Below are 56,809 nucleotides of genomic sequence, written 5' to 3' on the forward strand. Positions count from 1 at the left end.
ACCCACGACCCCTGCCTTCGGAGGGCAGTACTCTATCCAGCTGAGCTACTGGTGCAGCGGGCGACATCATACCTAGGTCGGCTCGGGGCGTCCATGCCGGGTTTGGCGGGTTTTGTCAGTGTGCGTGTCGGCGCAAAATCGCTGCATTCCTTAAAGCGGTAACGTCCTGCAAAACCCTCGCTTGGCGCTTTGGCGGGGTTGATCTAAGGTTTTTCCTGCGGCACGGGTTTTCAGTACGTTGATCTGAAAAGCGGCATTTTTGTTCTTTTTTTCGAACGACCTATTGTCCTTTACCCCCTTTGAACCTACGATCCGTTTGAGATTTCAAACGTTCTTTGGCGGGATGTTGCAGCGCAGGTGCGCCCGGTCGTGCACTGTTGATGCGCCACAATCCGCTCACTGATTTCCCTGACGGCAGCCTTGCGAGGCGCCTTTCTACAATCATAATTTGCTCCGCGCAGGCCGCGGTGCTGTTAAGGAAAGCCGACATGCAGCTTAAAGACACCCAGTTGTTCCGCCAGCAAGCCTTCATCGATGGCGCTTGGGTCGATGCCGACAACGGTCAGACGATCAAGGTCAACAACCCGGCCACCGGCGAAATCCTCGGCACCGTGCCGAAGATGGGCGCCGCTGAAACCCGCCGTGCCATTGAAGCCGCTGACAAAGCGCTGCCGGCCTGGCGTGCGCTGACCGCCAAAGAGCGTGCCGGCAAGCTGCGTCGCTGGTTCGAACTGATGATCGAGAACCAGGACGACCTCGCGCGCCTGATGACCCTCGAGCAAGGCAAGCCGCTGGCCGAAGCCAAGGGCGAAATCGTTTACGCCGCATCGTTCATCGAGTGGTTCGCCGAAGAAGCCAAGCGCATCTACGGTGATGTGATTCCAGGCCACCAGCCGGACAAGCGCCTGATCGTGATCAAGCAGCCGATCGGCGTCACCGCTGCGATCACCCCGTGGAACTTCCCGGCGGCAATGATCACCCGCAAGGCCGGCCCGGCGCTGGCCGCCGGTTGCACCATGGTGCTCAAGCCAGCATCGCAAACTCCATTTTCCGCTTTCGCCCTCGCCGAACTGGCTCAGCGCGCGGGCATTCCGGCGGGTGTGTTCAGCGTGGTGTCCGGCAGCGCCGGTGACATCGGCAGCGAGCTGACCAGCAACCCGATCGTGCGCAAACTGTCCTTCACCGGCTCGACCGAAATCGGTCGCCAGTTGATGGCCGAATGCGCCAAGGACATCAAGAAAGTCTCGCTGGAACTGGGCGGCAACGCGCCGTTCATCGTGTTCGACGACGCCGATCTGGATAAGGCCGTCGAAGGCGCGATCATTTCCAAGTACCGCAACAACGGCCAGACCTGCGTCTGCGCCAACCGTCTGTACATTCAGGACGCGGTCTACGATGCGTTCGCCGAGAAGCTGAAAGTGGCGGTGGCCAAACTGAAGATCGGCAACGGTCTGGAAGATGGCACCACTACCGGCCCGCTGATCGACGAAAAAGCCGTGGCCAAGGTTCAGGAACACATCGCTGACGCCGTGAGCAAAGGCGCCACCGTACTGGCGGGCGGCAAGGCGATGGAAGGTAACTTCTTCGAGCCGACCATCCTCACCAACGTGCCGAAAAACGCGGCCGTGGCCAAGGAAGAAACCTTCGGTCCGCTGGCGCCGCTGTTCCGCTTCAAAGACGAAGCCGAAGTGATCGCCATGTCCAACGACACCGAATTCGGTCTGGCCTCGTATTTCTATGCACGTGACCTGGGCCGTGTGTTCCGTGTCGCCGAAGCGCTGGAGTACGGCATGGTCGGCGTCAACACCGGGCTGATCTCCAACGAAGTCGCGCCGTTCGGCGGCATCAAGGCTTCGGGCCTGGGCCGTGAAGGCTCCAAGTACGGCATCGAAGATTATCTGGAAATCAAATACCTCTGCCTGGGCATCTAAGCCGGGAAAGGGATTGCTGCAAACGCAAAGGGCACGAGAGCGCTGTCCCTTTGCGTCGTTTCAAACAGGAATTTTCTCTGCGGCCAGGAACGCCGTGGCAGTCGATCATCGCATGCTGCCACCGCCGATTTCTCCCGCTTCATCCTTGAACCACGCCGCCCGATGAGCGGCGAATGAGGACTGTAATGAGCAAGACTAACGCTGAACTGATGGCCCGCCGCACCAATGCCGTACCTCGTGGTGTTGGCCAGATTCACCCGATCTTCGCCGAGTCGGCAAAGAACGCCACCGTGACCGACGTTGAAGGTCGTGAGTTCATCGACTTCGCCGGCGGTATCGCTGTACTGAACACCGGTCACGTGCACCCGAAAATCATCGCCGCCGTGACTGAACAGCTGAACAAGCTGACCCACACCTGCTTCCAGGTGCTGGCTTACGAGCCCTACGTTGAGCTGTGCGAAAAAATCAACGCCAAGGTGCCGGGTGATTTCGCCAAGAAAACCCTGCTGGTCACCACCGGTTCCGAAGCCGTCGAAAACGCCGTGAAGATCGCCCGTGCTGCTACTGGCCGTGCCGGCGTGATCGCGTTCACCGGCGCTTACCACGGTCGCACCATGATGACCCTCGGCCTGACCGGTAAAGTCGTGCCGTACTCGGCCGGCATGGGCCTGATGCCAGGCGGCATCTTCCGCGCGTTGTACCCGAACGAACTGCACGGCGTGAGCATTGACGATTCGATCGCTTCGATCGAGCGCATCTTCAAGAACGACGCCGAGCCGAAAGACATCGCTGCGATCATCATCGAGCCGGTGCAGGGCGAAGGCGGTTTCTACGTCGCGCCGAAGGAATTCATGAAGCGTCTGCGTGCGCTGTGCGACCAGCACGGCATCCTGCTGATCGCTGACGAAGTGCAGACTGGCGCTGGCCGTACCGGCACCTTCTTCGCCATGGAACAGATGGGCGTTGCCGCCGATCTGACCACTTTCGCCAAGTCCATCGCTGGCGGCTTCCCGCTGGCCGGCGTGTGCGGCAAGGCCGAATACATGGACGCCATTGCTCCAGGCGGCCTGGGCGGCACCTACGCCGGTAGCCCGATCGCTTGCGCCGCTGCGCTGGCAGTCATGGAAGTGTTTGAAGAAGAGCAACTGCTGGACCGCTGCAAGGCTGTCGGCGAGCGCCTGGTCACCGGTTTGAAGGCGATTCAGGCCAAGTACCCGGTCATCGGTGAAGTGCGTGCGCTGGGCGCAATGATCGCGGTCGAGCTGTTTGAAAACGGCGACAGCCACAAGCCGAACCCGACTGCCGTGGCTGCCGTGGTGGCCAAGGCGCGTGACAAGGGCCTGATCCTGCTGTCCTGCGGCACTTACGGTAACGTGCTGCGTGTGCTGGTTCCGCTGACGTCGCCAGACGAGCAACTGGACAAAGGCCTGGCGATCATCGAAGAGTGCTTCTCTGAACTCTGATCCGCTCGTGTGACCCGCTCGACAAAAACCCGCTTCGGCGGGTTTTTTTCGCTCCTTGAAACGCATCGGACGGGTTTGCGCTGTATCGAATCGCCAGCATTGACTAAGGTTCAGACATTGCAAGGAGAGCGCGCATGACTGCCGTTGATTTACCCGCCGTACCCCGGGTGTTGATTGCCGAGGCCGATCCCTGGTCCCGCGACCTGCTCAAACAAGTGCTGCTCAATGTGCGCTGCGATGCGCGCCTGGATTTGTGTGCCGATGGCCAGCAGGCAATGTCGCTGCTCAGCGAGGTGCCCTATGACCTGGCCATCGTCGATTGGGAGCTGCCTGGCATCGACGGATTGCATGTGCTGCGCAGCGTCCGCCAGCGCAAACGCAATCCGCCGCTGCCGTTCATTCTGATGAGCAGCCGCAACGACAGCGCCAGCGTGCGCGAAGCGATTCCGCTCGCGCCGACGGCGTACCTGACCAAACCGTTGAACATGGAAGGCCTGACCGAGCGCTTGCAGGGGTTGCTGCTCAACGCTGGCGAAGCAGTGGTTTGCGAAATGCCGGCACTGGCGCCGGGCATGACCCTGTCGGTGTTCCTTGAACGGCGTCGCGAGCAGGCCGATGGCGCGCCGCTGATGACCGACGTGCAAGTGGCGGTCAAGCGCAGCCTCAATCCCGAGGGGCTGGACCTCAAGCTGCTGGAGGAAGAGGTCCGCACCGATCCGCAGATTACCGCCGTGCTGATCGCAGCCGCCAACAGTGCCGCGCAACACTACGGCGCGCCGGTGCAAACCCTGGCCCAGGCGCTGCACCGACTCGGCACCGGGCAGAGTATGAACCTGATTCTCGGCTTGGCGCTCAAACGTAGCGCGCGGCTCAGAGATCCATGCCTGGCGGATTACGCCGAGCGCTATTGGGGGCTGTCACTGCACACGGCGGAATACGCCCGCACGCTGGCGCGCCTGCTCGATCTGGATCAGGAGCGCTGCTATTGCGCGGGCATGCTGCATCGGCTCGGCGATCTGGCGCTGCTGCGCTGCTTGCAGGAATGGCAGCAAGCTGGCGGCGAACTGGACGAGTTGGAGGAGGTCGGTGAAGCGTTGGCGAAGTTTGGCGCCTCTTATGGCTCGGCATTGCGCACCCGCTGGCGTCTGCCGCTGGAGTTGCGCGAGTTGATTGCTTCGGCCTACCAGCTCGGTGGTGGAGTTTACAGTCGCGAGGCGCTGGTGATGCACATGGCCGCGCAGATGGCGCGGCTGACCGAGCATGAAGGTGTCGAGGAGCTGGCGAAGAGCCGGACGGCGCGGTTGCTCAAGATCGGGCTGCCGGAGTTGATGCGGATGCGCAAATGACAGATCACCACATTCCAATGTGGGAGCGAGCCTGCTCGCAAAGGCGCCAGCGCAGGCAACATTTTTGTTGAAGGTGCAGGCCTCATCGCGGGCAAGCCCGCTCCCACAGGAATTGCGGCAGCCACAAAATACGGATCAGGCCGCAATGATCCGGTTTTTTCCCTGCCGTTTCGCCTCGTACATCGCCGCATCCGCGCGGGCGAACAGGCTGTCCAGGCTCTTGTCTTCGTCGGTGAGGTTGGTCAGGCCCTGGCTTACGGTGATGCTGAATGCTTGCCCGTCGTGGTTGAAGCGCAGTCGCTGGATCTCCTGTTGCAGGCGCTCCGCCACTTGCACCGCCATCTCCGGTGCACAGCCAGGAAACACCGCAGCGAACTCCTCACCACCAATCCGCCCGAACAGGTCGCCACGGCGCAATGAGCCGCGCCCGCATTCGGCGATCCGTTGCAGCACATTGTCGCCTTCGGGGTGGCCGTAGCTGTCGTTGATCACTTTGAAATCGTCGATGTCCAGCAGCAGGAAGGCCAGCGGTGTGCCTTGGCGGCGGGCCTCGGCGAACTCGCGGTGGGCGCATTCGAAGAAGTGGCGGCGGTTGCTGCTTTGCGTCAGCACATCGGTGGTGGCCAAGCGTTGCAGCTCGGTTTCCATGTGTTTTTTGTCGGTGATGTCTTCGGCGATGCCGACGATGATCACCGGCTGCCCGGGCTCGTCCTGGCGATTGATAAAGCATTTGTCGCTGAGCCAGCGCACCTGGCCATCGGCCGCGATGATGCGGTACTCGCGATCTTCCACCGCACCTCGGTGCAGGACTTCGGCGAGGCTCTGCTCCGCGTACTCCAGATCATCGGGGTAAATGCTGTCGCGCCATTGGTTGTAGTCCGCCAGCAACAACGCGGCGGAACGGCCGAAGATCCGTTCATAGGCCGGGCTGACGTACAGCACCTGCCGGGTTTCCCAGTTGAAAGCCCAGAGCACGGCGTTGACGCTGACCAGCAGCGAACTGATCAGTTGTTCGCGCTCGCTCAGGCGCGCAACTTCGCCCTGCGCGTGCATCAGCGCCATCAGCGTTTGCGCGGCCTCGGGCCATTGGGTGAAGGTTGTGTCTTTCTGGTTGTTGTTGACCATCGGCACAAATCTCAAAGGGCGCGCCGCAATGTCGACGACGGCCACAGGACAACCCGCCGGGATGGCGAAGTGTCATTGAGATAGAGGATTTTCGGCGAAGTTCCCGACCATTACCGAGTCCCGCCGGGCGGCGGGGGGCAGGAGCCGACGATTGCAACGAGGCTGCGATCGTCGAGATTACAGCCTCGTTGCAGGTCAGGCAGTCGCAGGACGCAGCGAGTAGGTTTTCAGCTGATCAGCAAAGTCACGCAACGACTGGATGCCACTGGCCTCGGCCTCGTGAATCCATTCCTTGATGGCGGCGAGCATGTCGTGGCCATTGGAACTGGTCTTGACCCAGATCTGCTGCAAAGCCAGGCGTTTCTCGTAGATCACTTTCAGCGCATGGCTGTGTTCGAGCATGGTCTGGATGCGCAGGTGATGGCGGTCTTCCAGCAGGCTGGTTTCCCGCGACAGCAGGCGTTTGGCCCGGTGGAACTGGTGACGCACCGAATGATCGACCTTGGCCAGCTCTTGCTTGACCAGCGGGCCGATCACCAATTTGCGGTACTGGGCCATGATCTGGAAGCGGTTGTTGAGGATCGCCATGGCGGTGTCCATGTCCAGGCTGCCCTTGCCTTCGACGCGGTGGGCAATCGGTGCGACCCGCTGCACCTTGGCCAGACGCAGGAAGCAGAAGACCTTGATCCACGCCCAGCCGAGGTCGAATTCCCACTTCTTCACCGACAGCTTGGCGGAGTTGGGGTAGGTGTGATGGTTGTTGTGCAGCTCTTCGCCGCCGATCAGGATGCCCCACGGCACCAGATTGGTCGCCGCGTCACGGCATTCGAAGTTGCGGTAGCCGACGGCATGGCCGAGGCCGTTGATCACGCCAGCGGCCCACACCGGAATCCACATCATCTGGATCGCCCAGATGGTGATGCCGATGGTGCCGAACAGCAGCAGGTCGATCGCGCCCATGATCGCCACGCCCAGCAGCGGATAGCGGCTGTAGACGTTGCGTTCGATCCAGTCTTCCGGGCAGTTCTTGCCGTAGATGCGCAGGGTTTCCGGGTTCTGCGCTTCGCTGCGGTACAGCTCGGCACCGGTGCGCAGCACCGTGGACAGGCCCTTGATGACCGGGCTGTGCGGGTCATCTTCGGTTTCGCATTTGGCGTGATGTTTGCGGTGGATGGCGGTCCACTCGCGGGTGTTCTGCGCCGTGGTCAGCCACAGCCAGAAACGGAAAAAGTGTTTCAGACCCGCATTCAGCTCGAGCGAGCGATGGGCCGAGTAACGGTGCAGATAGACCGTGACGGCAACAATCGTCACATGGGTCATCAGCAGGGTGACCGCGACCAGTGACCAGGCCGACAAGCCAAGAAAACCTTCGTACCACATAGGCTATAGGGCCCTCGATAAAGATAAAAACAGCCGTTGCATTATCACTAAGCACACAGATAAAACCAGTCGCCCTTTCAGATAAGAAGTCGCTGAATGTTTCTTGACCTATAATTCCAACCTTTTTGTAGGGACATGGACGACCGAATGTCTGCGACTTACCGCGATGCCTTGCGTGCAGCGCTGCTCTACCTCGTACTCGCCGCCGTGTGGCTGCAGGTTTCCGATCATTTATTAAGCAGATTCTTCGATAACTCCAGTGGGCTGGCCCGCTGGCAACTGATCAACGGTTATTTGCTGGCAGCGGTCAGCGCCGGGCTGATTTTTCTCGCGCGGGCGCGGCTGTGTCGGTTTCTCGGCATCGGTGCCCGCCTGCGCGAGCGCCACAGCGACCGTGAGCGTCTGCGTCAAGCGGCCGCCGTGTTCGATTGCACCCGTGAAGGCGTGCTGGTTACCGATCACCGGGGCCTGATCGTCCACGTCAACCGCGCCTTTATCGAGATCACCGGTTATCGGCGCGACGAAGTCATCGGCCAGCAGCCGAGTCTGTTCAAGTCCGGCCATCATCCGCCGGGCTTCTATCAGGCGATGTTCGCCACCCTTGAGGCTGAAGGTGAATGGAGCGGCGAGATCTGGAACCGGCGCAAGACCGGCGAGATTTATCCACAGTGGCAGACCATTCGGGTGATTAACGATGATTTCGGCCGGCTCAGCCATTACGTGGCGGTGTTCTCCGACATCAGTGCGATCAAGGATTCCGAGTCCGAACTCAAACACCTGGCGCATCACGATCCGTTGACCGATCTGCCCAATCGCCTGCTGTTCAGCGACCGCGCCGAGCAGGCGTTGGCTTCCGCGCAGACACACAAGCGTGGCTGCGCGCTGCTGATGCTTGATCTGGATCATTTCAAGCTGATCAACGACAGCCTCGGCCATAACGTCGGCGACCGATTGCTCAAAGCGGTGGCGACGCGGTTGCAGGCATTGTTCGGCCCCGGCATCACCCTCGCACGGCTCGGCGGTGACGAGTTCGCGGTACTCGCGGAAAGTTGTCCACAGCCGGCCCAGGCCGCCGCGCTGGCGCAACGGACTCTGGACGCGTTGAAGGAGCCGGTGCTGGTAGATGGCAATCAACTGTTCATCAACGCAAGCATCGGTATCAGCCTGTTCCCCAGCGACGCCTTGAGCGCCGAGCAGTTGTTACGCAATGCCGACAGTGCGCTGTTCAAGGCCAAAAGCAGCGGACGCAATGGCTACGCGCTGTATACCGAAGAGCTGACCGCCCATGCCCAGCAACGGGTCGAAATCGCCTTCGAGCTGCGCCGTGCACTGGAGCAGGAGGAGTTGCGCGTCTACTACCAACCGGTGCATGACCTGCACAGCAGCCGTCTGATCGGCGTCGAGGCACTGGTGCGCTGGCAGCATCCGCAGCGCGGGCTGGTGTCGCCGGCGGAATTCATTCCGATTGCCGAGCGCACCGGGCTGATCGCCGAGATCGATGCCTGGGTGATGCAGCAGGCCTGCCGACAGATGTGCCAATGGCAGCAGAGCGGTGTGGTGCTGGCGTTCGTCGCGGTGAATGTCTCGTCGCGGCTGTTTGCCCGGCGTGAGCTTTATCAGCAGGTGGCGCAGGTGCTCCACGACACCGGGCTGGATCCGGCGTATCTGGAGCTGGAAGTTACCGAAAGCGCGGTGATGGATGATCCGGAAGTAGCGCTGGAACAGATGCATCGCTTGCGCGAACTGGGTGTGCGTCTGGCCATCGATGATTTCGGCACCGGCTATTCGTCGTTGCTGCGGCTCAAGCGCCTGCCGGTGCAGAAACTCAAGATCGATCAGGGCTTCGTCGCCGGGTTGCCGTGGGATGAGGATGACGTGGCGATTGTCCGGGTGATCATCGCGCTGGCGCGGAGCATGGGTATGCAGGTGCATGCCGAGGGGATCGAGCAGGCTGAGCAGGCGGCATTTCTGTTGGCGCAGGAATGCGATCTGGGGCAGGGCTACTGGTTTGGGCGGCCGGTGTCTGCGGATCGGCTTGATTGGGCGAAAACGCCATTGATTGGCTGAAAAGACCTATCTGGCTATCACCGACCTTGTGGTGAGGGGATTTATCCCCGTTGGGTCGCGTAGCGGCCCCAAGAAATGGGACTGCTACGCAGTCCACCGGGGATGAATCCCCTCGCCACAAGTGCTCTTGACGATTTCAAATCAGCGCAAACCCCTTGCCCTTTCTCATATTATTTTTTGGTTATATAAACATTCTTAAATAGTCTTTTTAAGAATATTCCTGCCTCTCTTATATTGCTCCCACGCCGAACGCAGTGCCGCCCACTGCCAGGCAAATCCCATTCAAAGGAGCAGCACCATGAGCGCATCCCTTCGCAGCGTTGACGGTCAGGACGAAAGCACCATCTTGCGGGAAATCCAGAGCGCCCTGCGCGATCTGCGGTTCGGCGCGGTCGAGATCACTGTGCACAACGCGCAAGTCGTACAGATCGAACGTAAAGAGAAATTCCGTTTGCAGCAACCCGGTAAGCAACCGGGCTGAGATCAAAAGATCGCAGCCTTCGGCAGCTCCTACAGGGGGCTGTGTTTAGGAGCTGCCGCAGGCGGCGATCTTTAAAACGGCACCACAATTTCCGAAATACATAAGAAAAAGCCACCACCAGGAATTCCAGGAGCTTTCACCATGTCGTCGATTCGCCGTTATGCTTTGGCCGCGCTGGCCAGTGCCGTGTTTGCCGGTTCCGCCGTTGCCAAGGATTACGAGCTGCTCAACGTGTCGTATGACCCGACGCGGGAGCTGTATCAGGAATACAACGCCGAATTCATCAAGTTCTGGCAGCAGGATCATGCCGGCGACACGGTGAAAATCCAGCAGTCCCATGGCGGTTCGGGCAAGCAGGGCCGTGCGGTGATCGACGGTCTGCGGGCTGACGTGGTGACCCTGGCCCTGGCCGGTGACATCGATGAAATCGCCAAGCTCGGCAAGAGCCTGCCCGCCGACTGGCAGAAGCGTCTGCCGGAAGCGAGCACGCCGTACACCTCGACCATCGTGTTCCTGGTGCGCAAGGGCAACCCGAAAGGCATCAAGGACTGGGGCGATCTGGTCAAGAACGACGTCTCGGTGATTACGCCGAACCCGAAAACCTCGGGCGGTGCGCGCTGGAATTTCCTTGCTGCGTGGGCCTATGGCCTGAAAGCCAACGGCGGTGATGAGGCCAAGGCCAAGGAATACGTACAGACCCTGTTCAAGCACGTGCCGATCCTTGACACCGGCGCCCGTGGTTCGACCATCACCTTCGTCAACAATGGTCAGGGCGACGTGTTGCTGGCCTGGGAAAACGAAGCGTTCCTGGCGCTGAAAGAAGATGGCGGCGCAGACAAGTTCGATATCGTCGTGCCGTCGCTGTCGATTCTTGCCGAACCACCCGTGGCGGTGGTCGACAAGAATGCCGAGAAGAAGGGCAACGCGCAGATCGCCGAAGCCTACCTCAAGCATCTGTACAGCCCGGCCGGCCAGGAAATCGCCGCGAAAAACTTCTATCGTCCACGTGACAAGGACGTAGCGGCCAAGTACGCCCAGCAGTTCCCGAAACTGGAACTGGTGACCATCGACAAGGACTTCGGCGGCTGGAAATCCGCGCAGCCGAAATTCTTCAACGACGGCGGCGTGTTCGACCAGATTTATCAGGCGCAGTAATCTCGCCTTCAACCGGCCTGATGTCTGGGCACATGACATGTGGGACTGAGCTTTTGTGGTGAGGGGATAAATCTCCTCACCACAGGGCTCGCTCCCACATTGATGCGTTTTCAACCAGGGACTTTTATGTCGCGTCGTATCTCCCCCGTCATACCCGGCTTCGGGCTGACGCTGGGTTACACCTTGGTGTACCTCAGCCTGATTGTGCTTATCCCGCTGGCGGCGATGTTCGTCCACGCCGCCCAGCTGACCTGGGATCAGTTCTGGACGATCATCTCCGCACCGCGGGTACTGGCGGCATTGAAGTTGAGCTTCGGCACCGCGCTGTGCGCGGCGATCATCAACGGCATCATCGGCACGTTGCTGGCCTGGGTGCTGGTGCGCTACACCTTCCCCGGGCGCAAGGTGATCGACGCGATGATCGATCTGCCGTTCGCCCTGCCGACAGCCGTGGCCGGTATTGCGCTGACCGCGCTGTACGCGCCGGCCGGGCTGGTCGGGCAATTTGCCGCTGACCTCGGTTTCAAGATCGCCTACACCCCGCTGGGCATCACCCTCGCACTGACCTTCGTCACGCTGCCGTTCGTGGTGCGCACGGTGCAACCGGTACTGGCCGATATTCCCCGTGAAGTCGAAGAAGCGGCGGCGTGCCTGGGTGCGAAGCCATGGCAGGTGTTTCGCCACATTCTGGTTCCGGCCTTGCTGCCCGCCTGGCTGACCGGTTTTGCGCTGGCGTTCGCGCGTGGCGTCGGCGAGTACGGTTCGGTGATTTTCATCGCCGGCAACATGCCGATGAAAACCGAGATCCTGCCGCTGCTGATCATGGTCAAACTCGACCAGTACGATTACACCGGCGCTACCGCCATTGGCGTACTGATGCTGGTGGTTTCCTTCATCCTGTTGCTGCTGATCAACTTGCTGCAGCGGCGCATCGAAACGCCATAAGGAGGCGCGAGCATGTCCCAATCGTCCATTGCGGCCGCCTCTTCGGCCAACGCTGCACGCCGTGGCAGTGCCACTTCGCGCAGAGTCCTGATCGGTCTTGGCTGGCTGATTTTTTTCCTGTTTCTGCTGCTGCCGTTGTTCATCGTGGTGTCGCAGGGTTTGAAGAATGGCCTCGGTGCGTTCTTCACCGCGATCTTTGAGCCGGACGCGCTTTCGGCATTGAAACTCACCGTGTTCGCCGTGCTGATCTCGGTGCCGCTGAACCTGGTGTTCGGCGTCAGTGCGGCATGGTGCGTGAGCAAATACTCGTTCCGTGGCAAGAGCATGCTGGTCACGCTGATCGACCTGCCGTTCTCGGTGTCGCCGGTGATTGCCGGTCTGGTCTACGTGCTGATGTTCGGTGCGCAGGGCCTGTTCGGGCCGTGGTTGCAGGATCACGACATCCAGATCGTCTTCGCCCTGCCGGGCATCGTGCTGGCGACGATTTTTGTCACCGTGCCGTTCGTGGCCCGTGAACTGATCCCGCTAATGCAGGAACAAGGCACCCAAGAGGAAGAAGCCGCGCGTCTGCTCGGCGCCAATGGCTGGCAGATGTTCTGGCACGTCACCGTGCCCAACATCAAGTGGGGCCTGATTTACGGCGTGGTGCTGTGTACCGCGCGGGCTATGGGCGAGTTCGGTGCGGTGTCGGTGGTTTCCGGGCACATTCGCGGGGTGACCAACACCTTGCCGCTGCACGTCGAGATCCTCTACAACGAATACAACCACGTGGCCGCGTTTGCCGTGGCGAGCCTGTTGCTGATCCTGGCGCTCTTCATCCTGCTGCTCAAGCAGTGGAGCGAAAACCGTATCAACCGCCTGCGCGCCAGCGCCGCGGAGGAATAATTCATGTCGATCGAAGTGCGTAACGTCAGCAAGAATTTCAACGCGTTCAAGGCGCTGGACAACATCAGCCTGGATATCCACAGCGGTGAGCTGGTCGCGCTGCTTGGCCCGTCGGGCTGTGGCAAAACCACCTTGCTGCGCATTATTGCCGGTCTGGAAACCCCGGATCAGGGCAACATCGTTTTTCACGGCGAGGACGTTTCCGGCCACGACGTGCGTGATCGTAACGTTGGTTTCGTGTTCCAGCATTACGCCTTGTTCCGCCACATGACGGTGTTCGACAACGTCGCGTTCGGCCTGCGCATGAAACCGAAAAACCAGCGCCCGAGCGAAAGCCAGATCGCCACCAAGGTCCACGAACTGCTGAACATGGTCCAGCTGGACTGGTTGTCGGATCGCTACCCGGAGCAGTTGTCCGGTGGCCAGCGTCAGCGTATCGCGTTGGCCCGTGCTTTGGCGGTGGAGCCGAAAGTGCTGCTGCTGGATGAACCGTTCGGCGCCCTCGATGCCAAGGTGCGCAAGGAACTGCGGCGCTGGTTGGCGCGGCTGCACGAAGATATCAACCTGACTTCGGTGTTCGTGACCCACGACCAGGAAGAAGCGATGGAAGTCGCCGACCGCATCGTGGTGATGAACAAGGGTGTGATCGAACAGATCGGCTCACCGGGCGACGTCTACGAAAACCCGGCCAGCGACTTCGTTTATCACTTCCTCGGCGACTCGAACCGCTTGCTGCTGAGCGATGACAACCATGTGCTGTTCCGCCCGCACGAAGTGTCGTTGTCCAGGCATGAGCTGGAAGATCACCACGCCGCTGAAGTGCGCGATATCCGCCCGCTGGGCGCGACGACGCGGGTGACACTGAAGGTGGAAGGGCAGACCGATCTGATCGAAGCGGAAGTGGTCAAGGATCACGACAGCCTGATCGGCCTGGCCAAGGGTGAGACCTTGTTCTTCAAGCCGAAGGTCTGGCAGAAAGTCGCCAATATTTAAAGGCAAAAGCTTCGCGAGCAGGCTCGCTCCCACAGGGAAAACTCATTCCAAATGTGGGAGCGAGCCTGCTCGCGAATACGATCTAGACAGCAGCGCGATTCGGATTGACCCGCACCACCCCCGCCCGCAACTCGATCTCTTGTTTCAATTCCTGCCGCATCCCGAGCATGAACGCCAGCTCGGCCACGACAAACAACGGCCCGACAATCAGTCCGCTGATGTCATCGACAAATGCCGGTTTGCGCCCTTCATAGTGATGCCCGACAAACTGGATCACCCAGCCGATCACGAACATCGCCAGGCCGCTGCTCAGCCAGACCATGGTGCTCTGCTGCGCCAGCGCATGCCCGGCCCACACCGACAGGCCCATCAGTACCGTCATCAACACGCCGAGCTTCAACTCCAGGCGCAGGTAAAACCACGCCGAGGCCAGCGCCACTAAAACGGCTGGAGATATCCACAGCCCGCCCAGCTCCCACTGCGGCCGAGACAGCAGGACAGCCACCGCCACCACGATCAGCGGAATGCCGATAAAGTGGCTGGCGATGTTGCGCGGGTCGCGGTGGTAGGCGGCGTATTGACTGAGGTGGTCGACGAGGCTTTTCATTGTTGTTCCTCCAGTGGGGTTGAATGCATCATCCCTCGGGATCCGCGTTCGCTCTGTCGGGCAGGCGACACTCCAGGAGTGGTTATGCAAATTCGTGCACGGTTGCTCAGCGGCCAGTGGTTCAGTCATCTGCCTGCATCTTTTCAGGATAGCCTGCTGGCGCTGGCCCGGGAGCGGCGGCTGACGGCGGGACAACGACTGTTCCAGCGTGGCGATGCGCCGTGCGGTCTGTACGCGGTGCTCGATGGCGCAGTGCGTATCGGCGCGGTGAGCGAGCAAGGCAAGGAGGCGTTGTTGAGTCTGGTTGAGGCGCCGCACTGGTTCGGCGAAATCTGCCTGTTCGATGGTCAGCCACGCACCCATGACGCCTATGCGGTCGGGCCGTGTACCTTGCTGAATATTCCGCAGGCGACGATGCTCAAATTGCTCGACGAACAGCCGCAGTACTGGCGGCATCTGGCGCTGTTGATGAGCCACAAATTGCGCCTGGCCTTCATCAACCTCGAACAGCTGAGCCTGCTGCCAGCCCCGGCACGTCTGGCGCATCGCTTGCTGATGATCGCCGAAGGCTACGGCGAACTCGACGCACCGCGTCGGACGCTGCAACTGCCGCAGGAGCAGTTGGCAGCGATGCTGTCGCTGTCGCGGCAGACCACCAATCAGATCCTCAAGGATCTGCAGGGGCAGGGGATTATCGGGCTCGCATACGGCGAAATCGAAATCCTCGATGCCGCAAGACTGCGTGCCCTGGCTACGATCTAAAAACTCACGCCGATCCAATGTCGGAACTGGCACCTGTGGCGAGGGGATTTATCCCCGCTGGGGCGCGCAGCGGCCCTGAAAAAATGGGACCGCTGCGCAGTCCAACGGGGATAAATCCCCTCGCCACAAAGACCAGTTCCAACAAAGGATCTGCGTTTGGATTACGAACCGCGATAGGTCGAGAAACCGTACGGGCTCAGCAGCAGCGGGATGTGGTAGTGCTGATCAGTCTGCTTGACCTGGAAGATCACCGGAATCTCCGGGAAGAACGTCTCATGCTTGATCTTCTGGTAGTACTCGCCGGTCTTGAACACCACGCGGTATTCACCGGCTTCGAATGGCTGTTTGGCCGGGAACAGTTCGGCGATCCGCCCTTGTTCGTTGGTGGTGCCTTGGGCCAGTGGCTGCCAGTTTTCGCCGACGTGTTTTTCCAGGGTGACGTTGATGCCCGGTGACGGCAGGCCGTTTTCCAGGTTGAGCACGTGCACGCTCAGCGGATTGCCGGCGGCCAGCGCCAGGCTGGAAACAGCGCTCAGGCCGAGCGCGGCGAGGGTCATGCGCAGGGTGGTCATGGTGGATCTCCTTAGTGGGAACGGGTGATGGTCAGGCCGGCTTTGTCGGCGGCGGCGCGGGCGCAGTTTTCGTCTTGCTCACCGCCGCCGGAACCGGCCACGCCCATGGCGCCGACCAGTTCGCTGCCGGCGAACAGCGGAATGCCGCCGCCGAGCAAGAGCAATTCATCGAGGGTGTTGAGGTTGGCGGTTTCCGGATTGCTGCGGGCGCGCTCGGCGAACAGCCGCGTCGGCGTCTTGGTCGACAGCGCGGTGTAGGCCTTGCGCTGGCTGGCGGCGGTGTTGTGCGGGCCAACGCCGTCACCACGCAGAGTCACCAGCAGGCTGCCGCCACGGTCGAGTACCGACACCGTGCCGGTGCAACTGCTCATCGCCTTGTCCGCCAGCCAGCGTGCGGTTTTCAGGTCGAGATCGGCGTGGCGCGGCAGTTCTGGTGTGGCGCTCGCGGCGCCGCTGAGGCCGAGGATCAGGCTGGCGACAAGGTATTTGACGGTCATGTGCAGGCTCCGGTTGGGAAGGTCAGCACCTTAACCGGCGCACTTCGTCAGAACCCCGTCAGGCGGATTACAAGTTTGTAATGGGCAACGGCGGCGAACACGCCTAGCCTGTGTACCTGATCAATCGAGGTGTGCCATGCGTTTGCTGGTCGTAGAAGATGAAGCCAAAACCGCCAATTTCCTCGCCAAGGGCCTGGGCGAGTCGGGTTTCGCCGTGGATGTGGCGCTCAATGGCCTCGACGGCCGCTATTTTATCGAGCAGCAGGAATACGACCTGATCATCCTCGACGTGATGCTGCCCGGCCTCAACGGCTGGCAATTGCTGCAACTGATCCGCCAGCGCGGCGCCACACCGGTGCTGTTTCTCACCGCCAAGGACGCCATTGAAGACCGCGTCCGTGGTCTTGAGCTGGGCGCCGATGACTACCTGCTCAAACCCTTCGCCTTCGCCGAACTGCTCGCGCGCGTACGTACGCTGCTGCGACGTGGGCCGATGCGTGAAGCCGAGTCGTACAGCATCGCCGACCTGGAAATCGACGTGCTGCGCCGCCGGGTCAGTCGCGGTGGCCAGCGCATTGCCCTGACCAACAAGGAGTTCGCCCTGTTGCAGTTGCTCGCCAGCCGCCAGGGCGAAGTGCTTTCGCGCACGCTGATCGCCTCGCAGGTGTGGAACCTGAATTTTGACAGCGACACCAACATGGTCGAGGTCGCCGTGCGTCGCCTGCGTGCCAAGGTCGATGACCCGTACATGCCGAAACTTATCCACACCGTGCGTGGCGTCGGTTATCAACTGGAAGCGCCGGACGATGTGGAGTAAGTCGATCGCCTGGCGATTGGCGCTGGCCTTCGCCATGGTCTGCGCGCTGGTGCTGAGCGCAATCGGCGTGTTTCTCTACCGCTCGCTGGCCTCGGAATTGGCCTTTCGTGACGACATGGCCCTGCTCGGTCGCCTCGAGCAAGTACGCGCCTTGCTCGCCGACAGCGACAGCCTCGACGCCTTGCAGGCGCGGCCACGGTTGTATCAGAACATGCTCGGTAATCTCGACAGTCTGCTGCTGGTGCGCCGGGCCGACGGCTCCAGCGTGATCACAATCAACCCGCGCCAGCGTGAATTGCCGGCGCTCAATGCATTAGCGCGAGAGCAAATGCCGCAGCGCCGTGACGTGCTCACCTGGCAGGCCAGTGACGGCGCGGAGCTGGCCTTGCTGTCCGGCCAGGCCCAAGGCCCCAACGGTGAAACCCTGACGGTGATCGCCGGCAAAGTGCTCAGCGAGCGCGAGCAGATGCTCGGCAGTTATCGCCTGCGTCTGTACCTGTCCGTCGGCCTCGGCGCGGTGCTCGCGTTTGCTCTGGGCCTGTTATTGCTGCGGCGTGGCTTGCGGCCTTTGCATCAGTTGAGCGAAGCGGTGCGCAGCATCGATCTGCGCAGCCTCGATCGACGCCTGCCCACCGAGGGCACACCGACCGAACTGCGCGAGCCGGTGCACGCGCTCAACACCATGCTGGCGCGGCTGGACGACAGCGTGCAGCGCCTGTCGCAATTCTCCGCCGACCTCGCCCACGAAATCCGCACGCCGCTGCACACCTTGCTCGCCAGCAACGGCCAGGCCCTGAACCATCCGCGCAGCACGGCCGAATATCAGGAAGTGTTGGCCTCGAACATGGAAGAGTTCGAACGGCTCAAGCGCATGGCCGAGAACCTGATGTTCCTCGCCCGCGCCGAACAGGCCGAACGTGCGCTCAATCTGCACACGCTGGACTTGCGCAACGTCGGCGACGAACTCTGCGATTACTTCGAAGCCCTGGCCGATGATCGCGATCTTCAACTGCAAAACCGCATGCACGGCGAACTGCTCGCCGACCAGCAACTGCTGCAACGCGCCCTCGGCAACCTGCTGGCCAACGCCGTACGCCACGCCGACCCCGGCACCCTGATCAGCCTGCAACGCCGTGATGAACCGGGTATGTGCTGGCTGCAAGTGCACAACCACGGCCCGGTCATCGCGCCTGAGCATCTGGGCAAACTGTTTGACCGCTTCTACCGCGTCGATCCTTCACGTGCGGAACCGGGAGATTCGGGCGGGCTGGGTTTGGCGATCGTGCAGTCGATCATGCAGTTGCATGGCGGGCAGGTGCGGGTGAGGAGTGACGCCGACGGCACTGTTTTTGAGCTGGGGTTTGTGGGGCGCTGTTAAGACGTTAGCGATGGCTGACCATCTACGCTAAGCTCATTTAATTGCATTGTTTATAATGCAATTAAATTCTTTTTGGTGGATTTGCATTGTAAAAAATGCATTTGGGGCGGTGATGGAGAAAATTGGCGAGTTGATCAGAAGCTTGCGTAAGGCTGAAAAGCTGTCCCAACAAGCTTTGGCGCAGCAATACGGCATGAGCCGCGCAACAATCTCGGGGATTGAAAACAACACAATCTCGGAAATCGGTTTGCGCAAAGTCGAAGCCATTCTTAACGGATTCGGCTACGAATTGGCCGCAATCCCCCGCGCCTCTCGACGTCCGACACTCGACACGCTGCGCAAGGTGAACTTCCATGACTGAGGTATTGGACCGCTTGCAAGTCTGCGTCGGCGGCCATGAGGTTGGAAGATTGGGGCGCGGGAACGCAGGTGTCGACAGCGTGTTCAGCTATCGGGACGATGCGATTGATGAAAATGCCGTTTCGCTGACCATGCCGACACGCCTGGAAAGTTATGGTTGTGAACGCGGCGTCCATCCGATATTCGAGATGAACCTGCCTGAGGGTGCGTTGCGCGATGAGTTGATGCGGCGGTTCAGCAAAGCCGTGCGCGGCTTCGATGACTTCGCTTTGCTAGGTATCGTCGGCCCGCATCAACTCGGACGTCTTTCGATCACGAGCGCATCGACAATTGATCGTCCGCCTGAAACCTCGCTCGCTGAGTTATTGGTTCATGATGGTGCGCAAGGTTTGTTCGAAGATCTTTTGCAGACTTACGGGCAGTATTCCGGGGTTTCAGGCGTGCAGCCCAAAGTATTGGTGCGTGACAGTGCCGCTGCAATAGACCGACTGACGCACCGAGGCTCGACTCATCTGGTCAAAGCCTTTCGTGCCGAAGAGTATCCCGAGCTGGCAACCAACGAATTTTTCTGCATGCGCGCTGCGCAACTTTGTGGCCTCGACGTGCCGCATTTCGAACTCAGCGAGCATGGCAAATTTCTCGTCATCGAGCGTTTTGACTTGAGCGACACCGGATACCTCGGTTTCGAAGACTTTTGCGTGCTCAACGGCTGGCCGTCGAAGGCCAAATACGACGGCTCTTACGAAGGAGTCGCACGGCAGATCAAGGCGTTTGTTTCGCCCTCATTGCTCAAGCACGCACTGGAAGCTTTCTTCAAGATTGTCGCTTTATCGGCGGCATTGAAAAACGGCGATGCCCACCTGAAAAACTTTGGCGTGCTCTATGAGGATTGTGGCGAGCACTCATTGATCAGGCTGGCTCCGGCGTACGACATCATCACCACGTCGGTGTACATCAAGAGCGATAGCATGGCACTGCTGTTGGGCGGTTCGAAGGCGTGGCCCAAGCATAAAATGCTTACCAGGTTTGGTCGTACGGCCTGCAATCTGAGTGAAGCGCGTTGCAACCAGTTACTGCAAATGGTCGCGCACGGTGTGCAGGAAGCGATGGGCGAAATGGCGGAGTACAGCGCAAATCATCCTGCCTTCGCGGAGGTGGGCGCTGCAATGATCGAACAATGGTCGGCCGGTCTGGCGCGCAGCCTGCGCAACAGTTGAAACTCAGCGCAACTGATCCCGAAACTGCCCCGGCGTCATTCCTGTCCAGCGCTTGAACGCGCGGCTGAAGCTGCTGGTGTCGGCGAACCCCAGCAGATAGCTGACTTCACTCAACGAGCACTGCGGGTCGCGCAAGTGCAGCAGCGCCAGATTCTCGCGGCTTTCGTTGAGCAGGGTGTCGAAGCGACAGCCCTCATCCGCCAGATGCCGCTGCAGGCTGCGCAGGCTCAGGTGCAAGGCCTGGGCGATGCGTTCGGCGCTCGGTTCGCCTTCGGGCAGTTGTTCTTCAATGGCATCGCGCACCTTGCGCTCCCAGGTCAGCGGTTTGAGCTGGGCGAGGGTGCGTTTGAGTACGGCTTCGTTGTGTTCGGCCAGTTCCGGGTTGGCGTCGTCGAGGTGGCTGTCGAAGTCGCCGAGGGCGAATTCCAGGCGGTCTTCGGCGGCGCAAAAATGCACCGGCGCGCGGAAGACTTTGTGCCATTGCTGGGCATCGCTCGGTTCGGGGCGGCGCAAGTACACCGCCAGCGGTGCGTAGTCACGGCCGAGGCGATTGCGGCAGGTGCGCACGTAGATCGCCGCGAAGGCGTCGATGGCTTCGACGGCCGGCGCCGGGTTGCCGGGCGGGATTTTCAGGCGGAATTGATAACGGTCTTCGCTGCGGCTCAGCTCCAGTTCCAGCGCATCGCTGACCACTGGGTGATAGCGCACGATGCGCTCGAACACCTCGCGCAAGCTGCCGCTGGCCACCAGTGCATAACCGAGCGCGTGGAAGGTGGTCGGGCTGACGAAACGCGACACGCGCAAGCCCAGCGCCGGGTCGCCGCTGGCCTGCACGGCGAGTGCCCACAGGCGCGTGGTACCGGACAGCGGATAGCGCGCATTGGGGTCGTCCATCAGCGCTGGGTCGAGCCCGGCCTGTTGGCACAAGGCAAGACTGTCCAGCCCGAGCGCGTCGAGTTGTTTGCGCAAGGCGCGGGTCCAGCTGGCGAGGGAGGTCGGTTCCTTCATGCGGATTGGCGCGTCCGGTCAACAGGTTGGCGTTCTTGGCTAGCGCGGATCGAACCCCGGCAAGACACGATGCATTCATCTTAGACCCGAGGATGGAAGCATGGACGGTACTTCTGCAAGCCCTGAACGACTGAATGCGGCGCAGCGCTCGGCACATATTCGCCAAGTGGTGCTGACCAAAGGTGCGCAATTGCGTGAGCGCTACCCGATTCTTCAGCATCAGGATGCCCTCGGTGCGGGGATTCTGGCGTTCGCGCTGGCCGGAATGATCGGCTCGGCGGCGCTGTACATCACTGGCCATATGGCTTGGTGGGTGTGCCTGCTGCTCAATGCTTTTTTCGCCTCGCTGACCCATGAGCTGGAACACGACCTGATCCACAGCATGTACTTCCGCAAACAACGCGTGCCGCACAACCTGATGATGGGCCTGGTCTGGCTGGCGCGGCCGAGCACAATCAACCCGTGGATCCGTCGTCATCTGCACCTCAACCATCACAAGGTTTCCGGCACTGAGGCCGACATGGAAGAGCGCGCAATCACCAACGGCGAGCCGTGGGGATTTGCCCGTCTGCTGATGGTTGGCGATAACGTCATGTCGGCGTTTATCCGCCTGCTCCGCGCCAGGACCTGGGCACACAAGTGGAGCATCGGCAAACGCGTGCTCAAGGTCTACGCACCGCTGGCGCTGCTGCATTGGGGCGCGTGGTATGTGTTTCTCGGCTTTCACGCAGCCAATGGCATCGCGCATTTGCTCGGCTCGTCCATCGAATGGTCGGCCACCACGCTGTCGGTGATGCAGGTAATCGATATCGCCGCCGTGGTGATCATCGGCCCGAATGTGCTGCGCACTTTTTGCCTGCACTTCATCAGCTCGAACATGCATTACTACGGCGACGTCGAACCGGGCAATGTGCTGCAGCAATGCCAGGTGCTGAACCCTTGGTGGCTGTGGCCGTTGCAAGCGTTCTGCTTCAACTTCGGCAGCAGTCACGGGATTCATCATTTCGTGGTCAAGGAGCCGTTTTACATTCGTCAGATGACTGTGCCGGTGGCGCACAAGGTCATGCGCGAGATGGGTGTGCGCTTTAATGATTTCGGCACGTTTGGCCGGGCGAACCGGTTTGTACGCGGAGATGAGGACGTGGTGTCCGGGGAGGCGGTGGAGGCCTGACAGATGCCCCTCACCCTAACCCTCTCCCAGGGGAGAGGGGACTGATCTAGCTGTTTATGCTGGATACATCGACCTGAAATTTCGAGCCGACCTCAGGTTGGAAAAGCATGAAGATCTGCTCCCTTTCCCCCTCTCCCTCAGGGAGAGGGCTGGGGTGAGGGGGGGCTTTTGATCTTGGTTCAATCCGGCTGAAACGGCGAAGCACTGAGGATCACTCCGGTCTCTTCCACATACCGCTGCCAATGCCCGATCAAGTCAGTGAGTTTCTGCGGCTGACTCAACGCCAGATCATGAATCTCCCCTGGATCGCTCGCCAGATCATAAAGCTGCCAGGTCGCTGGCCCGACCGGTCCGGGAATCCACACCGCCTTCCACGACCCTTGGCGAATCGCCCGGCGTCCGAACAATTCCCAACCGGTGACCGTATGCTCGTCATGCACCTGCGCGGTCTCGCCGGACAGGAAGCCCAGCCACGACTTGCCGCGCAGTGGCGCCACGGCTTTGCCTTTCCACTGTTTGCCCGGATGCCGCACGCCAGCCAGATCGAGAATGGTCGGGGTGATGTCCATCACCGTGCCGAAACCATGGCTGATCTGCCCTTTCAGCGGCAGTTGTGGATAGTGCAGCAGCGCCGGCACGCGGATCCCGCCCTCGGTGGTGAAAGCCTTGAACAAGCGTGACGGCGCGGTTGCCACTTGCGCCCAGTTCGGCCCGTACCAGACGTAGGAATTGGCCCGGCCGATGTTGTCTAGGCTGTTGTCGTAATGCTGGTTGAGGTAGGTCATCAGCTCCGGGCCGAACTTGGGGAACGCTTCCAGCAGCGCGCCTTCGGCACCGTTGTCGGACATGAACAGGATGAAGGTGTTGTCGAGCTGGCCTTGCTGGCGCAGGTAATCGATGACCCGGCCGATGTTCCAGTCCATGCGCTCGACCATCGCCGCGTAGACCTCCATGGCTCGTGCGGAAATCTGCTTTTGTTCATCGCTCAACGCGTCCCACTGCGCGCTGAGCTGAATCAGCGGGTGCGGCTCGACGTCCGCGTCGATCAGGCCCAGCGCCTTGAGTTTTTCCAGGCGTTCGAGGCGCAGCACTTGCGGGCCGGCGTCATAACGGCCACGGTATTTCTCGACGATCTCGGCCGGTGCCTGCAGCGGCCAGTGCGGCGCGGAGAAGGGCAGGTAAGCGAAGAACGGCCGGGTCTGATCGCGTTCCTTGAGGTACTGCAGCAGCTTGTCGCCGAAGGCATCGGAGGAATAGAAATCCTTCGGCAACTCGTCAACAAACTGATCGTCCTCGATGTACAGCGCCGGGGTGGATTTCAGCAGGCCCGGCGTTTGCTCATCGTAGGTCGGCTCGAAACCATAGTGGTTGGCAGCGCCCGGCAACAGTGAAAACGAGCGCTCGAAACCGCGCGCATGGGGCGCCAGTTCGGCCTTAAGACCGAGATGCCATTTACCACTCATCAAAGTTTGGTAACCAGCCTCACGCAGCAGCTCAGGCAGCGCGACGACGCGGTCGTTGAGGTAGCCCTCGTAACCGGGTTTGCCGATCAGTTCCGGGGTCAACGCTTCGGCCATGGTGCCAATACCGGCGATGTGGTGATCGGTGCCGGTCAGCAGCATCGAGCGCGTCGGCGAGCAGGTCGGTGCGGTGTGGAAATCGGTCAGGCGCAGGCCGTTCTCGGCCAGCGCATCGAGGTTCGGCGTAGCGATTTCGCCGCCGAACGCACCGATGTCGGAAAAGCCCAGGTCGTCGGCCAGAATCACTAGAAAGTTGGGACGTTGCGGCATAGCGAAACTCCTGTTCAGCAGGCAATGAACGTCAGCGGCAGATCGCGGATCTGCACCGGTGCGCTCGGTTGGTAATGGTCATCACTGGTCAGCTCGTGCAGCAGTTCTTCACGCAGTTGATGGAAGTCATAACTGCTGCGCTGGCGCGGGTGCGGCAGGGCGATGTCGACCACTTGCTTGATCCGCCCCGGACGCGGCTCCATCACCACCACGCGGTCGGCCAGAAAAATCGCTTCCTCGACATCGTGGGTCACCAGAATCGTGGTGATCTGTGCCCGCTCGCGGATCGCCAGCAGCTCGTCCTGCATTTGCTGGCGGGTCAGTGCGTCGAGGGCGCCGAAGGGTTCGTCGAGCAACAGGATTCGCGGGCTGGCGACGAGACCGCGAGCAATCGCCACGCGCTGCGCCATGCCGCCGGAGAGTTGATGCGGATAGGCCTCGGTGAAATCACTGAGGCCGACCAGTTCGATGAAATCCTTGATGCGTTGTTGTTTCTGCGCCCCGCTCAGCGGTTCATTGACCAGGCCCAGGCCGATGTTGTCGGCGACTGTCAGCCACGGGAACAGACGATGTTCCTGAAAGACGATACCGCGCTCGCCGCCGATGCCGCTAACGGCCTTGCCATCGACACTGATGTGCCCGCGAAACTCGGTGTCGAGGCCGACCAGCAAACGCAGCAATGTGGATTTGCCGCAGCCGCTGGAGCCGACGATGGCGACGAATTCGCCCTCGGCAATGTCCAGGTTGAATTCGCGAATCGCCTCCAGTTCGAAACCGTTGACGGCGAAGGATTTGCCTACGTGGTTGAAGCTGACAATTGGTGCGTTCATGCGTGTCTCCAGCGGGTCGCGCGAATTTCCAGGCGTTGGCCGATCAGGTTGAGCAGGGCGCCGGTGAGGCCGACCAGCAGCATGCCGGCCATGATCAGATCCATGCGCAGCAGCTGCTGCGCGCCGATCATCTGACTGCCGATGCCGCCATTGGACGGCATGAAATATTCAGCGCCGATGGTGCCGAGCCAGGCGTAGATCAGGCTCAATCGCAGCCCGGCGAAGATCCCCGGCGCAGCACCGGGCAGGACCAGTCGACGCAGGCGCTGGCCGAGGCCGAGGCGCAGCACTTGCGCGGCTTCGTTGAGTTGCGGCGAGAGGTTGGCGACGCTGCGCTGGGTGGCGATGAACAGCGGGAAGAAGGCGGCGAGAGCGACGAACACCCACTTGGCCAGTTCGCCGAGACCGAACCACGCGGTGAGCAGCGGCACCCAGGCGAAAATCGCAATCTGGCGCAGTGCGGCGAGTGTCGGGCCGAGCAGGCGTTCGCTGAGACGTGACAGGCCGAGGAGCAAGCCCAGGGCGAAACCGAGGCCGCCACCGATCAGCAAGCCGCCCAGGGTGCGGCTCAGGCTCAGCGCCATGCCGTTGACCAGCGTACCGTCGAGCAGTCCGTCCCATGTCGTGCTCAGCACAGCCGCAGGGCTGATCAGAATATTCGCGTCGACCCAGTGCTGATCATTGGCGTGTTGCCAGAGCGCCAACAAGCCCAGCGGCAACAGCCACGGTTGCAGGCGTTGCCAGCCCTGATAGCGCGGGCCGCGTGTGATGTGCGCGGTGGCCGGGTGCGGCCAGTGCACCAGTCTGCGGTCGAGCAGACCGATGCCGCGATCCATCGCCACACCGATCAGACCGATGACCACGATGCACACGAACACGACGTCGAGCATGAACAGCTGCCGCGCCCAGACCATCAGATAGCCGATGCCTTCGCTGGAGGCCAGCAGCTCGACCGCCAGCAACGAGGTCCAGCCGGCAGCGAGTGCCAGGCGCACGCCGGCCATGAACGCCGGCAGCGCAGCGGGAAGCACCAGGCGCCGAATCAGCAGACGCGGCGGCAGGCGCAACACGGCGGCGGCTTCGCGCAGTTTCGGTTGCGCGTCGCGCACGCCAACCAGTGTGTGCAAGGTCACCGGCACCACAATGGCCTTGATCAACACCACCAGTTTCAGCACTTCACCGATGCCGAAGAACACCATGAACAGCGGAATCCACGCCAGCGTCGGCACCTGCGCCAATCCGGCGAATGTCGGAAAAACCAGGCGCTCCACACGTCGACTGAAGCCCAGTGCGGCGCCAAGCACCGCGCCGGTCGAAACGCCGGCCAACAAGCCCCAGAACAACCGTTGCAGGCTGATCCACAAATGACTCCACAACTCGCCTTGGGCCAGTTCCACAGCGCTGCTCCACACCAGCGATGGCGCCGGCAGGATCTGCTCGCTCATCCACTGATTGCGCGCGGCCAGCCACCACAGGACGAACAGGCTGACGGGCAACAGCCAAGGCAGCAGGCGTTGATTCAGGCGGGGCCAGGTGCGACGGCTTTTCAGCGGCGGCGCGGCCAGCGGCAGGCTGAGCAGAGATTGACGGGCCATGGGTGACCTCCGTTGTCGGGTTGCATGGCGAACCGCTTTTCATGTGGCAGCGAGCCTGCTCGCGAATGGCTGTTTCAGGCAGCACTGATGTCGGCTGGCATTGCCTCTTCGCGAGCAGGCTCGCTCCCACACTGGGTTTCGTCATATATGAAACTGATCTAACAAACTTGCGTTAGATGCTATCGGGAGATAAGCGAATCCATTTAAGGCTTGCCTGCTTGCGCGCATCCAATGCATTCGAAGAATATTTTCGATGCTGTTAATGCATATCGCGCTGCAAGCCGCACACGCCCTCACTTAGGTCATATGGATATAAAAATGTGCATTTATAGTATTTAAGTGAAGGTATGCATCCAGCCTACTTTCGGCTCCTCAGCGATCAAGGAGCCGCACCCATGAACCTTCCCTTCAAACGAATCATCAGCCTGCTGGCCGCCCCGGCGCTTGCAGGCTTTCTTGCGCTTGGCGCCCAAGCCGAAGAACTCAAGGAAATCCGCATCGCCGTGCCCGACCTCAGCGCCGGCACTCAACACAGCGGCGGCGGCATCGTCGATGTGCTGCGCGATCAGCGGATCTTCGAAAAGGCCTTCGCCGAGCAGGGCATCAAGATCCAGTGGAGTTTCTTCAAGGGCGCCGGGCCGGTGATCAATGAGGCGTTTGCCAATGGCCAGGTTGATCTGGCCTATCTCGGCGATCTCGCCGCGATCATCGGCAAATCCAATGGTCTGGACACGCGCCTGCTCAGCGCCACGGCGCGTGGGGTCAAGCAATACCTCGGCGTGGTGCCCGGCTCGGGAATCAAGACCCTGCAGGATCTCAAGGGCAAACGCGTGGCGATCTTTCGCGGAACGGCAACGCAACTGTCGTTCGATGCGGCGCTGGCCAGTCAGGGCCTGAGCGAGAAGGATCTGAAGGTCATCAATCTGGATTTCAACGCGGCGGTCTCGGCGCTCGCGGCCAAGCAGATCGATGCCTCGTGGGGCAGCTCCGCGCTGAGTGCCTTGCAAGCCAAAGGCCTGGCGGAATTGCCGCTCAATACCAAGGACCTTGGCGGCGCTGGCAGCGTGCAGGCGGTGTTGCTGGGTAATGGCAAGTTTGTCGACGCCCATCCTGAGGTCATTGCGAAACTGCTCAAGGCGCAGCAGCAAGCGGTCGAGTGGCTGACGCAGGACAGCAACAAGGATGCGTATGTGCAGCTGGTATCAGGGCTGGCCAGTTATCCGCCGGTGATTCTGGCTCAGGATCTGAAGGATCAGAATCTCAGCGAGATTTTCCCGTCGACACTGGATCCGGTGTTCTTGAGCGGCCTGCAGGACAAGGTCGACCTGGCGGCGCAGCAGAAGCTGATTCGCAAGCCGTTCAAGGTCAGCGATTGGGTGGCGCCAGAGCTTTCTGCAGCCAGGCTTTAGCTTCCAGATCGTTCCCACGCTCCGCGTGGGAATGCAGCCGAGGACGCTCCGCGTCCTTTGTGACGCAGAGCGTCACGGGATTCATTCCCACGCAGAGCGTGGGAACGATCGGCGTGTGCCACGAAGGTTTTTCAGACAGCGACGCTGACGTCCTGCCTATCCACCGCGACCAACGTCTCGATCATTGCCCTCGCCGCCGGCGACAACCGGAATCCGGTGCGGCTGACGATGCCGCAGCGGGCGTTCATGCTTTCGAGGTTCTGCGGCAGGTTGCGCCAGTGCAACAGCACCAGCGAACCCTTGGCGACATCCTCAATAAACGCCTCCTCCGTGCCGACGCCGATTGCATTGGATTGCAGCACCACTTTGACCAGTGCCGGAAAGTGCTCGGTCTCGATGGTCGGCGAGAAATCGATGCGCCCGCTGAGATTCGCCAGCAGCTTGCGAATGCCCGGCGGGATCAGGGTGGCGGCCAGCGGGTAGTCGAACATGTCGTTGGTCGACAGGCTTTCCTTGGCCAGCAACGGATGCCCCGGCCGGCAGAAAAATACCCCGCGCTTGGGCGTCAGCGGTTGCGTCTGGAAATTCGGATCGGACTCGAAATGACGGATGTCGGCGATGAAGAATTCGATCTCTTCGCGGCTCAGCGCGCGGCTCAGTTTTTCCCAGTTATCAACCTGAAAACAGGTGCGCACTTTCGGGTGCGCATTGATGAATTGCGCCACCGCGTCCGGCACCAGTTTCACCGCCGGCGCCGGCCCGCAACCAAAATGCACTTCGCCGGCGTCGAGCTTGGTCATTTGCGTCACTTCAGCGCTGAGCAACGCTGCGCCCTGCACCAGGCTCAAGGCGTGTTGCAGCACCACCTGGCCCTCGGGCGTGGGGCGCAGATCCTTGTTGCCGCGATCGACCAGCACGCAACCGAACTCCTGCTCCAGCCCCTGAATGCTGCGGCTGAACGCCGGTTGAGTGATGCCCATGGCGTCGGCCGCACGGACAAAACTGCGGTGTTCGTTGAGGGCGATGAAGTAGCGCAACTGGCGAAGATCCATATGCTTTTCCGGCATCCTAAAAATAGCTCGAAGGCATTTGCGACGAGGGTTGCTTGAGGTTTTAAATGCAAGCTCTTATTCCGTCAACGAAGCATGTGAATACCTATTAGATATAAATGGAATATAGATAGAGCGTTGTTTCGCTGCCGCCAAAACCGCAAACCGTCGATGAGGGTCTTCCCATGAGCAATGCTGCACTCGCCGTAAAACCCGTTTCTCACGCGCTGGAAATTCACCCGGTAGCCGGTCGTATCGGTGCCGAAATCCGCGGCGTGCATCTGTCCGGTGAGCTGGACGCCGCCACTGTCGAAGCCATCCAGCAAGCCTTGGTCGAATACAAAGTGCTGTTCTTCCGCGAGCAGACGCAACTCGACGATCAGCGTCAGGAAGCCTTCGCCCATCTGCTTGGCGAACCGGTGGCACACCCGACCGTGCCATCGCGCGAAGGCACCCGTTACCTGCTCGAGCTGGACGGCGCCGAAGGTCAGCGCGCCAACTCCTGGCACACCGACGTGACTTTCGTCGACGCTTACCCGAAAGCCTCGATCCTGCGCTCGGTGGTCGCCCCGGCCTTCGGCGGCGATACGCTGTGGGCCAACACCGCAACGGCATACAGCGGCTTGCCGAGCGAGCTGCGTGAGCTGGCCGACAAACTGACCGCTGTGCACAGCAACGAGTACGACTACGCCGGTGCGAAGCCGGACGTCTCGGCAGAGAAGCTGGAGCGCTATCGCAAAGTCTTCACCTCGACTGTCTACGAAACCGAGCACCCGGTGGTGCGCGTGCACCCGATCAGCGGCGAGAAGAGCTTGCTGCTGGGGCATTTCGTCAAACGCATCAAAGGTTATTCACAGGCAGATTCGGCACACCTGTTCGGTTTGCTGCAGAGCCATGTGATCCGCCAGGAAAACACCGTGCGCTGGCGCTGGCAGGCTGGAGATGTGGCGATCTGGGACAACCGCTCGACGCAGCATTACGCGATTGATGATTACGGCACCCAGGATCGCGTGGTGCGCCGGGTGACGCTCAAGGGCGAGGTGCCAGTGGGGGTGAGTGGGCAGCGAAGTCAGACCATCAAAGGTCCGGATATCGTCGGCGTCTGATTGGCCTCTTCGCGAGCAGGCTCGCTCCCACATTGATCGTTCCCACGCTCTGCGTGGGAATGCCTCAACGGACGCTCTGCGTCCGGTTTTGGGACGCGGAGCGTCCCGGGCTGCGTTCCCACGCGGAGCGTGGGAATGATCATTTGATCACAGCTACCACACACCAATCTGAACAACCTTCTCGGTTTCCGGCTCACCATAACGAAACCGCTGCCCGCGCAAATCGATCTCCGGATGGCTGATCGTCGTCCGTCGCTTCAGCCCGCGCATCCACTCAAACAGATACCCCGCATGCTCCTCGCGCACCGCCGCGTACGCCGGGTCCTCACCCAGATCATTCAGCTCCTGCGGATCATTCAACAGATCAAACAACTGCGGTCTAAACCCGTCGTACGCCAAGTATTTCCAGCGCTCGCTGCGGACCATGGTCATGCGGCAACGGTCGATCGGCTGGCCGAGTCGCTCGCGTGCCGGGGCCTGAAAGGCGTAGTCGTATTCGCTGATTGCATAGCGGCGCCAATCGGGATTTTCCCCGTGCAGCAACGGGATCAATGAACGCCCTTCCAGCCGGTGTTCCGCGCCCGCTAATCCCAACGCTTGAAGAAACGTCGGCAACGCATCAATGGTTTCCGCCAGCCGCTCATCGACAGTGCCGCGAGTGACATCCGCCGCCGCCCGAGGATCGCGAACGATCAGCGGCACGCCCACCGCCTGCTCGAGCAAAAATTCCTTCTCGCCCAGCCAGTGATCACCAAGAAAATCGCCGTGATCGCTGGTGAACACGATCAACGTGTCATCCCAACGGCCGTTGCTCTGCAGAAAATCGAACAGCCGCCCCAACTGATCATCCACTTGCTTGATCAGGCCCATGTAGGTCGGGATTACATTCAATCGTACTGAATCGCGGGAGAAGTTGAGGCTTTCCTCATGCTGGCGAAAGGCAGTGTATACGGGGTGTTTGCTGGCTGCGGAGGGCGTCGCGCGGACCGCTTCGAGAATCGATTTCGTACTGTACAAGGCGTGGTACGGTGCCGGTACGATGTAGGGCCAATGCGGTTTGATGTACGAGAGGTGTAAACACCAGGATTTCTCGCCTTGCTCGGTGATGAAGTCGATGGCGCGATTTGTAGTGTAGACAGTCTCTGAGTGTTGCTCGGGAATTCGTGCTGGCAAATTCGCATGACGCATTTTCCAGCCGCTGAGGATTTCGCCGTTCTCGCCTTCGGCAGCGTTCGCCCAGTCGTGCCAGGGATTCTTGCCATCGAAGCCCTGCGCGCGCAGGTATTGGGTATAGGGCGCGGATTCGCGCTTGTCGTCGAATGACGGATCGTCGGGGTAGATACCGTCGTGGCGCAGGTACGGTTCGAAGCCGACCTCATTGAGCAACTCGGCTTGCGCGCTTTGCGGGTTGATCGCCAGACGCTGCAAGGCGTCGACATTGGCCGTCGCATGGGTCTTGCCGACCAGCGCGGTGCGGATGCCGTGAGGTCGCAGGTAATCGCCGATCGTCAATTCATCCAGCGGCAACGGCACCGCGTTCCAGGCCACTTGATGGCTGCTGACATAGCGCCCGGTGTAGGCCGACATCCGCGACGGGCCGCAGATCGTGCCTTGGGTGTAGGCGCGGCTGAAACGCACCCCTTGAGCTGCGAGGCGATCGATATTCGGTGTATGCAGATGCGGGTGGCCGTAACAGGACAGGTAATCGCGGCGCAGTTGATCGCACATGATGTACAGCACGTTGCGCACGGGGTTGGATGGGGTGGGCATGGAGTTCACCGGTCAGTGGGACAGGTGAGGGTTTTCGCTGTCGGTGAGGGTGTTCGGCAAGTGCATTTGGGGAATGGTTTTTATGCAGCGATTGCATCAGCCTTTTCGCGAGCAGGCTCGCTCCCACATTTGAAATGCGTATTCCTGTGGGAGCGAGCCTGCTCGCGAAGGGGCCAGCTCAGACAGCGAAATTCTCCAGCGAACACACTTCCTGATCCTCCGCATCAACCACTTTGATCTGCTCAATCATCGCTTCGGCCAACGGTGACAACCGATACCCGGCGCGGCTGACGATGCCATAGCGGGTGTACAGCTCCTCCAGATCATCGGCCAGGCCTTCGATCTTCAAACAGACCAGCTCACCCTTGGCCAGATGCAGCGCATCGGAATACGCGCCGACAATTCCGATCGCCTCCGAGCGCAACACCACACTCAATAGACTCGAGCCGTTTTCGCATTCCACATTCGGGGTGAAATCAGGGCGGCCGCTGAGGTCGACGATGACCTTGCGCAGGTTCGGCGGGCGGATGCTGGCCGCCAGTGGATAACTCAGCAACTGCTCGGCGGTGATGCGTTCGAACGCCGTCAGCGGATGCCCGGCGCGGCAGCAGAAATGCCATTTGCGTGCCCGCAAGCGGTAGGTCTGGTAATCCGGATCGGCCTCGAATTGCCGGGTATCGGCGACGAAGAATTCGAACTCTTCGCTGAGCAGGCGTTTGCTCAGGCTCTGCCAGTCATCGACCAGAAACTGTACGCGCGCCTTCGGGTAGCGGCCGATGAATGCGCCGATCGCGCGCGGGATCAATCCGGCGGCTGGCGCCGGCCCGCAACCAAAGCGCAATTCCCCGGCCTCGAGGCCATTGAACTGGCTGATCTCATTGGCCATCTGCTGCGCACCGCTGACCAGTCGCCGCGCATGTTCGAGCAGCACATGGCCCTGTTTGGTCGGCGGCAATTCCTTGCGCCCACGGTCGACCAACTGGCAGCCGACGCTGTGTTCCAGTGCTTGGATGCTGCGGCTGAATGCCGACTGCGACAGGTTCACCGCCTGCGCGCCAGCGACAAAGCTGCGTTGCTCAACCAGAGCGATGAAGTGACGCAATTGGCGCAAGTCGATATGCATTTTTCACATAAAAAATATCCGGGAAATGCATTGGATATGCATTAGGTCGACTCCTTATAAAGGCAATCTCTTATGCAGTAAATATTTGTAAATCCATAAATAAATAACCGAAAAGAATATGCAGCAGTGAATATGTCTGTGTGTTTTTTGACCAGGAGCCACGCCATGAGTCCGTTGAATCTCGCGTTACCCCCATCTCCCCGACGGCTCAAACGCCTGCCTTTGGCGCTGTTGCTGGCAGGCAGCGCCAGCTGGACTCACGGCTATGCCGCCGAAGCCGAAACCCCTCCGCCCGTCCCCGCAGGCACAGCGGCGGCCAACGGTTCGCAGCTGGAAACCGTGACCGTCACCACCCGCCGCCGCGAAGAAAGTTCGCAAGACGTGCCGACGCCAATGAGCGTGGTCAGTGGGCAGAATCTGGAGACGCAACGGGTTTACCGGATTCAGGACTTGCAGCAACTGGTGCCCAGCGTCAACGTCGCTTACATGCATGCGCGCCAGTCCAGCGTGTCGATCCGTGGCCTCGGTAACAACCCGGCCAGTGATGGCCTGGAAGGCAGCGTTGGCCTGTACATCGACAACGTTTATCTGGGCCGTCCGGGGATGGCGGTGTTCGATCTGATGGACATCGAGCAGCTCGAAGTCTTGCGCGGTCCGCAAGGCACGCTGTTCGGCAAGAACACCACCGCCGGGGTTATCAACATCAGCACCCGCGCGCCCAGTTTCACACCGGAACGCAGTATCGAAACCTCGGTCGGCGAAGACGGTTACTTCCAGACCAAGGGCACGATTTCCGGGCCGCTCAACGATCAACTGGCCGGGCGCTTCTCGGCGTATCGCACGCGCAGCGACGGTGACATCAAGAACGAATACGACGGCCACGACCTCAACGGTGGTTCGCGCGAGGGCTTCCGCGCGCAGCTGTTGTTCAAGCCCAATGAAGATTTCAATCTGCGCTGGATCGGCGATTACAACGAAGAAGATTCCAGCGCCGGCACTCGCGTGTTGTACAACACAGGGCCGACCATCAACGGCGTCAACCTGTATGAATCGCGGGCCAGTGCAGCCGGGGCAACGCTGGTCAACGGCCGGCATCGCAAGGTCAATCTCGATAACGACCAGCACGTCACCGTGCATCAGGGCGGCACGTCGGTGGAAGCCAACTGGACGTTGCCGAGCGACTTCACCCTGACGTCGGTCAGCTCTTATCGTTTCTGGAATTTCACCCCGCGCAACGACGATGGCCTCAACGTGCCGGCCAGTTACAACGCCGGCGTGTCGGTGAAAGACAAACAGTATTCGCAGGAATTTCGCCTGGCCTCGCCCAAGGATGAGTTCTTCGATTATGTGGTCGGCGCCTACTATTTCGGCTCGGATCTGGACAACAAATCCTTCTCCTATTACGGCCCGCAGGCCGACATCTGGAATGGCACACCGGCGGGCAGCCTGGCCAACGTCACCAGCGTCGGCAACGGCCATATCCAGACCGACAGTTTCGCCCTGTTTGCCCAAGGCACCTGGCACCTGAGCGAACGCCTGGATTTCACCGCCGGGGTGCGTGGCACCTACGAGGAAAAAAACGCCTCGGTCAGCCGCAACGCGCCGCTCGGTGGCGTGGCGGTGGCGGGTGCGGCAGCCAATGCGCGTCGGGGGCGTGCCGGCGTCTACGATTCCGGAGACTTGAATCAGTACAGCTCCAGCCCCTCGGGACTGCTCAACCTGAGCTATCGCATCACCGACGACGTGCTCGGTTACGCCACGCTGTCCCACGGCGAGAAATCCGGCGGGGTCAACCTCGCGGTCGGCTCCGCACCTACCGCTGGCGCCGACTCGTTATTGATCGGCACCGAGCGCGCCAACAACGCCGAACTCGGTTTCAAAAGCACCCTGTGGGATCGCCGCCTGCAACTCAACGCCAACGTATTCTGGACCCAGGTCAACGCCTACCAGACCAATGCCTACGACGCCGCCAACCGCGTGCAATACCTGACCAACGCAGGCTCGGTGCGCTCGCGCGGCATCGAGTTCGAAAGCACCGTGGTGCCGTTGCGTGGCCTGACGCTGAACTTCAACGGTTCGTACAACGACGTCAGCTACCTCTCGTACAAGGATGCACCGTGCCCGCCGGAAGTCAGCCAGGCCCCGGGTGCACCGGCCTCCTGCGATCTCAGCGGCCATCAAGTGGTCGGCGCGTCGAAATGGATCGGCAACGCCAACGGCGAATACAAATGGAATCTGGATAACGGCTTCGAACCCTACGTCACCGGCAGCTACGCGTTCCGCTCCAAAGCGGTGGGCACGGTCGAGGATTCCGATTACGGGCAGATCCCCAGTTACGCGGTGGTCAACCTTTCCACTGGCTTGCGCGGTGATTTCAATCAGGGCCAGTGGGACGTCTCGCTGTGGCTGAAAAACGCCTTCGACAAAACTTATTACACGACTCTGTGGACCGGCGGCAACGGCGGCTATGAAGGCCTGCTCGGCACGCCACGGACCCTCGGCGTCACCGGTCGCTACGACTTCTGATTTGCCTTCAAGGAGCTGCACCATGTTGCCCATCAAAAGCGCTTTACCCCTGCTGTTATCCGGCGCTGTCCTGAGCAGCGGCGCCTTCGCCGCGCCCAGCGTGTACCCGACTGGCGTCACCCGTTATGACCCGGACAAGGCGTTCAACCAGTACGTGATCTTCAGCGGCGCCGACAAGCAGACGCACCTGATCGACATGAACGGCAACGCAGTGAAGACCTGGCCGCAGGCTGGTTTCCCGTCCGCAATCATCGACCCGCAACTGGTCGGCGGTAAACGCGGCCATGTGCTGCTGCAATTGAGTGACAAGGACCCCGGCAAGCTCGGCTCGGCGGGCAATGGTCTGGGCAACCAGAGCGTCGGCGAACTCGACTGGGATGGCAAAGTCGTTTGGCAGTGGGGCGACAAGGCGCCGGGTGGCGCGGCGCAGCAGCATCACGATCAGCGCCGCTTGAGCAATGGCAACACCATGGTGCTGGCGAACAAGGTGCACAAGGTCAAAGGCTTCAAGGCGCCGGAAGTCATCGATGATGTGATCTACGAAGTCAGCCCCGACGGTGCGGTGAAGTGGCAGTGGCTGGCCTCGGATCATCTGAGCGAATTCGGCTTTACTGCCGAGCAATTGAAGTTGGTGCGCGCTAGTGACAATCCGGATTACCTGCACATCAATAACCTCAGTCTGGTCGGGCCGAACAAGTGGTTCGACGGCGGGGACAAGCGCTTCAATCCGGACAATCTGTTGATCGATTCACGCAACGCCAACTTCATCGCCATCATCGACAAAAGCAGCGGCAAAGTGGTCTGGCGTTTAGGGCCGAACCTGCCGCTGATCAATCCGAAAACCGCGCAGAAACTACCGCGTCCGGTCGATCAGTTCGTCGGCCAGCACGATGCGCACATCATCCCTGCCGGGCTGCCCGGCGCCGGCAATCTGCTGGTGTTCGACAACCAGGGCTCGGCGGGCTATCCGAACGTCACCCTTGGCTTGATCTCCGGCTCGCGGGTCTTGGAAATCGACCCGCAGAAAAATGAAATCGTCTGGCAGTACAGCGCGGCCAATTCGAAGCAGCCGGGCTGGGCGTTCTACAGCTCGTTCATCAGCAGCGCGCGGCGTTTGCCCAACGGCAATACGCTGATCGACGAAGGCATGAACGGACGGTTTTTCCAGGTAACCGCCAGCGGTGAAAACGTCTGGGAGTACGTCAGCCCGTATCTGGGCAAAGCGCCGGGTGGGGACGCGATCAGCAATTGGGTGTACCGAGCGCTGCCAGTGAGCTACGACTGGGTGCCGGCCGGTACGCCGCGCTCGGAAACTGCAGTGCTCGCGCCTGCCGTAGGCGTCCAGCAAACAAATGCCAGTCGTTAAATGAGCGCGGATGAATGCCGTGAGCGAATACTTTTCATGCGGTAAAAGCATGCGATTTTTCGTCGATGGCTGCAGCCCTTGTGGCGCGCGGCCTCGGTAAGAACCGGCAATTTGTATATTCCTTGAAGGTCTATATATAACGTTAAAGATTACTTTCGGTGATAAGCGTGCAAGCCCAATGATTACCCCCATCGATTACGCCGTGGGGGCTTCAAGAATGGCGGGTCGATCGCTTTGGCTAGTAGAACGAAAGAGACCGCAGGGAGTTGAACAATGGGCAATGTCCAGACCGCCGCCAGCGCAGGGGAATTGCTGTGGCGGCACATGCCGAGTGGCGAACTGGTCGATCTTGGCCGGCCGCATCGGGTGCCGTTGGGGCAGTTGCGTTTGCAGCGTGCACCCAAGGGCATTTTGAGTCGGCGCGAAACCCTTTTGCTCGGTGTGCTCGCCTTGGTCGTGCATGGCGCGGTGATTTACTGGGTCAGCCAGAAACCGACGCCGGTGCTGCCGGTGGTACCGCCGGAAATTCCGCCGATGACCATCGAGTTTTCGCATCCGGCTCCGCCCGCGCCGCCGGTTGTTGCGCCGCCACCACCGGCACCGGTGGTCGAGCCGCCACCGCCAGTGGAAGACGAGTTGGCGGTGAAGCCGCCGCCGCCCAAGCCGATCGCCAAACCCAAACCGGTGGTGAAACCGCCGCCCAAACCGGCGCCGAAGGCAGTAGAGCAACCGCCAGCGCCAGCGCCAGCGCCAGCGAAGCCCGCAGCCCCGGTCGCCGCGCCAGCGCCTCCTGCGCCACCGGCACCGGCGCCCGTTACCCCGGCGTCAGCCAACGCTGCGTATCTGAAAAATCCGGCGCCGGAATACCCGTCGCTGGCCCAGCGGCGCGGTTGGGAAGGCACGGTGTTGTTACGAGTGCATGTGTTGGCCAGCGGCAAACCGGGCGAGATTCAGATTGCCAAAAGCAGTGGTCGGCAACAGCTCGACGATGCGGCGCTGAATGCCGTCAAGCGCTGGAGTTTCGTCCCGGCCAAGCAGGGTGATGTCGCCCAGGACGGCTGGGTCAGCGTGCCCATCGATTTCAAGATTCATTAAACCGAAACCAAATTCGCGCGAAATGTTTACACGAGGGAACACATCATGACGTTACTGGCATCTCCACTGGAATCCATCGAAAGCGCGGTGATCTGGCTGCTGGTGGTTTTTTCCGTCGCCACTTGGGGTTTGGCACTGCTCAAGGCTGTGCAGTTCGGTCGTTTGAAAGCGCAGGATCGGCGCTTTCACAAACGTTTCTGGGCGGCGTCGAGCCTGGATGCCGCCGCCGAGTTGAGCGAAACCCAGCCCGGCGCCGCAGCGCGAGTGGCGCAGGCTGGCTATGCAGCGATCCAGGTGGGCGAGGCGCCGCAGGCGAATGATCTGAGCCAGGCGATCAACCATCAGGATCGCCTCGAGCGTGCCTTGCGCCAGCAGATCGTCCGCGAACGGCGTTCGCTGGAAACCGGTCTGGCGGTTGTCGCGAGTATCGGCAGCACCTCGCCGTTCATTGGTCTGTTTGGCACGGTGTGGGGAATCATGGAGGCCTTGAAAGGCATCAGCGCCGCCGGTTCGGCGAGCCTGGAAACCGTGGCCGGGCCGATTGGTGCGGCACTCGTCGCGACCGGCGTGGGTATCGCCGTCGCGGTGCCGGCGGTGCTGGTTTACAACTACTTTCTGCGCCGTCTGAAATTGACCGCGGCGGATCTCGATGACTTCGCCCACGACTTCTACAGCCTGGCGCAGAAGAGCGCGTTCCGCGTGCTGATCCACCCGACCGCACACAAAGTGGCAACGTCGGGCAACGCGGCAAAAGTGAAGGAGGCCTCCTGATATGGCCTTCTCCACGCAAGACACGGATGAGGTGCTCAGCGAAATCAACGTGACGCCGCTGGTAGACGTGATGCTGGTGCTGCTGGTGGTGTTTATCGTCACCGCGCCGCTGCTGACCAACGCGATCCCGATCAACCTGCCGAAGACCGAAGCGGTGGCACCGGTCGAGCAGAAGGATCCGCTGGTGGTGAGCATCGACGGCGCCGGCAAGCTGTTTATCAACAAGGACGAGATTCAGCCCGACTTACTCGAATTCAACCTCAAGTCGGCCAAAGCCAAGGACCCGGAGGTGCGCGTGCAATTGCAGGCCGATGATGGGGTGAATTACGGCGAAGTGGCGCGAGCCATGGCTTCGATCGAACGGGCGGGGATTACCAAGTTGTCGGTGATTACTGCGCGGTAACAGATTTTCGTTTTTCCGGGGCCGTCTCCTTGGCAGGGTGCGGCCCTTTTTTTGCGTTCGGTTTTTGAAAAAGCCCCTCACCCTAGCCCTCTCCCGGAGGGAGAGGGGACTGACCGGGGTGTCTGGCGGCTATACATCGATATGAGAAATCCAATCGAACTCAAGATTTGAAGAACCTGAAGATCGGCTCCCTTTCCCCCCTCGCCCCCTTGGGGGAGAGGGTTGGGGTGAGGGGGAGGAATCTTATGCCCTACACAAATCACATATTCGATACAGGTCTTAATAAATAGCTTCTTATTCCTTAACCAATATAACTCCGCTCCCTATACTCGACCCGGAACAGACACGACGCAGGAGAGCTCCCCATGCGCAACGAATCAATCCGCTACCTGATTGTGCCGGGCTGGCAAGGATCGCCAGAAGATCATTGGCAAAGCCATTGGCAGAACAGCCTGCCAAACAGCGCGCGGGTCGAGCAGGCCGATTGGCTGACGCCGCGCCGTGAGGACTGGGTCGCCGCGCTGGCCGAAGCGATTGCCGCCGACAGCACGCCGGTCATTCTCATCGCTCACAGCCTCGGTTGCATCACCGTTGCCCACTGGGCGGCGACAGCGCCGTTGCAATACCTGCGTCAGGTGCGCGGGGCATTGCTGGTTGCGCCCGCCGATGTCGAGCGTCCAGCCTGTGCGCCGGCACTGCGCAACTTCGCACCGATTCCGACCGATCTTTTGCCGTTTCCCAGTCAGGTCGTCAGCTCCGACAACGACGCCGCCGTCAGTGCGCCGCGCGCATTGGAACTGGCGCGCAACTGGGGCGCGGAGGCGGGGATTCTCGCCGGGGCCGGGCACATCAACGTCAAGTCCGGGCATCAGCGTTGGGAGCAGGGGTTTGCCTATCTGTATCGCCTGCAAAACCGTCTGGAACATCACGCCCGCCGTCGCGCCTGACCTTACTATTCAACGCCCCCGTCGGCTGGCGGTTTTGGGCGGGAGCCTGCCATGAGTTTGGAAACCTTCGGTCAGCCCTTGCTGACCTTTCCCGATGCGGAAAAAAGCCCCCTGAGCATTCGCGCCAAGGCGCTGGTGTTTGTCGACCCGCGTTCGCGGCAATTGCGCGAGGAGTTGGAGCAGCTGGCTCCATGTGCGATTTCAGTGTTGATTCGCGGTGAGACTGGCACCGGTAAAGAGCTGCTCGCCCGGCATATCCACCGCGCCAGTGATCGCAGCGGGCTGTTCGTTTCGGTGAACTGCGGCGCGATCAGCCCGACCTACGCCGACGCCGAACTGTTCGGCTACGCCGCCGGCAGCTACAGCGGTTCGGCCAGCAGCCGCGCCGGCTGGTTCGGTTCGGCCAACGGCGGCACCTTGTACCTGGATGAAATCGGCGATCTGCCGCTGCCAATCCAGATCAAGTTGCTCGCGGCATTGGAAAACCACGAAGTCACCCGCGTCGGTGCGCATCAGCCGAGCCCGGTGGATGTGCGCCTGGTTGCGGCGACCAGCATCGATCTGGCCCAGGCCGTGGACGCCGGAAAATTCCACGAGCGGCTCTATCACTACCTCAGCGAGGGTCATCTGGAGCTGCCGGCGTTGCGCGCGCGCACCGGCGACATCCTCTCGCTGGCCGAGTATTTCCTTGGCATCTACAGCCAGCGTCTCGACTTGCCCGTGCCGCTGATCAGCGAAGCCGCGCAACATGTGCTCGAACAACACAGCTGGCCGGGCAACACTCGCGAACTGGAAAACGTCATCCACTTTGCCCTGCTGGTCAGCACCGGCGACGAAATCCTGCCGGAACATCTGAACCTGCCTGACGCGTCTGCGCCGCAGGTTCAGATCGAACATCTGGTCAGGCAGACCCATATAGGTGGTAGCAGTGCAGAGCGTAAGGCCTTGAAAGACTGGCTGATTCGCTTGAGCGAGGCGGTGTGAGCGTTTTCTTCAACATGAACAAAATGGAATATGAAGCTGAATAAACGTTATTGTCCGGGAATAAAAAATCCGGGTATTGTCCGCCTCACGCCAGCGATATCACTTCACTGGCACACGTATTAAATGCCGTCGTCGATGACGACCGTGATTTTCGATAAGGACACTGCATGAAAAAGGTTCTGTTGTTTACCGCATTGGCGGCTGCTCTGACGGCTTCTTTCGCCAACGCCGGCGAGAAACTGGTAGTTGCCGCAACGCCGGTGCCCCACGCTGAAATCCTTGAGCTGATCAAACCGACCCTGGCCAAAGAGGGCGTGGATCTGGAAATCAAGGTTTTCACCGACTATGTGCAACCGAACGTACAGGTCGGCGAGAAGCGTCTGGACGCCAACTACTTCCAGACCCTGCCGTACCTGAACAGCTTCAACCAGGGTAAATACAAGGATGACAAATCCAAGTACCTGGTGACCGTGCAGGGCGTTCACGTTGAACCGTTCGGTGGCTACTCGAGCAAGTACAAGACCCTGGCTGAACTGCCGGACGGCGCGACCATCGCCATCCCCAACGAAGGCAGCAACAGCGGCCGCGCCCTGATCCTGCTGCAGAAGGCCGGCCTGATTGAACTGAAAGATCCGAAAAACGCTCTGGCAACGCCGAAAGACATCGCCAAGAACCCGCACAACTTCAAGTTCAAGGAACTGGAATCGGCCCTGCTGCCGCGCGTGCTGAAGGAAGTTGATCTGGACATGATCAACACCAACTACGCGCTGGAAGCCAAGCTGAATCCGCAGAAAGACGCGCTGGTGATCGAAGGTGCTGACTCGCCGTACGTGAACTTCCTGGTTGCCCGTGAGGACAACAAGAACAGCGACGCGATCCAGAAACTGGCCAAGGCCCTGACCAGCCCGGAAGTCAAAGCGTTCATCGAGAAGAAGTACAGCGGCGCGGTGTTGCCGGCGTTCTGATCTGACTTGAGTGAATCTGCTTCAGATGCAAAAACGCCGATGGCCTTGATGGTCATCGGCGTTTTTGTGTGTGCGTTAAAAAGCCCCTCACCCTAACCCTCTCCCAGAGGGAGAGGGAACCGATACGGGGATATTCGAGAGATACGCCGACCTGAACGTATCGCTCTGAATCCAGCATCGCTGAAGCCCAGCCAAGCCATAATCGCCAAGATCTTCCAGGTCGATGTACAACGCGAGACACCTCGGTCGGCCCCCTCTCCCTCCGGGAGAGGGCTGGGGTGAGGGGCTTTTGATTTACGCTGTGGTCTTCAACGCCCGTCTCAACGCCACCAGCAATTTCACGATGTCCTGCGGATCCAGCCGCTGCGGCACTTTTACGTCCATGTTGTTCTTCCTTGTGGTGAATGGGCCGGAGAGTCTGGCCAAAAGCTGTGGTTCCTTGGAGGTCTTTCGTGGAAAAAAGATCCGTCCTACAGCGCAAAGAAAAATAGCCGTCTTATTCCTTCCCGGCAAACCCACAGGATAGTTTTTTGGGTGATATCAATATGCTTTAAAGGTATTTAAATTATGGTTTTTATACCTATAAAGTCAGTGCCTGCCGGACGGCCATCCGCCGTCCATGGATTGCATCATCGCCGCTTACCAAGCAGCGTCAGGACGCTTCATGACTTTCGACTACGCCTTTATCCTCAGCACTCTGCCGGCTTTTCTCAAAGCCGTCGGCGTGACTCTGCAGGTCGGTTTGATTGCGATCGCCACTTCGCTGTTGGTGGCGCTGCTCAACGCGACGATTCTGGTGTTTCGCACGCCATACCTGCAAAAACTGGTCGGCCTCTACGTAGAGCTGGCGCGCAACACGCCGTTGCTGATTCAGCTGTTCTTCGTCTACTTCGCGTTGCCGGCGGTGGGGATCCAGGTTTCCGGTTTCACTGCGGCAATCATCACCATGACCTTCCTTGGTGGCGCCTACCTCACCGAAGTGCTGCGCGCCGGCATCGATGCGGTGCCCCAGGCGCAACTGGAATCCGGGCGGTCGATTGGCCTGTCCCACGGCCAGTTGCTGCGCTATGTGATCCTGCCGCAGGCGGGGATCCTCAGCTTGCCGTCGCTGTTCGCCAATTTCATCTTCCTGCTCAAGGAAACCACCGTGGTCTCGGCGGTAGCGGTGCCGGAAATCCTCTACACCACCAAAAGCTACATCGCGCTCTACTACAAAACCTACGAAATGCTCGCCGTGCTGACGCTGATCTGCGTGCTGCTGTTCTTGCCGCTGTCGCTGTTGCTCAGCCGTCTGGAAAGGAGGCTCCAGCATGGCCAGTTCGGGTCTTGAACTGCTGTGGGTGTCGTTGCCGCAACTGGCAAAAGGCGCCGGGCAAACGTTGTCGATCTCGTTTCTGAGCATCGCCATCAGCACGATCGGCGGTGTGCTCTACGGTGTTCTGCGCACTTTGAACGTAACGTGGTTGAACGCGGTTTTGCGTATCTATCTGGAGCTGTTCCGGGCAATTCCGGTGCTGGTCTGGTTGTATCTGCTGTTCTTCGGTCTGCCGATTTTCTTCGGTCTGAGCCTGCCGAGCTTCTGGTGCGCGGTGCTGGTGCTGTCGCTGTGGGGCGCCAGCGAAGTTGGCGAGGTAGCGCGCGGTGCGCTGCATTCGTTGCCGCGCGGACAGCGTGAAGCGGGGCTGTCGATCGGCCTCAATGCGGCCCAACTCTATGGCTACGTGCTGCTGCCGCAAGCGCTCAAGCGCATGACGCCGCCGACCATCAATGTTTATACGCGGATCATCAAGACCAGTTCCCTGGCGGTCCTGATCGGCGTCGTAGATGTGATCAAGGTCGGTCAGCAGATCATCGAGCGCACCTACGAATCGGTACTGATTTACGGTGCGCTGTTCCTGTTTTTCTTTTTCATCTGCTACCCGCTCTCGGCCGCTTCGCGCGTGCTGGAGCGGCGCTGGACGCAAGTATGAGCGCACTGATCGAGTATCACGGGTTCAACAAATTCTATGGCGCGCAGCAGGTGCTCGATGGCATCGACCTGCAAGTGCAGAGCGGCGAAGTGGTGGTCATTCTCGGACCCAGCGGTTGCGGCAAAAGTACTTTGCTGCGGTGCCTCAATGGTCTGGAAGAGGCCCACAGCGGCAGCCTGAAATTCCTCGACCGAGAGCTGTTGGACAAGGCCACTGACTGGCGCGAAATTCGCCAGCAGATCGGCATGGTGTTCCAGAGTTATCACCTGTTCCCGCATAAGAGCGTGCTCGACAATCTGCTGCTCGGCCCGCTCAAGGTGCAGAAGCGTCAGCGTCGCGAAGCGCAGCAGCAGGCCGAAGCCTTGCTTGAGCGTGTCGGCCTGCTGGACAAGCGCGATGCTTTCCCGCGTCAGCTCTCCGGCGGCCAGCAGCAACGCATCGCCATTGTTCGCTCGCTGTGCATGAATCCACGGGTCATGCTCTTCGACGAAGTCACCGCCGCCCTCGACCCGGAAATGGTCAAGGAAGTGCTGCAAGTCATTCAGGGTCTGGCTCGCGAAGGCATGACCCTGCTGATCGTCACTCACGAAATGGCCTTCGCCCGCGCGGTGGCCGACCGCATCGTGTTCATGGATGCCGGGCGCATCCTCGAACAATCCCCCCCCGAGATTTTCTTTACGAACCCGCAAACCGCACGCGCGCAGCAGTTTCTTGAGAAGTTCTCCTTCGTTGCCACATCGCCAGAAACGAATCCGAAAAAGGAACTGGAACTGCTATGAAAACTGCCGCTTTGTTACTGCCCCTGCTCAGCCTCGCCTTGCTTGCCGGTTGCGGTAAGACCGAAGAGCCACCAAAGCCGAAAGTCGCCAGCGAAAGCGCCGCGCCGGCCGGTTATCTGGACAAGATCAAGGCCCGCGACAAATTGATCGTTGGTGTATTTACCGACAAGCCCCCGTGCGGTTTCGTCGATGAGGCCGGGCGCTACGTCGGCTTCGACACCGACATTGGCCGGCGCTTCGCCAAGGATCTGCTCGGCGACGAAAACAAGGTCGAGTTCGTCGCCGTCGAGCCGGCCAGTCGCATTCCATTTTTGCAGAGCGACAAGGTCGACCTGATCCTCGCCAACATGACCGTCACCCCGGAACGCAAGGAAGCGGTGGAATTCACCAACCCGAACCTCAAGGTGGCCGTGCAGGCGCTGGCGCCGCAGGGCAGTTCAGTGAAAAAACTGGATGATCTGGCGACGCGCACCACGATTGTCACCACCGGCACCACCGCGGATATCTGGCTGACCAAGAACCACCCGGACTGGAAACTGCTCAAGTTCGAGAAAAACTCCGAGTCGCTGCAAGCCCTGGCCAATGGTCGTGGCGATGCCTATGCGCAGGACAATCTGGTGCTGTTCAGCTGGGCCAAGCAGAACCCGGGGTATCGCGTGCTCGAGGAAAAGCTCGGAGCCGAGGCGCCGATTGCGCCGGCAGTGAAAAAGGGCAATCTCGAGTTGCGTGATTGGGTCAACAGCGAATTGGCCAAATTGGGCGAGGAGAAGTACCTGCTCAAGCTGTATGACCAATATGTGCGCAAAGAACTGAGTGATGACACCCGGCCCGAGAGTGTGATTGTTGAAGGGGGCAAGTGGCAGGGGTGATTGCCTGTTGATCGTTCCAACGCTCTGCGTGGGAATGCCTCCAGGGACGCTCCGCGTCCAGTGACGCAGAGCGTCACGGGCTGCATTCCCACGCAGAGCGTGGGAACGATCGAATGGGCTAGTCTGGCCAATGCCACGCCGGCTCATCCAGCACCCGCTGCCCGACAATCCCGGTCTGTCCCAGCGTCTTCTCCAGCACGATGCAATTGCATTCCGGGTCTTCCTGCAACGCCGAGATCAGTCGCCGTGCATGTGACACCACCCACACCTGACACTGCTCCGAAGCGCGAATGATCAGCCTTGCCAGCGCCGGCAGCAGGTCCGGGTGCAGGCTGGTTTCCGGTTCGTTGAGCACCATTAGTGTCGGCGGTCGCGGTGTCAGCAACGCCGCAACCAGCAGCAGATAGCGCAAGGTTCCGTCTGACAATTCCGCCGCCGACAATGGCCGCAACAAGCCTTCCTGATAAAACTCGATAGCGAAGCGTCCACCGGCCAACGGCGCGATTTTCAGTCGCGCGCCGGGAAACGCATCGCTGATCGCCGCTGTTAACGCCTGCGGATCGCCAATCTCGATAATCGTCTGCAAGGCCGCCGCCAGATCGCGGCCGTCGTGGTGCAGCACCGGCGTGCGAGTGCCCAGTTGCGGCTGACGCACCGGCGCGTCGGCATCGCTGCGAAAGTGATCATAAAAGCGCCAGCGGCGGATGAATTCGCGCATCTGGAATACTTCTGGCGAGCTGCGCAGATTGCCGACCTGGTCGAACAGGCTGTCGAAGTTCGGCGTGTGTTGCGCCAGCACATCCCAGGCGCGACCTTCGCGGGCGCGGATCATCGGACCGTTGCGATCGACCAGCAGGCTCGCCGGGCGAAACACCGGGCCGGCCCAGATGCACTCACGCTTGATCTCCGGGTCGAGGGCAAAGCATGAAGTGCTTGGCTCCGGCAGGCCCAGGCCGATGGCGTAGCTGAAATCCTCGCCGGCGAATCCCAGTCGCAACCTTTTCACGCCGTGGCGCACCGTCGGCTCGATCGCTACCTCACCGTTGCGCATGCGTCGACTGATGGTTTCCGGTCCGGCCCAGAACGTCGAGTCCAGCCCGCCTTCACGCGCCAGCGCATTGACCACGCCGCCCTGGGCGGTTTCCGCCAGCAGGCGCAAGGCGCGATAGAGGTTGGACTTGCCGCTGCCGTTGGGCCCGGTAATCAGGTTCAGGCGCCCGAGCGGAATCACCAGTTTGTTGATCGAGCGGTAATTGGCCACCGCCAGGGTGTTGAGCATGAAATCCTTCTCCGGGTCACTGCGATACGCGGGCAGCATACCTTTAATGAGATAAATCTGGTGTTGGCGCCCGCAACCGTGGAACCCTGTTCTAAGCTCTGAAGTCGTATCGTCTCGACAGCAGCATTTAAGGCCAAGGAGTGTGCATGGCGGGTCCCGGATTGAAAGTGCTGATGGCCGTGAGCGCCATGGCGTTGCTCACCGCATGCGGCGACAAGAAACCTGCTCAGGAATACTTGCCACGGGTCTTTGTGCAAGAGGTCGAACCGGCCAACTACGCCGCCGCGGTGACCCTCACCGGTGATGTGCAGGCGCGGGTGCAGACCCAGTTGTCATTCCGCGTCGGCGGCAAGATCATCCAGCGCATGGTCGATGTCGGCGACCGCGTCACGGCCAAGCAGGTGCTGGCCAAACTTGATCCGAAAGATCTGCAGACCAACGTCGATTCCGCTCAGGCCCAGGTCGTCGCCGAACAGGCCCGCGTGAAGCAAGCGGCAGCCGCTTTCGTGCGTCAGCAAAAACTCCTGCCCAAGGGCTACACCAGCCAGAGCGAATACGATTCGGCACAAGCCGCGCTGCGCAGCAGTCAGAGCGCATTGAGCGCGGCGCAGGCGCAGCTGGCCAACGCCAAGGACCAGCTCAGCTACACCGCACTGATCGCCGATGCACCCGGGGTGATCACCGAGCGCCAGGCCGAAGTCGGCCAAGTGGTGCAGGCCACCGCGCCGATTTTCAGCCTCGCCCGCGATGGCGACCGCGACGCGGTGTTCAATGTCTACGAATCGCTGCTGGCCGAGCGGCCGTCCGATCGCTCGATCGTGGTCAGCCTGCTCGACAACCCCGAGATCAAAACCACCGGTACCGTGCGTGAGATCACGCCATCGGTGTCGGCGCAATCGGGCACCGTGCAGGTCAAGGTCAGCCTCGACAAGCTGCCGCCGGGCATGCAGCTCGGTTCGGTGGTCAGTGCCACCGCCAAGGGCACCGGCAAATCGGCGGTGGAACTGCCCTGGTCGGCGCTGACGAAAAACATCAGCGACCCGGCGGTATGGCTGGTCGATGACAAGGGTGAAGCGCAACTGCACACGGTCACGGTCGGCCGTTACCTGACCGGCAAAGTGATCATCAGCGAAGGCCTCAAGGGCGGCGAGAAAGTCATTGTCGCCGGCGGGCAACTGTTGCACCCCGGCATGAAAGTCGAGATTGCCGAAAACACCTACAAGGATCTGCAACCGGGAGCGCAGCCATGAAGCGCTTCGGCCTGTTGTGCATGGCGTTGCTGCTGGGCGCCTGCTCGGAAAAGGAAACCCCGCCGGAACCGGTACGTCCGGTGCTGTCGGTCACGGTCAAAGCCCTCAACGAAGAAAGCCTCGGACGCTTTGCCGGCAGCATTCAGGCGCGTTATGAGAGCAACACCGGTTTCCGCGTCGGTGGGCGCATCGCCAGCCGCAACGTCGATGTCGGCGCCGAGGTGCAGAAGGGCACCTTGCTCGCCACTCTCGACCCATCCGACCAGCAGAACCAGTTACGTTCGGCGCAGGGCGATCTGGCGAGAATCCAGGCGCAACTGATCAACGCCCAGGCCAATGCACGTCGTCAGCAAGCGCTGTTCGATCGCGGCGTCGGTGCGCAGGCGCAACTGGACGTCGCCAATACCGATCTGAAAACCACTCAGGCCTCGCTTGATCAGGCTCGGGCGGCGGTCAGCCAGAGCAAGGATCAACTGAGCTACACCGAGCTGCGCTCCGATCACAAAGCCGTGGTCACCGCGTGGAACGCCGAAGCCGGGCAAGTGGTAACTGCCGGGCAACAAGTGGTGACGCTGGCACAACCGGACATCAAGGAAGCGGTGATCGACCTGCCCGATACCCTGGTCGATCAGTTGCCCAGCGACGTGGTGTTCTCGGTGGCTGCGCAGCTCGACCCGAGCATCAACACCACGGCGATCATCCGCGAGATCGAGCCCCAGGCACAAAGCGCCACGCGCACCCGCCGCGCACGCCTGACCCTGTCGGAAACGCCGGACGGTTTCCGCCTCGGCACCGCGATCAGCGTGACCCTCAGCTCGGCGATCAAGCCGCGCATCGAACTGCCGCTGACGGCGTTGCAGGAAGCAGACGGTAAAACCCGCATCTGGGTGATCGACACGCAGGACAAAACCGTCAACCCGCGCGACGTCAGCGTGGTCAGCCGTGGCGACAACAGCGTGGTGCTGGCCGGTGGCGTGCAGAATGGCGAGCGCGTGGTCAGCGCCGGCGTCAACAGTCTCAAACCCGGACAATCGGTAAAACTTGACGAGGACAGTCAATGAAAGGCTCTTTCAACCTCTCCGAATGGGCCCTCAAGCACCAGTCTTTCGTGTGGTACCTGATGTTCGTCGGGCTGCTGATGGGGGTGTTCTCGTACTTCAATCTCGGCCGCGAAGAAGACCCGTCCTTCACCATCAAGACCATGGTGATCCAGACCAAATGGCCCGGCGCGACCCAGGAAGAAACCCTCAAGCAGGTCACCGACCGCATCGAGAAAAAACTCGAAGAGCTCGATTCTCTCGACTATGTGAAAAGCTACACCCGCCCCGGCGAATCGACGGTGTACGTGTACCTGCGCGACACCACCAGCGCTGAGGACATCCCGCAAATCTGGTACCAGGTGCGCAAGAAGATCGACGACATTCGCGGCCAGTTTCCCCAGGGCATTCAGGGGCCGGGGTTCAACGATGAGTTCGGTGACGTGTACGGCTCGGTCTACGCCTTCACCGCCGACGGCCTGACCATGCGCCAGTTGCGCGATTACGTGGAACAGGCGCGCGCCGAAATTCGCAGCGTGCCGGGGCTGGGCAAGATCGAAATGGTCGGCCAGCAGGACGAAACGATTTACCTGAACTTCTCCACGCGCAAACTCGCCGCACTGGGTATCGACCAGCGCCAAGTGGTGCAGAGCCTGCAATCGCAGAACGCAGTGACTCCGGCCGGGGTGATCGAGGCGGGGCCGGAGCGGATCTCCGTGCGCACCTCGGGCCAGTTCGAGTCGGAGAAGGATCTGGCCGAGGTCAATCTCAAACTCAACGATCGCTTCTATCGTCTGGCCGACATCGCCGAGATCAGCCGTGGCTACGTCGATCCGGCGACACCGGAATTCCGCTTCGACGGAAAACCGGCGATCGGCCTGGCGATTGCCATGCAGAAGGGCGGCAACGTTCAGGAATTCGGTAAGGCGCTGCACGAGCGCATCGACCAGCTCACCGCTGACTTGCCGGTCGGCGTCGGCGTGCACACCGTTTCCGATCAGGCGGTGGTGGTGGAAGAGGCCGTCGGCGGTTTCACCAGCGCGCTGTTCGAAGCGGTCATCATCGTGCTGGTGGTGAGTTTCATCAGCCTCGGCGTGCGCGCCGGTCTGGTGGTGGCCTGCTCGATTCCGCTGGTGCTGGCCATGGTCTTCGTGTTCATGGAATACAGCGGCATCACTATGCAGCGGATTTCCCTCGGCGCGCTGATCATCGCCCTCGGCCTGCTGGTGGACGATGCGATGATCACCGTGGAGATGATGGTTACGCGGCTGGAAATGGGCGAGAGCAAGGAGCAGGCGGCGACGTTCGCCTACACCTCGACCGCATTCCCGATGCTTACCGGTACGCTGGTGACTGTCGCCGGTTTCGTGCCCATCGGCCTCAACGCCAGTTCGGCGGGTGAATATACCTTCACACTGTTCGCGGTGATCGCGGTGGCGATGATCGTGTCGTGGGTGGTCGCGGTGTTCTTCGCGCCGGTGATCGGCGTGCACATTCTCAGCGACAAGGTGAAGGCCCACGATGCCGAGCCGGGTCGCGTCGGTCGCGCCTTCAACGGTGGTCTGTTGTGGGCCATGCGCAATCGTTGGTGGGCGATCGGCGTCACCGTGCTGTTGTTCGTGCTGGCGGTGTTCTGCATGCGCTTCGTGCAGAACCAGTTCTTCCCCGCTTCCGACCGCCCGGAAATTCTCGTCGACCTGAACCTGCCGCAAAACGCCTCGATCGACGAAACCCGCAAAGCGGTGGACAAGCTCGAAGCGACGCTCAAGGGCGACCCGGACATCGTGCGCTGGAGCACTTACATCGGTCAGGGCGCGATCCGTTTCTACCTGCCCCTTGATCAGCAATTGCAGAACCCGTACTACGCGCAGCTGGTGATCGTCAGCAAGGACTTCGAAGCCCGCGAGGCACTCAGCCAGCGCTTGCGTGAGCGGCTGCACAAAGACTTCGTCGGCATCGGCAGCTACGTGCAGGCTCTGGAAATGGGCCCGCCGGTGGGGCGTCCGATTCAGTATCGAGTCAGCGGCAAAGATGTCGATCAGGTGCGCAAACATGCCATCGACCTGGCCACTGAACTGGACAAGAACCCGCACATCGGCGAGATCATCTACGACTGGAACGAGCCGGGCAAAGTCCTGCGCATCGACATCGCCCAGGACAAGGCGCGGCAACTCGGGCTGTCCTCAGAAGATGTGGCCAACCTGATGAACAGCATTGTCAGCGGCTCGCCGTTGACCCAGGTCAATGACGACATCTACCTGATCAACGTGGTCGGTCGCGCTGTGGATTCCGAACGCGGCACGCCGGAAACCCTGCAGAACCTGCAGATCGTCACGCCGAGCGGCACCTCGATTCCGCTGCTGGCGTTCGCCACCGTGCGCTATGAACTGGAACAACCGCTAGTCTGGCGTCGCGACCGCTTGCCGACCATCACCATCAAGGCCTCGGTGCGCGACGAGATTCAGCCGACCGATCTGGTGAAACTGCTCAAGCCGTCGATCGATGCTTTTGCCTCGAAACTGCCGGTCGGCTACAAAGTCGCTACCGGCGGTACGGTCGAGGAAAGCGGCAAGGCCCAGGGGCCGATTGCCAAGGTGCTGCCGCTGATGCTGTTCCTCATGGCGACGTTCCTGATGATCCAATTGCACAGCGTGCAGAAGATGTTCCTGGTCGCCAGTGTCGCGCCGCTGGGGTTGATTGGTGTGGTCCTGGCGCTGGTGCCGACCGGCACGCCGATGGGCTTCGTGGCGATCCTCGGGATTCTCGCGCTGATCGGCATCATCATCCGCAACTCGGTGATTCTGGTGACGCAGATCGATGAGTTCGAGCAGAAAGGCTATGCGCCGTGGGACGCCGTGGTCGAAGCCACCGAACACCGGCGCCGGCCGATCCTGCTGACCGCAGCGGCAGCGAGCATGGGCATGATCCCGATCGCCCGCGAAGTGTTCTGGGGGCCGATGGCTTACGCAATGATTGGTGGCATCGTCGTGGCGACGCTGCTGACGCTGTTGTTTCTGCCGGCGCTGTATGTGGCCTGGTACAAGATTCGCGAACCGCAGAAGGATGAAAAGCCGGCGCAGTGAGCTAGCCCCTGCGATCTTTGGGAAAGGTCTGACTTACAGGGTGAGCGGACTGCGCTAACGTCCCTTCTTCATTCGAAGAGGGACGTGCCATGTCGACTGTTTCCGGCTGGTTACGCGGATGGTTGCTGCTCGCTGGCTTGAGCCTGTCGCCGGCAGTACTGGCCGAAGTGCTGCTGGAAAACCAGCTTTGGCGGGTGCAGGTCGATCCTGCGACGCTGGCGGTGCGCGTTGAAGCTGCCGGCGCTGCGCCGGTGCAGGCCTCGGCCGGTGTGCTGCGGCACAAGGTCAGCGACATGGTCAGGCGCGGCAATCGCATCGATTGGCAATGGGACGATGGGCGCTGGTTGCTCAGTGTTGACCTGAATCAGCGTGACCTGACGTTTTCGATTACGGCTAGCTCGCCCTCGCAGATCGAGTTTATTCATCAGCCCGCCAGTGCAATGGGCCAGGCGCTGATCTGGCCGCTTGCCGAGGGGCGCTACGTGTCGCGCGGTGACCGGGTGTGGCAGAACTTCCTGCTCGCGCAGGGCGCGCTCGATACCACCCAGGACTTGAGCCTGCCGCTTTGGGGAATGGAGTACGAGAATTTCAGCCTGCACTGGCTGCTGACCAATCCTTACAACAACCAACTGCGCTTCAAGACCAGTGGTGATGCACTGGGGCTGTCGGCCCGGCATCGATTCACATCGCTTGAACCCTCAAAACCGCTGACCTTCAGCCTGTTTCTCGGCGATGTCGATCCCTTGGCCGGGGCCAAGCGCTACAAGCAGTGGCTCATTGAAAGCGATCAATATGAAACCTTGGCGAACAAGCTGATCAAGACCCCGCAAGCCGCCAAGCTGATCGGTGCCGCGCATGTCTATCTATGGGGCAACGACCTGCTCGGCCCTGACGATGTGCGCAACTGGCCGCTGCTGATTGCCCGGTTGCGCGGCTCGGGTGTGCTGGTCAGTGAACTTCGGGCAGCGATGGATCCTGAAGCGCTGCGGTTGCTCGCCAGCGAGACCGTACTCAATCGCTATCAACAGACTGTGATGCTGCGCAGTCTCAATCGCGCGCTGAACGTTCAGGCGCGCAAAACCTGGCAGGCGCGTGCGGTGCCGGACATGCAGGCGCTGGCCAACGGGTACGCTGAGGTGCGCGAGCAGCTGGCCGATGTTCTGAAGGGTACGCTGGCGCCTGATCCTTCGCGCTGGGGGCGCACCTTGTCGCGACGAACCACTGAACGCTTGCAGAGCGCTGGACTTTCGCGTTTATGGCTTGGGCTCGGCGAGGGCTGGGAAGGTGGACTCTGGCACCCGGAGGCGGTGCGCGCCGCCGTCTCTGCGGGGTATCTGATTGCCCCCTATGACTCCTATGAAACCGCGCTGCGCGAGGACGAAAATCCGGACTGGACCACCGCGCACCTCGGCCATCGGGCCAATACCGAGTGTGCGATCGTGGAGCAAAACGGTGCGCTGAAAAGCGGGTTTCAGCAGTCCGGTCACTATACCGATCCGCGATGTGTGCGACCGTTGCTTGAGCGGCGCATCGATGCAATCCAGAAGGTTGCCGGCTTCAACAGCTGGTTTCTCGATGCCTATGCAGCTGGGATGCTCTTCGACAGTTATCGTCCCGGCGCACCGATGACCCAGGCGCAGAATGCCGCGGGCAATGTTGCAGCATCGCGTTGGATCAACGAAGTGTTGCAGCTGCCGAGCGGCTCCGAAGATGGCAATGCCGCCACCGCTCAGGGGGTCTTGTTCGCACATGGCATGCAGACGCCAGTGATCGGTTGGGGCGATCGCGACATGCATCAGCCGGGCACAGCGGACTTTTTCGTCGGCCAATGGTACCCAACGGAGCAGCCAGCGGTGTTCTTCAAACCGACCCGGTTGAAGGCTGACTACCGACGCGTTCATTTCGCCCCCGTCAGCCGTTTACCGTTGTATCAGGCGGTGTTCCACGGCTCTGTCATCACCAGTCATCACTGGTTGTTCGATAACCTGAAACTGAGCGACGTGCGGGTGGAAAACGAGCTCACCCAGTTGCTCTACAACGTACCGCCGCTGTACCACCTGAGTGCGGCCAGCCTTGATCAGCGCTTGCCGTTGATCGTGCGTCAGGATCGATTCTTTCGTCCGCTGCACGAACGTCTGGCGACGCAAGCGCTGACCGCTTTTGACTGGTTGAGCGAGGATCGCCTGGTCCAGCAGACGACGTTTGCCGACGGCACGCGACTGCTGGCCAATTTCGACGCTGCTCCACGCAACTGGCAGGGCCGGACGTTACCGGGACACAGCATGACTGCACTGTTAGCGGACGGCAGCGACAGCCAGTATCAGGTACAAGCGGCGCCCTGATTCAGACTTTGCGCCACACGCTCGCCAGCCACGGCTGCTGTTCGCGCGGCAAGCCCGCAGGCCGGTAATAATGCTCCAGCTCGACAAACCCCGCCGCCGTCAGCAACCCGCGCCAGGCTTCGAGATCGTGATACGAGCCATAGCGCGGCCCGTTCCAGCCCTCTTGGTTGTCGCCACGCGGATTGGAACTGAACAGCGCGCCACCCGGTTTCAAGGTGCCGTGCAGTTGCCGTAGCACTTGCGGCAACACCTGCAACGGCACATGAAACAGCACAGCATTGGCGAAGATGCCGTCGAAGCGCTCGGCCGGCAGATCAAGCTTGAGAAAGTCCTGCTGCCAGACTTCGCAACCGCTGTCCTGGCGGGCCATGCGCGCGAATTCCTGTGAGCCATCAAGGCCGATCGCGACGTGGCCCATGCGCGTGAAGGTTTGCAAATCCCGGCCCGGACCGCAGCCGAAATCGAGAATCGAGAAGGGTGCTTCACCTTGAATGTGGCGCAGCAAGGCCTCGATGTTCTGGCTGACATCGTGGTCGCGCGTGCCTTCGCGGAAATCCTCAGCCACCGAGTTGTAGTGACCGAGGGTAGTGGCGGTGATCTGTTCGAGGTCGCTGGGCGTTTGCTTCATGATCGATGCTGTATTGGCGGTGTGAGGGCGGACTATAAGCTTTTTCACCGGCAAAAAGACGCCGCCTGCGCTGGGTCCAGTGCAGGCGGCAATGGGTGCCAGGCTTCAGTGCTGCTTGGCTCCCAGACAATCGATCGAGCGGTCCATCATCGCCTTGGCCATTTCCAGCAGATGCCAGACCGAGAACACCATGGCCCGATCCGCGCCCCCGAGCTGGTCACCGCATTGATGGACGGTCACCGAAGCGCAGCGCAGCAGATCGGCAACATACAGTTGGGCGTCCTCCAGCGTCACATCTTCGCTGATGCTGTAGACGCGTTTCTGTCCAGCCAACGTGACCTGATTGCCGGCCAGATGTGAGTCGACGGCGCGGCACAGTGCAGAGCGATCCTTGAGCAAATCCTCGGTGAACCGCTTGCTTGAGGTAAGGCTGAGTGGCGGATCGGCAAGTTTCTTTTCCATGGGTAAACTCCTGACTTCAAGTGGGAGCCAACCATTTCGCGACTAAACGAGCAGGACGGCGGCTGCACGCGGATCAGTTGCCGGCCGGACAACTGAATCCAGTCACCGCAAAACAGTGACGACCGGAGATTAGCTACAGGATATTTCGGGTACAAGCGGGCAAATTATTCTAGGAATCGTCCTGCAAACCCGCGTGCTTCGGGCTGGCGAAACGACAAAAGTGGTGTAGGAAGCATCTGATTTTTGCGAAGGGCGTTGCCCAAAATACTGCGATCACATGGGCCTGGTTGATGGCCACCTGCCGCCATCGACCTTAGCGCTTATTCAGCCCCCGCGCCAGCCTGTCGCCACCCAACTGAATCACCGCCACCAGCGCCACCAGCAAGACGATCACCGTCAACATGATCTGGCTATCGAAGCGCTGATAGCCGTAACGATAGGCGATATCCCCCAGCCCGCCCGCACCAATCGCGCCAGCCATGGCCGATGAGTTGATCATCGTCACCAGGGTGATGGTGAAACCGCCGACAATCCCCGGCAGCGCCTCGGGCAGCAGCACATGCCAGACGATGTGCCAGCGCCGGCAACCCATGGCCTGCGCGGCTTCGATCAGACCATGATCGACCTCGCGCAGACTCACTTCGGCGATCCGCGCGAAGAACGGCGTTGCGGCGATTGTCAGCGGCACCACAGCGGCCCACACGCCATAGGTGGTGCCGACGATCAGGCGGGTGAATGGAATCAGCGCGACCATCAGGATCAGGAACGGGATCGAGCGGAACAGATTGACGAAGGCGCCCAGCGCACGGTTCAACAGTGGCGCCTCATAGATCCCGCCCTTGTCGCTGGTGACCAGAATCACCGCCATGGGAATCCCCACCAGCAGCGCGATCAGCGACGACACGCCGACCATCAAAAAGGTGTCGATGAAACCCTGCAGCAAGCGATCAAACCACATAGCCCAATACCTCCACTCGTTGCGCCCATTGCCCGGCGCGTTCGCGCAATTGCTCGGCGCTGAACGCCGAACCGCTGACGGCCAGTAAAAGCTGCCCCAGCGCGTGTCCCTGAATTCGTTCGACGCCGCCCTGAAGCAGCTTCACTCGCCCACCCAATGCCGCAAACAACGCGGCCAGATCCGGCTCATCAGCGGCACTGCCGGTGAACTGCAAACGCAACACCACCGCTGCATTTGAAGCCGTTGATTGCGTCAGCAAACGA

The 56,809-nt window shown here is 60.8% G+C and carries 50 protein-coding genes (1 of these 50 only partly in view); 33 read left to right on the forward strand and 17 right to left on the reverse strand.

The window, feature by feature from the left end; all coding sequences use genetic code 11:
* Positions 1-488 precede the first annotated feature (488 nt).
* From gabD to D8U71_RS08310, 3 genes are all read left to right on the forward strand, one after another.
* The gene (gabD, locus tag D8U71_RS08300; RefSeq protein ID WP_024011131.1) at positions 489-1,931 is read left to right on the forward strand and encodes an NADP-dependent succinate-semialdehyde dehydrogenase; all 1,443 of its coding nucleotides are present in this window, start codon (positions 489-491) and stop codon (positions 1,929-1,931) included.
* A 185-nt stretch (positions 1,932-2,116) separates the two neighbouring features.
* Positions 2,117-3,394: a 4-aminobutyrate--2-oxoglutarate transaminase gene (gene gabT, locus D8U71_RS08305; RefSeq protein ID WP_016772251.1), complete on the forward strand. Its 1,278-nt coding sequence runs from the start codon at positions 2,117-2,119 to the stop codon at positions 3,392-3,394.
* Positions 3,395-3,528: 134 nt separating this feature from the next.
* Positions 3,529-4,740, forward strand: a complete 1,212-nt coding sequence (locus tag D8U71_RS08310; protein WP_130887568.1) for a response regulator — start codon at positions 3,529-3,531, stop codon at positions 4,738-4,740.
* Between the two features lie 135 nt (positions 4,741-4,875).
* On the opposite strand, the gene D8U71_RS08315 is transcribed toward D8U71_RS08310, so the two are convergent.
* Together D8U71_RS08315 and desA are read right to left on the reverse strand one after the other, a co-directional pair.
* Positions 4,876-5,865: a sensor domain-containing diguanylate cyclase gene (locus D8U71_RS08315; protein WP_016772249.1), complete on the reverse strand. Its 990-nt coding sequence runs from the start codon at positions 5,863-5,865 to the stop codon at positions 4,876-4,878.
* 195 nt (positions 5,866-6,060) lie between these two features.
* Complete coding sequence (gene desA, locus D8U71_RS08320) at positions 6,061-7,245, reverse strand: delta-9 fatty acid desaturase DesA (RefSeq protein ID WP_130887569.1); 1,185 nt, start codon at positions 7,243-7,245, stop codon at positions 6,061-6,063.
* 147 nt (positions 7,246-7,392) lie between these two features.
* On the opposite strand from desA, the gene dibA reads away from it, so the two are divergent.
* From dibA to D8U71_RS08350, 6 genes are all read left to right on the forward strand, one after another.
* Complete coding sequence (dibA, locus tag D8U71_RS08325) at positions 7,393-9,312, forward strand: phosphodiesterase DibA (protein ID WP_130887570.1); 1,920 nt, start codon at positions 7,393-7,395, stop codon at positions 9,310-9,312.
* A 298-nt stretch (positions 9,313-9,610) separates the two neighbouring features.
* The gene (gene oscA, locus D8U71_RS08330) at positions 9,611-9,793 is read left to right on the forward strand and encodes a sulfur starvation response protein OscA (RefSeq protein ID WP_007917682.1); all 183 of its coding nucleotides are present in this window, start codon (positions 9,611-9,613) and stop codon (positions 9,791-9,793) included.
* 141 nt (positions 9,794-9,934) lie between these two features.
* A complete protein-coding gene (locus D8U71_RS08335; protein WP_024011134.1) occupies positions 9,935-10,948 on the forward strand; it encodes a sulfate ABC transporter substrate-binding protein in 1,014 nt (337 codons plus the stop codon).
* A 126-nt stretch (positions 10,949-11,074) separates the two neighbouring features.
* Positions 11,075-11,893, forward strand: coding sequence for a sulfate ABC transporter permease subunit CysT (cysT, locus tag D8U71_RS08340; protein WP_016772245.1), 819 nt, complete (start codon positions 11,075-11,077; stop codon positions 11,891-11,893).
* 12 nt (positions 11,894-11,905) lie between these two features.
* Positions 11,906-12,778 (forward strand): sulfate ABC transporter permease subunit CysW, encoded by an 873-nt coding sequence (gene cysW / locus D8U71_RS08345; RefSeq protein ID WP_041477435.1) that lies wholly within the window; start codon positions 11,906-11,908, stop codon positions 12,776-12,778.
* A gap of 3 nt (positions 12,779-12,781) precedes the next feature.
* The gene (locus tag D8U71_RS08350; RefSeq protein WP_024011135.1) at positions 12,782-13,771 is read left to right on the forward strand and encodes a sulfate ABC transporter ATP-binding protein; all 990 of its coding nucleotides are present in this window, start codon (positions 12,782-12,784) and stop codon (positions 13,769-13,771) included.
* Between the two features lie 82 nt (positions 13,772-13,853).
* On the opposite strand, the gene D8U71_RS08355 is transcribed toward D8U71_RS08350, so the two are convergent.
* Entirely contained in the window at positions 13,854-14,378 is a 525-nt protein-coding gene (locus D8U71_RS08355; protein WP_130887571.1) for an Mpo1-like protein, read from the reverse strand.
* A gap of 84 nt (positions 14,379-14,462) precedes the next feature.
* Here D8U71_RS08355 and D8U71_RS08360 point away from each other — a divergent pair, with 84 nt between their 5' ends.
* Positions 14,463-15,140: a Crp/Fnr family transcriptional regulator gene (locus D8U71_RS08360; protein WP_130887572.1), complete on the forward strand. Its 678-nt coding sequence runs from the start codon at positions 14,463-14,465 to the stop codon at positions 15,138-15,140.
* A 161-nt stretch (positions 15,141-15,301) separates the two neighbouring features.
* On the opposite strand, the gene uraH is transcribed toward D8U71_RS08360, so the two are convergent.
* Positions 15,302-15,712 carry a hydroxyisourate hydrolase gene (gene uraH, locus D8U71_RS08365; protein WP_042610175.1) on the reverse strand — a complete coding sequence of 137 codons (411 nt, stop codon included), beginning with the start codon at positions 15,710-15,712 and terminating at the stop codon, positions 15,302-15,304.
* A gap of 11 nt (positions 15,713-15,723) precedes the next feature.
* Positions 15,724-16,209: a heme-binding protein gene (locus D8U71_RS08370; RefSeq protein ID WP_130887573.1), complete on the reverse strand. Its 486-nt coding sequence runs from the start codon at positions 16,207-16,209 to the stop codon at positions 15,724-15,726.
* A gap of 136 nt (positions 16,210-16,345) precedes the next feature.
* Here D8U71_RS08370 and D8U71_RS08375 point away from each other — a divergent pair, with 136 nt between their 5' ends.
* The 4 genes from D8U71_RS08375 (at position 16,346) to D8U71_RS08390 (ending at position 19,981) form a co-directional block, all read left to right on the forward strand.
* Positions 16,346-17,026: a heavy metal response regulator transcription factor gene (locus D8U71_RS08375; protein ID WP_041477440.1), complete on the forward strand. Its 681-nt coding sequence runs from the start codon at positions 16,346-16,348 to the stop codon at positions 17,024-17,026.
* Entirely contained in the window at positions 17,016-18,404 is a 1,389-nt protein-coding gene (locus D8U71_RS08380; protein WP_130887574.1) for a heavy metal sensor histidine kinase, read from the forward strand. The genes D8U71_RS08375 and D8U71_RS08380 overlap by 11 nt, the downstream gene beginning before the upstream one ends.
* Positions 18,405-18,516: 112 nt before the next feature.
* Positions 18,517-18,765: a helix-turn-helix transcriptional regulator gene (locus D8U71_RS08385; protein ID WP_016772238.1), complete on the forward strand. Its 249-nt coding sequence runs from the start codon at positions 18,517-18,519 to the stop codon at positions 18,763-18,765.
* Entirely contained in the window at positions 18,758-19,981 is a 1,224-nt protein-coding gene (locus D8U71_RS08390) for a type II toxin-antitoxin system HipA family toxin (RefSeq protein ID WP_130887575.1), read from the forward strand. The genes D8U71_RS08385 and D8U71_RS08390 overlap by 8 nt, the downstream gene beginning before the upstream one ends.
* Positions 19,982-19,984: 3 nt before the next feature.
* On the opposite strand, the gene D8U71_RS08395 is transcribed toward D8U71_RS08390, so the two are convergent.
* A complete protein-coding gene (locus D8U71_RS08395) occupies positions 19,985-20,989 on the reverse strand; it encodes an AraC family transcriptional regulator (protein WP_125918259.1) in 1,005 nt (334 codons plus the stop codon).
* A 100-nt stretch (positions 20,990-21,089) separates the two neighbouring features.
* On the opposite strand from D8U71_RS08395, the gene D8U71_RS08400 reads away from it, so the two are divergent.
* Positions 21,090-22,160 carry a fatty acid desaturase gene (locus tag D8U71_RS08400; protein WP_130887576.1) on the forward strand — a complete coding sequence of 357 codons (1,071 nt, stop codon included), beginning with the start codon at positions 21,090-21,092 and terminating at the stop codon, positions 22,158-22,160.
* 179 nt (positions 22,161-22,339) lie between these two features.
* On the opposite strand, the gene D8U71_RS08405 is transcribed toward D8U71_RS08400, so the two are convergent.
* From D8U71_RS08405 to D8U71_RS08415, 3 genes are read right to left on the reverse strand one after another with little or no spacing between them, the layout of a single operon-like run.
* The gene (locus tag D8U71_RS08405) at positions 22,340-23,950 is read right to left on the reverse strand and encodes an arylsulfatase (protein WP_130887577.1); all 1,611 of its coding nucleotides are present in this window, start codon (positions 23,948-23,950) and stop codon (positions 22,340-22,342) included.
* Positions 23,951-23,964: 14 nt separating this feature from the next.
* Entirely contained in the window at positions 23,965-24,780 is an 816-nt protein-coding gene (locus D8U71_RS08410) for an ABC transporter ATP-binding protein (RefSeq protein WP_130887578.1), read from the reverse strand.
* On the reverse strand, positions 24,777-26,375 hold the full coding sequence (locus D8U71_RS08415) for an ABC transporter permease subunit (protein WP_130887579.1): 1,599 nt from the start codon (positions 26,373-26,375) through the stop codon (positions 24,777-24,779). The genes D8U71_RS08410 and D8U71_RS08415 overlap by 4 nt, the downstream gene beginning before the upstream one ends.
* Positions 26,376-26,770: 395 nt before the next feature.
* Here D8U71_RS08415 and D8U71_RS08420 point away from each other — a divergent pair, with 395 nt between their 5' ends.
* On the forward strand, positions 26,771-27,784 hold the full coding sequence (locus D8U71_RS08420; protein ID WP_130887580.1) for an ABC transporter substrate-binding protein: 1,014 nt from the start codon (positions 26,771-26,773) through the stop codon (positions 27,782-27,784).
* 131 nt (positions 27,785-27,915) lie between these two features.
* On the opposite strand, the gene D8U71_RS08430 is transcribed toward D8U71_RS08420, so the two are convergent.
* A complete protein-coding gene (locus D8U71_RS08430; protein ID WP_038860809.1) occupies positions 27,916-28,836 on the reverse strand; it encodes a LysR family transcriptional regulator in 921 nt (306 codons plus the stop codon).
* A 182-nt stretch (positions 28,837-29,018) separates the two neighbouring features.
* Here D8U71_RS08430 and D8U71_RS08435 point away from each other — a divergent pair, with 182 nt between their 5' ends.
* Positions 29,019-29,939, forward strand: coding sequence for a TauD/TfdA family dioxygenase (locus tag D8U71_RS08435; RefSeq protein ID WP_024011146.1), 921 nt, complete (start codon positions 29,019-29,021; stop codon positions 29,937-29,939).
* Positions 29,940-30,092: 153 nt separating this feature from the next.
* Here the strand turns inward: D8U71_RS08435 and D8U71_RS08440 are convergent, their stop codons facing one another.
* On the reverse strand, positions 30,093-31,709 hold the full coding sequence (locus tag D8U71_RS08440; RefSeq protein ID WP_130887581.1) for an alkaline phosphatase family protein: 1,617 nt from the start codon (positions 31,707-31,709) through the stop codon (positions 30,093-30,095).
* Positions 31,710-31,887: 178 nt separating this feature from the next.
* Complete coding sequence (locus D8U71_RS08445; protein ID WP_130887582.1) at positions 31,888-32,832, reverse strand: LysR family transcriptional regulator; 945 nt, start codon at positions 32,830-32,832, stop codon at positions 31,888-31,890.
* 165 nt (positions 32,833-32,997) lie between these two features.
* Between D8U71_RS08445 and D8U71_RS08450 the strand changes: the two genes are divergently transcribed.
* From D8U71_RS08450 to D8U71_RS08505, 12 genes are all read left to right on the forward strand, one after another.
* The gene (locus D8U71_RS08450; RefSeq protein ID WP_130887583.1) at positions 32,998-35,358 is read left to right on the forward strand and encodes a TonB-dependent receptor; all 2,361 of its coding nucleotides are present in this window, start codon (positions 32,998-33,000) and stop codon (positions 35,356-35,358) included.
* Between the two features lie 22 nt (positions 35,359-35,380).
* Positions 35,381-36,724: an aryl-sulfate sulfotransferase gene (locus tag D8U71_RS08455; protein WP_130887584.1), complete on the forward strand. Its 1,344-nt coding sequence runs from the start codon at positions 35,381-35,383 to the stop codon at positions 36,722-36,724.
* A 273-nt stretch (positions 36,725-36,997) separates the two neighbouring features.
* Complete coding sequence (locus D8U71_RS08460) at positions 36,998-37,819, forward strand: energy transducer TonB (protein WP_130887585.1); 822 nt, start codon at positions 36,998-37,000, stop codon at positions 37,817-37,819.
* A gap of 45 nt (positions 37,820-37,864) precedes the next feature.
* The gene (locus D8U71_RS08465) at positions 37,865-38,590 is read left to right on the forward strand and encodes a MotA/TolQ/ExbB proton channel family protein (protein ID WP_041477454.1); all 726 of its coding nucleotides are present in this window, start codon (positions 37,865-37,867) and stop codon (positions 38,588-38,590) included.
* 1 nt (position 38,591) lies between these two features.
* Positions 38,592-38,993: a biopolymer transporter ExbD gene (locus D8U71_RS08470; RefSeq protein ID WP_007972930.1), complete on the forward strand. Its 402-nt coding sequence runs from the start codon at positions 38,592-38,594 to the stop codon at positions 38,991-38,993.
* Positions 38,994-39,358: 365 nt separating this feature from the next.
* Complete coding sequence (locus D8U71_RS08475; protein ID WP_007918704.1) at positions 39,359-39,940, forward strand: alpha/beta hydrolase; 582 nt, start codon at positions 39,359-39,361, stop codon at positions 39,938-39,940.
* Between the two features lie 51 nt (positions 39,941-39,991).
* Entirely contained in the window at positions 39,992-40,924 is a 933-nt protein-coding gene (locus D8U71_RS08480) for a sigma 54-interacting transcriptional regulator (RefSeq protein WP_130887586.1), read from the forward strand.
* Positions 40,925-41,091: 167 nt separating this feature from the next.
* Positions 41,092-41,889: a MetQ/NlpA family ABC transporter substrate-binding protein gene (locus tag D8U71_RS08485; RefSeq protein WP_016772222.1), complete on the forward strand. Its 798-nt coding sequence runs from the start codon at positions 41,092-41,094 to the stop codon at positions 41,887-41,889.
* 664 nt (positions 41,890-42,553) lie between these two features.
* Entirely contained in the window at positions 42,554-43,219 is a 666-nt protein-coding gene (locus D8U71_RS08490) for an amino acid ABC transporter permease (protein ID WP_016772220.1), read from the forward strand.
* Positions 43,200-43,859, forward strand: a complete 660-nt coding sequence (locus tag D8U71_RS08495; protein ID WP_130887587.1) for an amino acid ABC transporter permease — start codon at positions 43,200-43,202, stop codon at positions 43,857-43,859. The genes D8U71_RS08490 and D8U71_RS08495 overlap by 20 nt, the downstream gene beginning before the upstream one ends.
* Positions 43,856-44,638 carry an amino acid ABC transporter ATP-binding protein gene (locus D8U71_RS08500; RefSeq protein ID WP_130887588.1) on the forward strand — a complete coding sequence of 261 codons (783 nt, stop codon included), beginning with the start codon at positions 43,856-43,858 and terminating at the stop codon, positions 44,636-44,638. The genes D8U71_RS08495 and D8U71_RS08500 overlap by 4 nt, the downstream gene beginning before the upstream one ends.
* Positions 44,635-45,507: a transporter substrate-binding domain-containing protein gene (locus tag D8U71_RS08505; RefSeq protein WP_130887589.1), complete on the forward strand. Its 873-nt coding sequence runs from the start codon at positions 44,635-44,637 to the stop codon at positions 45,505-45,507. The genes D8U71_RS08500 and D8U71_RS08505 overlap by 4 nt, the downstream gene beginning before the upstream one ends.
* A 118-nt stretch (positions 45,508-45,625) precedes the next feature.
* On the opposite strand, the gene D8U71_RS08510 is transcribed toward D8U71_RS08505, so the two are convergent.
* Positions 45,626-46,786: an AAA family ATPase gene (locus tag D8U71_RS08510; RefSeq protein ID WP_016772216.1), complete on the reverse strand. Its 1,161-nt coding sequence runs from the start codon at positions 46,784-46,786 to the stop codon at positions 45,626-45,628.
* A gap of 146 nt (positions 46,787-46,932) precedes the next feature.
* Here D8U71_RS08510 and D8U71_RS08515 point away from each other — a divergent pair, with 146 nt between their 5' ends.
* From D8U71_RS08515 to D8U71_RS08530, 4 genes are all read left to right on the forward strand, one after another.
* Entirely contained in the window at positions 46,933-48,036 is a 1,104-nt protein-coding gene (locus tag D8U71_RS08515) for an efflux RND transporter periplasmic adaptor subunit (protein WP_024011162.1), read from the forward strand.
* Positions 48,033-49,097 carry an efflux RND transporter periplasmic adaptor subunit gene (locus D8U71_RS08520; RefSeq protein ID WP_130887590.1) on the forward strand — a complete coding sequence of 355 codons (1,065 nt, stop codon included), beginning with the start codon at positions 48,033-48,035 and terminating at the stop codon, positions 49,095-49,097. Before D8U71_RS08515 ends, D8U71_RS08520 begins: the two co-directional genes overlap by 4 nt.
* Positions 49,094-52,156, forward strand: coding sequence for an efflux RND transporter permease subunit (locus tag D8U71_RS08525; RefSeq protein ID WP_016772213.1), 3,063 nt, complete (start codon positions 49,094-49,096; stop codon positions 52,154-52,156). The genes D8U71_RS08520 and D8U71_RS08525 overlap by 4 nt, the downstream gene beginning before the upstream one ends.
* Positions 52,157-52,245: 89 nt before the next feature.
* Entirely contained in the window at positions 52,246-54,498 is a 2,253-nt protein-coding gene (locus tag D8U71_RS08530; RefSeq protein ID WP_130887591.1) for a glycoside hydrolase, read from the forward strand.
* Between the two features lies 1 nt (position 54,499).
* Here D8U71_RS08530 and D8U71_RS08535 read toward each other — a convergent pair whose 3' ends face one another.
* From D8U71_RS08535 to D8U71_RS08550, 4 genes are all read right to left on the reverse strand, one after another.
* Complete coding sequence (locus tag D8U71_RS08535) at positions 54,500-55,126, reverse strand: class I SAM-dependent methyltransferase (protein WP_130887592.1); 627 nt, start codon at positions 55,124-55,126, stop codon at positions 54,500-54,502.
* A gap of 105 nt (positions 55,127-55,231) precedes the next feature.
* Positions 55,232-55,588 (reverse strand): hypothetical protein, encoded by a 357-nt coding sequence (locus tag D8U71_RS08540; RefSeq protein WP_016772210.1) that lies wholly within the window; start codon positions 55,586-55,588, stop codon positions 55,232-55,234.
* 313 nt (positions 55,589-55,901) lie between these two features.
* Positions 55,902-56,546, reverse strand: coding sequence for a methionine ABC transporter permease (locus D8U71_RS08545; RefSeq protein WP_039756400.1), 645 nt, complete (start codon positions 56,544-56,546; stop codon positions 55,902-55,904).
* A protein-coding gene (locus D8U71_RS08550; protein WP_130887593.1) for an ATP-binding cassette domain-containing protein crosses the window boundary here: on the reverse strand, positions 56,536-56,809 show its 3' end. The gene runs 848 nt beyond the window's last position; 274 of the gene's 1,122 nt are visible here — the last part of the coding sequence; its start codon lies off the right edge, out of view — the gene reads right to left on this strand; the stop codon is at positions 56,536-56,538. Before D8U71_RS08550 ends, D8U71_RS08545 begins: the two co-directional genes overlap by 11 nt.

It is taken from the genome of Pseudomonas sp. Sample_21, assembly GCF_004307525.1.
Classification (GTDB): domain Bacteria; phylum Pseudomonadota; class Gammaproteobacteria; order Pseudomonadales; family Pseudomonadaceae; genus Aquipseudomonas; species Aquipseudomonas atacamensis.

Excerpts from the sequence above, each read along its gene's own strand:
- D8U71_RS08310 (WP_130887568.1), top strand. The coding sequence starts at position 3,529 with ATGACTGCCGTTGATTTACCCGCCGTACCCCGGGTGTTGATTGCCGAG.
- oscA (WP_007917682.1), top strand. The coding sequence starts at position 9,611 with ATGAGCGCATCCCTTCGCAGCGTTGACGGTCAGGACGAAAGCACCATC.
- D8U71_RS08405 (WP_130887577.1), bottom strand. The coding sequence starts at position 23,950 with ATGCCGCAACGTCCCAACTTTCTAGTGATTCTGGCCGACGACCTGGGC.
- uraH (WP_042610175.1), bottom strand. The coding sequence starts at position 15,712 with ATGACCACCCTGCGCATGACCCTCGCCGCGCTCGGCCTGAGCGCTGTT.
- D8U71_RS08475 (WP_007918704.1), top strand. The coding sequence starts at position 39,359 with ATGCGCAACGAATCAATCCGCTACCTGATTGTGCCGGGCTGGCAAGGA.
- cysT (WP_016772245.1), top strand. The coding sequence starts at position 11,075 with ATGTCGCGTCGTATCTCCCCCGTCATACCCGGCTTCGGGCTGACGCTG.
- D8U71_RS08390 (WP_130887575.1), top strand. The coding sequence starts at position 18,758 with ATGACTGAGGTATTGGACCGCTTGCAAGTCTGCGTCGGCGGCCATGAG.
- D8U71_RS08515 (WP_024011162.1), top strand. The coding sequence starts at position 46,933 with ATGGCGGGTCCCGGATTGAAAGTGCTGATGGCCGTGAGCGCCATGGCG.
- D8U71_RS08530 (WP_130887591.1), top strand. The coding sequence starts at position 52,246 with ATGTCGACTGTTTCCGGCTGGTTACGCGGATGGTTGCTGCTCGCTGGC.
- cysW (WP_041477435.1), top strand. The coding sequence starts at position 11,906 with ATGTCCCAATCGTCCATTGCGGCCGCCTCTTCGGCCAACGCTGCACGC.
- D8U71_RS08525 (WP_016772213.1), top strand. The coding sequence starts at position 49,094 with ATGAAAGGCTCTTTCAACCTCTCCGAATGGGCCCTCAAGCACCAGTCT.
- D8U71_RS08540 (WP_016772210.1), bottom strand. The coding sequence starts at position 55,588 with ATGGAAAAGAAACTTGCCGATCCGCCACTCAGCCTTACCTCAAGCAAG.
- D8U71_RS08430 (WP_038860809.1), bottom strand. The coding sequence starts at position 28,836 with ATGGATCTTCGCCAGTTGCGCTACTTCATCGCCCTCAACGAACACCGC.
- D8U71_RS08420 (WP_130887580.1), top strand. The coding sequence starts at position 26,771 with ATGAACCTTCCCTTCAAACGAATCATCAGCCTGCTGGCCGCCCCGGCG.
- D8U71_RS08360 (WP_130887572.1), top strand. The coding sequence starts at position 14,463 with ATGCAAATTCGTGCACGGTTGCTCAGCGGCCAGTGGTTCAGTCATCTG.
- D8U71_RS08355 (WP_130887571.1), bottom strand. The coding sequence starts at position 14,378 with ATGAAAAGCCTCGTCGACCACCTCAGTCAATACGCCGCCTACCACCGC.
- D8U71_RS08335 (WP_024011134.1), top strand. The coding sequence starts at position 9,935 with ATGTCGTCGATTCGCCGTTATGCTTTGGCCGCGCTGGCCAGTGCCGTG.
- D8U71_RS08480 (WP_130887586.1), top strand. The coding sequence starts at position 39,992 with ATGAGTTTGGAAACCTTCGGTCAGCCCTTGCTGACCTTTCCCGATGCG.
- D8U71_RS08380 (WP_130887574.1), top strand. The coding sequence starts at position 17,016 with ATGTGGAGTAAGTCGATCGCCTGGCGATTGGCGCTGGCCTTCGCCATG.
- D8U71_RS08510 (WP_016772216.1), bottom strand. The coding sequence starts at position 46,786 with ATGCTCAACACCCTGGCGGTGGCCAATTACCGCTCGATCAACAAACTG.
- D8U71_RS08545 (WP_039756400.1), bottom strand. The coding sequence starts at position 56,546 with ATGTGGTTTGATCGCTTGCTGCAGGGTTTCATCGACACCTTTTTGATG.
- D8U71_RS08350 (WP_024011135.1), top strand. The coding sequence starts at position 12,782 with ATGTCGATCGAAGTGCGTAACGTCAGCAAGAATTTCAACGCGTTCAAG.
- D8U71_RS08450 (WP_130887583.1), top strand. The coding sequence starts at position 32,998 with ATGAGTCCGTTGAATCTCGCGTTACCCCCATCTCCCCGACGGCTCAAA.
- D8U71_RS08505 (WP_130887589.1), top strand. The coding sequence starts at position 44,635 with ATGAAAACTGCCGCTTTGTTACTGCCCCTGCTCAGCCTCGCCTTGCTT.
- D8U71_RS08490 (WP_016772220.1), top strand. The coding sequence starts at position 42,554 with ATGACTTTCGACTACGCCTTTATCCTCAGCACTCTGCCGGCTTTTCTC.
- D8U71_RS08415 (WP_130887579.1), bottom strand. The coding sequence starts at position 26,375 with ATGGCCCGTCAATCTCTGCTCAGCCTGCCGCTGGCCGCGCCGCCGCTG.
- D8U71_RS08500 (WP_130887588.1), top strand. The coding sequence starts at position 43,856 with ATGAGCGCACTGATCGAGTATCACGGGTTCAACAAATTCTATGGCGCG.
- D8U71_RS08435 (WP_024011146.1), top strand. The coding sequence starts at position 29,019 with ATGAGCAATGCTGCACTCGCCGTAAAACCCGTTTCTCACGCGCTGGAA.
- D8U71_RS08470 (WP_007972930.1), top strand. The coding sequence starts at position 38,592 with ATGGCCTTCTCCACGCAAGACACGGATGAGGTGCTCAGCGAAATCAAC.
- D8U71_RS08400 (WP_130887576.1), top strand. The coding sequence starts at position 21,090 with ATGGACGGTACTTCTGCAAGCCCTGAACGACTGAATGCGGCGCAGCGC.
- D8U71_RS08410 (WP_130887578.1), bottom strand. The coding sequence starts at position 24,780 with ATGAACGCACCAATTGTCAGCTTCAACCACGTAGGCAAATCCTTCGCC.
- D8U71_RS08315 (WP_016772249.1), bottom strand. The coding sequence starts at position 5,865 with ATGGTCAACAACAACCAGAAAGACACAACCTTCACCCAATGGCCCGAG.
- dibA (WP_130887570.1), top strand. The coding sequence starts at position 7,393 with ATGTCTGCGACTTACCGCGATGCCTTGCGTGCAGCGCTGCTCTACCTC.
- desA (WP_130887569.1), bottom strand. The coding sequence starts at position 7,245 with ATGTGGTACGAAGGTTTTCTTGGCTTGTCGGCCTGGTCACTGGTCGCG.
- D8U71_RS08495 (WP_130887587.1), top strand. The coding sequence starts at position 43,200 with ATGGCCAGTTCGGGTCTTGAACTGCTGTGGGTGTCGTTGCCGCAACTG.
- D8U71_RS08465 (WP_041477454.1), top strand. The coding sequence starts at position 37,865 with ATGACGTTACTGGCATCTCCACTGGAATCCATCGAAAGCGCGGTGATC.
- D8U71_RS08535 (WP_130887592.1), bottom strand. The coding sequence starts at position 55,126 with ATGAAGCAAACGCCCAGCGACCTCGAACAGATCACCGCCACTACCCTC.
- D8U71_RS08385 (WP_016772238.1), top strand. The coding sequence starts at position 18,517 with ATGGAGAAAATTGGCGAGTTGATCAGAAGCTTGCGTAAGGCTGAAAAG.
- D8U71_RS08440 (WP_130887581.1), bottom strand. The coding sequence starts at position 31,709 with ATGCCCACCCCATCCAACCCCGTGCGCAACGTGCTGTACATCATGTGC.
- D8U71_RS08370 (WP_130887573.1), bottom strand. The coding sequence starts at position 16,209 with ATGACCGTCAAATACCTTGTCGCCAGCCTGATCCTCGGCCTCAGCGGC.
- D8U71_RS08375 (WP_041477440.1), top strand. The coding sequence starts at position 16,346 with ATGCGTTTGCTGGTCGTAGAAGATGAAGCCAAAACCGCCAATTTCCTC.
- D8U71_RS08520 (WP_130887590.1), top strand. The coding sequence starts at position 48,033 with ATGAAGCGCTTCGGCCTGTTGTGCATGGCGTTGCTGCTGGGCGCCTGC.
- D8U71_RS08455 (WP_130887584.1), top strand. The coding sequence starts at position 35,381 with ATGTTGCCCATCAAAAGCGCTTTACCCCTGCTGTTATCCGGCGCTGTC.
- D8U71_RS08485 (WP_016772222.1), top strand. The coding sequence starts at position 41,092 with ATGAAAAAGGTTCTGTTGTTTACCGCATTGGCGGCTGCTCTGACGGCT.
- gabT (WP_016772251.1), top strand. The coding sequence starts at position 2,117 with ATGAGCAAGACTAACGCTGAACTGATGGCCCGCCGCACCAATGCCGTA.
- gabD (WP_024011131.1), top strand. The coding sequence starts at position 489 with ATGCAGCTTAAAGACACCCAGTTGTTCCGCCAGCAAGCCTTCATCGAT.
- D8U71_RS08395 (WP_125918259.1), bottom strand. The coding sequence starts at position 20,989 with ATGAAGGAACCGACCTCCCTCGCCAGCTGGACCCGCGCCTTGCGCAAA.
- D8U71_RS08460 (WP_130887585.1), top strand. The coding sequence starts at position 36,998 with ATGGGCAATGTCCAGACCGCCGCCAGCGCAGGGGAATTGCTGTGGCGG.
- D8U71_RS08445 (WP_130887582.1), bottom strand. The coding sequence starts at position 32,832 with ATGCATATCGACTTGCGCCAATTGCGTCACTTCATCGCTCTGGTTGAG.